The 52,444-nt window shown below is 71.8% G+C and carries 44 protein-coding genes (1 of these 44 only partly in view); 22 read left to right on the forward strand and 22 right to left on the reverse strand.

The window, feature by feature from the left end:
• From OO69_RS21500 to fxsA, 4 genes are all read left to right on the forward strand, one after another.
• Positions 1-286 carry the 3' portion of an Lrp/AsnC family transcriptional regulator gene (locus OO69_RS21500; RefSeq protein ID WP_026150833.1) on the forward strand. Its footprint begins 155 nt before the window's first position, so only the last 286 of its 441 coding nucleotides appear in the window; its start codon lies beyond the left edge, outside the window; the stop codon is at positions 284-286.
• A gap of 47 nt (positions 287-333) precedes the next feature.
• Positions 334-1,935 (forward strand): amidohydrolase, encoded by a 1,602-nt coding sequence (locus tag OO69_RS21505; protein ID WP_033282352.1) that lies wholly within the window; start codon positions 334-336, stop codon positions 1,933-1,935.
• Between the two features lie 530 nt (positions 1,936-2,465).
• Positions 2,466-3,278: a polyprenol monophosphomannose synthase gene (locus tag OO69_RS21510; RefSeq protein WP_033282353.1), complete on the forward strand. Its 813-nt coding sequence runs from the start codon at positions 2,466-2,468 to the stop codon at positions 3,276-3,278.
• A 72-nt stretch (positions 3,279-3,350) separates the two neighbouring features.
• Complete coding sequence (gene fxsA, locus OO69_RS21515; protein WP_033282354.1) at positions 3,351-3,908, forward strand: FxsA family membrane protein; 558 nt, start codon at positions 3,351-3,353, stop codon at positions 3,906-3,908.
• Positions 3,909-4,012: 104 nt separating this feature from the next.
• Here the strand turns inward: fxsA and OO69_RS21520 are convergent, their stop codons facing one another.
• From OO69_RS21520 to OO69_RS21535, 4 genes are all read right to left on the reverse strand, one after another.
• Positions 4,013-4,387 carry an RNA polymerase-binding protein RbpA gene (locus OO69_RS21520; protein WP_003977404.1) on the reverse strand — a complete coding sequence of 125 codons (375 nt, stop codon included), beginning with the start codon at positions 4,385-4,387 and terminating at the stop codon, positions 4,013-4,015.
• Positions 4,388-4,642: 255 nt separating this feature from the next.
• The gene (locus OO69_RS21525; RefSeq protein ID WP_033282355.1) at positions 4,643-5,992 is read right to left on the reverse strand and encodes an MFS transporter; all 1,350 of its coding nucleotides are present in this window, start codon (positions 5,990-5,992) and stop codon (positions 4,643-4,645) included.
• A 41-nt stretch (positions 5,993-6,033) separates the two neighbouring features.
• The gene (locus tag OO69_RS21530; RefSeq protein WP_033282356.1) at positions 6,034-6,801 is read right to left on the reverse strand and encodes a glycerophosphodiester phosphodiesterase; all 768 of its coding nucleotides are present in this window, start codon (positions 6,799-6,801) and stop codon (positions 6,034-6,036) included.
• Positions 6,798-7,487: a YczE/YyaS/YitT family protein gene (locus OO69_RS21535; protein WP_234444492.1), complete on the reverse strand. Its 690-nt coding sequence runs from the start codon at positions 7,485-7,487 to the stop codon at positions 6,798-6,800. Before OO69_RS21535 ends, OO69_RS21530 begins: the two co-directional genes overlap by 4 nt.
• 64 nt (positions 7,488-7,551) lie before the next feature.
• Between OO69_RS21535 and OO69_RS21540 the strand changes: the two genes are divergently transcribed.
• Positions 7,552-9,051 (forward strand): PLP-dependent aminotransferase family protein, encoded by a 1,500-nt coding sequence (locus OO69_RS21540; RefSeq protein WP_033282358.1) that lies wholly within the window; start codon positions 7,552-7,554, stop codon positions 9,049-9,051.
• Positions 9,052-9,108: 57 nt separating this feature from the next.
• Here the strand turns inward: OO69_RS21540 and OO69_RS21545 are convergent, their stop codons facing one another.
• Together OO69_RS21545 and OO69_RS21550 are read right to left on the reverse strand one after the other, a co-directional pair.
• Positions 9,109-10,686 (reverse strand): membrane protein, encoded by a 1,578-nt coding sequence (locus OO69_RS21545; RefSeq protein ID WP_033282359.1) that lies wholly within the window; start codon positions 10,684-10,686, stop codon positions 9,109-9,111.
• 34 nt (positions 10,687-10,720) lie between these two features.
• Positions 10,721-10,915 (reverse strand): hypothetical protein, encoded by a 195-nt coding sequence (locus OO69_RS21550; RefSeq protein WP_019059657.1) that lies wholly within the window; start codon positions 10,913-10,915, stop codon positions 10,721-10,723.
• Between the two features lie 256 nt (positions 10,916-11,171).
• Here OO69_RS21550 and OO69_RS21555 point away from each other — a divergent pair, with 256 nt between their 5' ends.
• The 5 genes from OO69_RS21555 to OO69_RS21575 all read left to right on the forward strand — a co-directional run bounded on the left by OO69_RS21555 (position 11,172) and on the right by OO69_RS21575 (position 16,603).
• Complete coding sequence (locus tag OO69_RS21555) at positions 11,172-11,564, forward strand: ankyrin repeat domain-containing protein (RefSeq protein WP_033282360.1); 393 nt, start codon at positions 11,172-11,174, stop codon at positions 11,562-11,564.
• A 336-nt stretch (positions 11,565-11,900) separates the two neighbouring features.
• Entirely contained in the window at positions 11,901-13,319 is a 1,419-nt protein-coding gene (locus OO69_RS21560; RefSeq protein WP_033282361.1) for a HEAT repeat domain-containing protein, read from the forward strand.
• Positions 13,320-13,458: 139 nt separating this feature from the next.
• Complete coding sequence (locus OO69_RS21565) at positions 13,459-14,586, forward strand: glycosyltransferase family 4 protein (protein WP_033282362.1); 1,128 nt, start codon at positions 13,459-13,461, stop codon at positions 14,584-14,586.
• A complete protein-coding gene (locus tag OO69_RS21570) occupies positions 14,583-15,746 on the forward strand; it encodes a glycosyltransferase (protein WP_033282363.1) in 1,164 nt (387 codons plus the stop codon). The genes OO69_RS21565 and OO69_RS21570 overlap by 4 nt, the downstream gene beginning before the upstream one ends.
• Entirely contained in the window at positions 15,743-16,603 is an 861-nt protein-coding gene (locus tag OO69_RS21575; RefSeq protein WP_033282364.1) for an SGNH/GDSL hydrolase family protein, read from the forward strand. Before OO69_RS21570 ends, OO69_RS21575 begins: the two co-directional genes overlap by 4 nt.
• A 6-nt stretch (positions 16,604-16,609) precedes the next feature.
• On the opposite strand, the gene OO69_RS21580 is transcribed toward OO69_RS21575, so the two are convergent.
• From OO69_RS21580 to OO69_RS21600, 5 genes are read right to left on the reverse strand one after another with little or no spacing between them, the layout of a single operon-like run.
• Positions 16,610-17,479, reverse strand: coding sequence for a biotin-dependent carboxyltransferase family protein (locus tag OO69_RS21580; protein WP_033282365.1), 870 nt, complete (start codon positions 17,477-17,479; stop codon positions 16,610-16,612).
• Complete coding sequence (locus OO69_RS21585; protein WP_033282366.1) at positions 17,476-18,093, reverse strand: 5-oxoprolinase subunit B family protein; 618 nt, start codon at positions 18,091-18,093, stop codon at positions 17,476-17,478. The genes OO69_RS21580 and OO69_RS21585 overlap by 4 nt, the downstream gene beginning before the upstream one ends.
• A complete protein-coding gene (locus OO69_RS21590; RefSeq protein ID WP_051801140.1) occupies positions 18,090-18,842 on the reverse strand; it encodes a LamB/YcsF family protein in 753 nt (250 codons plus the stop codon). Before OO69_RS21590 ends, OO69_RS21585 begins: the two co-directional genes overlap by 4 nt.
• Positions 18,843-18,854: 12 nt before the next feature.
• Complete coding sequence (locus tag OO69_RS21595; RefSeq protein WP_033282368.1) at positions 18,855-19,676, reverse strand: putative hydro-lyase; 822 nt, start codon at positions 19,674-19,676, stop codon at positions 18,855-18,857.
• The gene (locus OO69_RS21600; RefSeq protein WP_033282369.1) at positions 19,673-20,992 is read right to left on the reverse strand and encodes an MFS transporter; all 1,320 of its coding nucleotides are present in this window, start codon (positions 20,990-20,992) and stop codon (positions 19,673-19,675) included. Before OO69_RS21600 ends, OO69_RS21595 begins: the two co-directional genes overlap by 4 nt.
• Before the next feature lie 169 nt (positions 20,993-21,161).
• Here OO69_RS21600 and OO69_RS21605 point away from each other — a divergent pair, with 169 nt between their 5' ends.
• The 4 genes from OO69_RS21605 (at position 21,162) to OO69_RS21620 (ending at position 29,339) form a co-directional block, all read left to right on the forward strand.
• On the forward strand, positions 21,162-21,869 hold the full coding sequence (locus OO69_RS21605) for a GntR family transcriptional regulator (protein ID WP_033282370.1): 708 nt from the start codon (positions 21,162-21,164) through the stop codon (positions 21,867-21,869).
• A gap of 89 nt (positions 21,870-21,958) precedes the next feature.
• Positions 21,959-23,485 (forward strand): hypothetical protein, encoded by a 1,527-nt coding sequence (locus OO69_RS21610; RefSeq protein ID WP_033282371.1) that lies wholly within the window; start codon positions 21,959-21,961, stop codon positions 23,483-23,485.
• Between the two features lie 136 nt (positions 23,486-23,621).
• The gene (locus OO69_RS21615) at positions 23,622-24,500 is read left to right on the forward strand and encodes a hypothetical protein (protein ID WP_033282372.1); all 879 of its coding nucleotides are present in this window, start codon (positions 23,622-23,624) and stop codon (positions 24,498-24,500) included.
• A 66-nt stretch (positions 24,501-24,566) separates the two neighbouring features.
• Positions 24,567-29,339, forward strand: a complete 4,773-nt coding sequence (locus OO69_RS21620; protein ID WP_033282373.1) for a hypothetical protein — start codon at positions 24,567-24,569, stop codon at positions 29,337-29,339.
• 21 nt (positions 29,340-29,360) lie between these two features.
• Here the strand turns inward: OO69_RS21620 and OO69_RS21625 are convergent, their stop codons facing one another.
• Positions 29,361-29,963 (reverse strand): hypothetical protein, encoded by a 603-nt coding sequence (locus tag OO69_RS21625; RefSeq protein ID WP_033282374.1) that lies wholly within the window; start codon positions 29,961-29,963, stop codon positions 29,361-29,363.
• Between the two features lie 418 nt (positions 29,964-30,381).
• On the opposite strand from OO69_RS21625, the gene OO69_RS21630 reads away from it, so the two are divergent.
• From OO69_RS21630 to OO69_RS21645, 4 genes are read left to right on the forward strand one after another with little or no spacing between them, the layout of a single operon-like run.
• Positions 30,382-33,204, forward strand: a complete 2,823-nt coding sequence (locus tag OO69_RS21630) for a nitrate- and nitrite sensing domain-containing protein (protein WP_033282375.1) — start codon at positions 30,382-30,384, stop codon at positions 33,202-33,204.
• Positions 33,201-33,632 carry a roadblock/LC7 domain-containing protein gene (locus tag OO69_RS21635; protein ID WP_033282376.1) on the forward strand — a complete coding sequence of 144 codons (432 nt, stop codon included), beginning with the start codon at positions 33,201-33,203 and terminating at the stop codon, positions 33,630-33,632. Before OO69_RS21630 ends, OO69_RS21635 begins: the two co-directional genes overlap by 4 nt.
• A 9-nt stretch (positions 33,633-33,641) precedes the next feature.
• Positions 33,642-34,037: a DUF742 domain-containing protein gene (locus tag OO69_RS21640; RefSeq protein ID WP_033282377.1), complete on the forward strand. Its 396-nt coding sequence runs from the start codon at positions 33,642-33,644 to the stop codon at positions 34,035-34,037.
• Positions 34,038-34,086: 49 nt separating this feature from the next.
• Complete coding sequence (locus OO69_RS21645) at positions 34,087-34,692, forward strand: GTP-binding protein (protein WP_033282378.1); 606 nt, start codon at positions 34,087-34,089, stop codon at positions 34,690-34,692.
• Between the two features lie 102 nt (positions 34,693-34,794).
• On the opposite strand, the gene glpK is transcribed toward OO69_RS21645, so the two are convergent.
• The 5 genes from glpK to OO69_RS21670 all read right to left on the reverse strand — a co-directional run bounded on the left by glpK (position 34,795) and on the right by OO69_RS21670 (position 40,812).
• Complete coding sequence (gene glpK, locus OO69_RS21650) at positions 34,795-36,306, reverse strand: glycerol kinase GlpK (RefSeq protein ID WP_033282379.1); 1,512 nt, start codon at positions 36,304-36,306, stop codon at positions 34,795-34,797.
• A gap of 80 nt (positions 36,307-36,386) precedes the next feature.
• Positions 36,387-37,112: an MIP/aquaporin family protein gene (locus OO69_RS21655; protein WP_033282380.1), complete on the reverse strand. Its 726-nt coding sequence runs from the start codon at positions 37,110-37,112 to the stop codon at positions 36,387-36,389.
• A gap of 334 nt (positions 37,113-37,446) precedes the next feature.
• Positions 37,447-39,099, reverse strand: a complete 1,653-nt coding sequence (locus OO69_RS21660; protein ID WP_033282381.1) for a GGDEF domain-containing protein — start codon at positions 39,097-39,099, stop codon at positions 37,447-37,449.
• A 100-nt stretch (positions 39,100-39,199) separates the two neighbouring features.
• Positions 39,200-40,390 (reverse strand): lipid-transfer protein, encoded by a 1,191-nt coding sequence (locus tag OO69_RS21665; protein WP_033282382.1) that lies wholly within the window; start codon positions 40,388-40,390, stop codon positions 39,200-39,202.
• On the reverse strand, positions 40,387-40,812 hold the full coding sequence (locus tag OO69_RS21670) for a Zn-ribbon domain-containing OB-fold protein (protein WP_033282383.1): 426 nt from the start codon (positions 40,810-40,812) through the stop codon (positions 40,387-40,389). Before OO69_RS21670 ends, OO69_RS21665 begins: the two co-directional genes overlap by 4 nt.
• A gap of 235 nt (positions 40,813-41,047) precedes the next feature.
• On the opposite strand from OO69_RS21670, the gene OO69_RS21675 reads away from it, so the two are divergent.
• Positions 41,048-41,584 carry an NUDIX domain-containing protein gene (locus OO69_RS21675; RefSeq protein WP_033282384.1) on the forward strand — a complete coding sequence of 179 codons (537 nt, stop codon included), beginning with the start codon at positions 41,048-41,050 and terminating at the stop codon, positions 41,582-41,584.
• Between the two features lie 2 nt (positions 41,585-41,586).
• On the opposite strand, the gene OO69_RS21680 is transcribed toward OO69_RS21675, so the two are convergent.
• Positions 41,587-43,953, reverse strand: a complete 2,367-nt coding sequence (locus OO69_RS21680) for a TIM-barrel domain-containing protein (protein ID WP_033282385.1) — start codon at positions 43,951-43,953, stop codon at positions 41,587-41,589.
• Positions 43,954-44,168: 215 nt separating this feature from the next.
• Here OO69_RS21680 and OO69_RS21685 point away from each other — a divergent pair, with 215 nt between their 5' ends.
• Positions 44,169-46,136, forward strand: a complete 1,968-nt coding sequence (locus tag OO69_RS21685; protein WP_033282386.1) for an acetoacetate--CoA ligase — start codon at positions 44,169-44,171, stop codon at positions 46,134-46,136.
• A 21-nt stretch (positions 46,137-46,157) separates the two neighbouring features.
• Here OO69_RS21685 and OO69_RS21690 read toward each other — a convergent pair whose 3' ends face one another.
• Entirely contained in the window at positions 46,158-47,483 is a 1,326-nt protein-coding gene (locus tag OO69_RS21690) for an aminotransferase class I/II-fold pyridoxal phosphate-dependent enzyme (RefSeq protein WP_033282401.1), read from the reverse strand.
• A gap of 111 nt (positions 47,484-47,594) precedes the next feature.
• Between OO69_RS21690 and OO69_RS21695 the strand changes: the two genes are divergently transcribed.
• Complete coding sequence (locus tag OO69_RS21695) at positions 47,595-48,803, forward strand: MFS transporter (protein ID WP_033282387.1); 1,209 nt, start codon at positions 47,595-47,597, stop codon at positions 48,801-48,803.
• 22 nt (positions 48,804-48,825) lie between these two features.
• On the forward strand, positions 48,826-49,722 hold the full coding sequence (locus OO69_RS21700) for a hypothetical protein (protein WP_033282388.1): 897 nt from the start codon (positions 48,826-48,828) through the stop codon (positions 49,720-49,722).
• Between the two features lie 93 nt (positions 49,723-49,815).
• Here the strand turns inward: OO69_RS21700 and ptsP are convergent, their stop codons facing one another.
• The 3 genes from ptsP to OO69_RS53035 form a co-directional block, all read right to left on the reverse strand.
• The gene (ptsP, locus tag OO69_RS21705) at positions 49,816-51,486 is read right to left on the reverse strand and encodes a phosphoenolpyruvate--protein phosphotransferase (RefSeq protein WP_033282389.1); all 1,671 of its coding nucleotides are present in this window, start codon (positions 51,484-51,486) and stop codon (positions 49,816-49,818) included.
• Positions 51,487-51,563: 77 nt separating this feature from the next.
• Positions 51,564-52,013: a PTS sugar transporter subunit IIA gene (locus tag OO69_RS21710; protein ID WP_033282390.1), complete on the reverse strand. Its 450-nt coding sequence runs from the start codon at positions 52,011-52,013 to the stop codon at positions 51,564-51,566.
• Positions 52,014-52,260: 247 nt separating this feature from the next.
• Positions 52,261-52,444 (reverse strand): hypothetical protein (locus OO69_RS53035; RefSeq protein WP_234444493.1); only part of this gene is annotated, 184 nt, incomplete at its 5' end.

The raw sequence follows: 52,444 nt of genomic DNA on the forward strand, positions 1-52,444 counted from the left end.
GGTCGTCGACCCGGAGGCGGTGGGCCTGCCCATGACCGCCTTCATCTCGGTGAAACCGTTCGACCCCAGCGCCCCCGACGACATCGCGGACCGCCTCTCCGACGTCCCCGAGATCGAGGCCTGCCACAGCGTCGCGGGCGACGAGAACTACATCCTCAAGGTGCGGGTCTCCACCCCGCACGAACTGGAGGAGCTGCTGGCCCGGCTGCGTGGCCTGGCCGGTGTCTCGACGCGGACCACGGTGGTGCTCTCGACGCCGTACGAGGCCCGCCCGCCCCGCATCTGACGGACCTGCGTGCGGGGCGGCGCCGGTGAGGCGCGAGACTGTTCCCCATGAGTGAGCGCACCCCCGAGCCGTCGACCGTCCTGCTCCGCCGCGGCGAAGTCCACAGTCCCGCCGACCCCTTCGCGACCGCGATGGTCGTGGAGCGCGGCCAGGTCGCCTGGGTCGGCTCCGAGGGCGCCGCCGACGCCTTCGCGGACGGCGTCGACGAGGTGGTCGACCTGGACGGCGCGCTGGTCACCCCGGCGTTCACCGACGCACACGTCCACACCACGGCCACCGGCCTCGCGCTCACCGGGCTCGACCTGTCCGACGCTCCCTCCCTGGAGGCGGCCCTGTCCCTCGTCCGGGACTTCGCCGCCGCCCGCCCGGCCGACCGCGTCCTGCTCGGCCACGGCTGGGACGCCGCCCGCTGGCCCGGGGGCCGTCCGCCGACCCGCGCCGAACTCGACACCGCGACCGGTGGACGCCCGCTCTACCTCTCCCGCATCGACGTCCACTCCGCGGTCGTCAGCACCGCCCTGCTCGACCTCGTCCCCGGCCTCGCCGCGTCCGACGGCCCCCTCACGGCCGACGCCCACCACGCCGTGCGCGCCACCGCGCTCGCCGCCATCACGCCGGAGCAGCGCGTCGAGGCCCAGCGGACCGCCCTCGCTCATGCGGCCTCTCTGGGTGTCGGTTCGGTCCACGAGTGCGCCGGACCCGAGATCTCCTCCGAGGACGACTTCACGGGCCTGCTGCGGCTGGCCGCCGAGGAGCTCGGGCCGCGCGTCGTCGGCTACTGGGCCGAGCAGGACGTCGAGAAGGCGCGTGAGCTGGGCGCCGTAGGGGCGGCGGGGGACCTCTTCGTGGACGGCGCTCTCGGGTCGCACACCGCGTGTCTGCACGAGCCGTACGCCGACGCCGGGCACACCGGTCTCGCGTACCTCGACGTGGACGCCGTCGCCGCCCATGTCGCCGCCTGCACCGAGGCGGGCCTCCAGGCGGGCTTCCACGCCATCGGGGACGCTGCGGTGACCGCCGTGGTCGACGGCGTCCGGAAGGCCGCGGAGAAGGTCGGCCTGGGTCGCGTCCGTGCCGCCCGTCACCGGGTCGAGCACGCCGAGATGCTCACCCCGGAGACCATCGCGGCCTTCGCCGAGCTGGGTCTGACCGCCTCCGTGCAGCCTGCCTTCGACGCGCTGTGGGGCGGCGAGGAGGGCATGTACGCCCAGCGGCTCGGCGTGGAGCGGGCACGTGCCCTGAACCCCTTCGCGGCCCTGCTGCGGGCCGGGGTGCCGCTCGCCTTCGGCTCCGACAGCCCGGTCACGCCGGTCGACCCGTGGGGGACGGTCCGCGCCGCCGCGTTCCACCGGACGGCTGAACATCGCGTCTCGGTGCGGGCCGCGTTCACCGCGCATACGCGGGGCGGCTGGCGGGCCGTAGGACGGGACGACGCGGGTGTTCTGGTGCCGGGCGCGCCCGCCGACTACGCCGTCTGGCGGACCGACGCCCTGGTGGTGCAGGCGCCCGACGACCGGGTCGCGCGCTGGTCGACCGACCCGCGCTCCGGCACACCCGGACTGCCCGACCTGACACCGGGCGGCGACCTTCCCGTCTGTCTGCGCACCGTCGTGGGCGGACGGACGGTGTTCGTACGGCCGGGCGAGTGATCTCCCGGGGTGGCGCGCCCCCGATCCACGGCCGCCGCGCCGTCGCGCGACCTGCGCATCCTCTGCCCTGACCAGCCGGTTGTGGGAGAAAGGCCAGGTCAAACGGCTGTTGACAGGCGGGCGCAGGGGGCCGGTAGGTTCGTCCGAGTCCACCACCGGACGCCCGACCGGGGAACCTCCGAGCACTCGTCGAAGCGCCGCTGGGTCAGGGTCGGTGCCGCACCGGGCACCGTCACTGGGAGCCAGGCTCAGCGCCCGCGCCACGGCGAGGGAACGTTCCGGCCGGTCGGCTGGTGTGACCCGGGTGGGGCCCGGACGTCCAGTAGACAACGGCCTTGGTCGACCCGCAGCCGGCGGGTCCCAGGTCGGCCCGAAGGGCGCCGGGCCCCCATCCGCAGTAGGTGGGTGCCAAAACGGGCATCCTTACCCCGTTCTTGTCGAATCGACACCACCGTACGAACGGCGTGGCACGTCATCCCAGGCCGCGGCCACTATGGTGGACGCCTGCGTACGGACATGAAGGGGCAGCAGTGAACGACGGCGACGGAGCCCTCGCGGCACAGGCCCAGGGGCGGAAGTTCGGCCCGCTCGGCACGGCCTTGGTGATCATCCCGACCTACAACGAGGCGGAGAACATCAAGTCCATCGTCGGTCGGGTGCGGCAGTCGGTCCCCGAGGCACATGTCCTCGTGGCCGACGACAACAGCCCCGACGGCACCGGCAAGCTGGCCGACGAGCTGGCGGCCGAGGACGAACAGGTCCAGGTGCTGCACCGCAAGGGCAAGGAAGGCCTCGGCGCCGCCTACCTGGCGGGCTTCCACTGGGGCATGGACAACGGCTACGGCGTCCTCATCGAGATGGACGCCGACGGCTCCCACCAGCCCGAGGAGCTGCCCCGGCTGCTCACCGCGCTCAAGGGCGCGGACCTGGTGCTCGGCTCCCGCTGGGTGCCCGGCGGCCGGGTGGTGAACTGGCCGAAGTCCCGCGAGTTCATCTCGCGCGGCGGCAGCCTCTACTCGCGCGTGGCCCTCGACCTGCCGCTGCGCGACATCACCGGCGGGTACCGCGCCTTCCGCCGCGAGACCCTCGAAGGCCTCGGATTGGACGACGTGGCCTCCCAGGGCTACTGCTTCCAGGTCGACCTGGCCCGCCGCGCCGTCCGGGCCGGCTACCACGTCGTCGAGGTCCCCATCACCTTCGTGGAGCGCGAACTCGGCGACTCCAAGATGAGCCGCGACATCCTCGTCGAGGCCCTGTGGCGGGTCACCACCTGGGGCGTGGGTGAGCGCGTCGGCAAGCTCCGCGGCCGCGCGAACCCCGGGAGAAAGCCTTCACAGCCGTAGCCCCGCGACTTCACAGGCCTCGTTGATCGTCCGCTTATCCCGCACTGAGCCGGGCCCAGGCACACTGGACGTATGACGACTGGCGCACCCACCCCTTCCTCCGCCGCCCGGCCTCCGCGTTCCCGGCTGCGTACGTTCCTGCCGTTGGGCATCGCCGTTTGGCTGGTGCTGGAGATCTGGCTGCTGACGGTGGTCGCGGGCGCGTCGAGCGGTCTTACGGTCTTCCTGCTGCTGCTCGCCGGGTTCGTGCTCGGCGCCGTGGTGATCAAGCGGGCGGGCCGCAGGGCCTTCCAGAACCTGAGCCAGGCCGTGCAGCAGGGCACCGCCCCGGCCAGCGGCGGTGGCAGCGGCCTGATGATGCTGGGCGGCCTGCTGCTGATGATCCCCGGGCTGATCTCGGACGCCCTGGGCCTGCTCCTGCTGATCCCGCCGGTCCAGAAGGCCCTGGCGCGCTACGCGGAGCGCGTGGTCGAGCGGAAGCTCGGCAAGGCCGCCCCCGGCACCCTCGGAGACGCCTTCCAGCAGGCCCGTATGCACCGCCCGGACGGCAAGGTCGTCCAGGGCGAGGTCATCCGGGACGAGCCCGGCAGCGAGGCCCCGCAGGGCCCGCGTCCGCCGCTCACCCGCTGACCCGGTCGCGGACAGGCAAAAGCGCGGGCGCCGTACAGATTCGTACGGCGCCCGCGCTTACTTGCTTTGTGCTTGTGCGGTAGAACCGCTCCGCACCTTCAGGACTAGGCCGACTTGCGGCTGTCCCTCGGGTGAACCGCGATATTCATCGCGCCGGAACGGAGAACGGCAAGACGCTCCTCGAGGACCTCTTCGAGTTCCTCGCGGGTGCGCCGCTCCATCAGCATGTCCCAGTGGGTACGCGCGGGCTTGGCCTTCTTTTCCTCAGGGCCGTCGCCGTCGACCAGGAGTGCCTGGGCCCCGCAGACCTTGCACTCCCACTCCGGCGGGATCTCCGCCTCGACCGAGAAGGGCATCTCAAAGCGATGTCCCTTCTCGCATGCGTACTCCACGGCCTGGCGTGGTGCCAGGTCGATACCGCGGTCCGTCTCGTAGCTGGTCACCACGAGGCGCGTGCCGCGAAGAGCTCGCTCACTCATGAATCGTGCCTCCCGGGCTTGTCGCCCACAGGACAGGTGTCGCTGTCGTCGTCATCCGGTCAACGTCCGGTCGGCGGTAAAGATTCCCGTACGGGGTCATGCGTCGCCGTCGTAGCCGCCCCTTGTTGTACCCACCAGCGCCCGGTTTGTCACATCTACTAGCAGATGTCACCTAGCGATTCGTCATCTTTGACGCGCAGTAACGGTACGCCAGGCAGGCCAAACGCGTACACTACCGCCCTTTCGCCTCCAGCGCTAAATCCTCTCGGGAAGAGGATTCCCCGCGTCGCTGATCGCCCGCGCCACCGGGACCCGCGCGAGCAGCACGAATCCCACCACGAAGAAGACCACCAGGGAGATGATCGCGTCCCGATAACTTCCGGTCAGCTGGTAGGTCACCCCGAACAGAAGGGGTCCCAGCCAGCTCATGCCCCGATCGCTCATCTCGTACGCGGAGAAGTACTCGGCCTCTTTCCCCGGCGGCACCAGATGCGAGAACAGGGACCGGGACAGCGCCTGGCTGCCGCCCAGGACGAGGCCGATCCCGGCGGCCAGCACGAAGAACCAGACGGGCGCGTCGGCGGGCAGGAAGTACCCGGCGGCCAGGGTCACCGTCCATGCGATCAGCGAGCCGAGAATCGTCCGCTTGGCCCCGTACGTCCGGGCGAGTCGCCCCATGCCGAGCGCGCCCGCCACCGCGAGCACCTGGACCATCAGGACGGCGGTGATGAGCGTGGACTGGCTCAGGCCCAGCTCCTCGGAGCCGTACACGGATGCCTGGGAGATCACCGTCTGGATGCCGTCGTTGTAGATCAGATAGGCGAACAGGAAGGACAGGGTGAGCGGTTTGCCGCGCATGTCCCGGACGGTCGCCGCGAGCTGCCGCCAGCCCTGCGCCGTCGGCGCCTCGGACGTCGTACGGCCGCGGTCGCGCAGCCGTTTCAGCGGTACGAGGGTGAAGGCGCCCCACCAGATCCCGGCCGAGGCGAGACAGATGCGGACGGCCATCGACTCGGAGAGGCCGAACGAGTCGTGGGCGGTGAACAGGATCAGGTTCAGGACGAGGACCAGGGAGCCCGCCGCGTAGCCGAAGGCCCAGCCGCGGGAGGAGACCGCGTCGCGCTCCTCCGGAGGGGCGATCTGCGGAAGGTAGGAGTTGTACACGACCATGGAGACGGCCACGGAGGAGTTGGCGACGATCAGTAGGAAGCCGCCCAGGAGATAGCGATCGCCGTCCAGGAAGAACAGGCCCGTGGTGGCGGTCGCGCCGACATAGGCGGCGAGCGCCAGGAGGGGCTTCTTGCGGCCCGTGCGGTCGGCCGCCGCGCCCGCCAGGGGCATGACGAGGATCGACACGATCACGGACGCGGAGACGGTGTAGGCGAAGAAGGACCCCGCCCGGACCGGTATCCCCAGGGGATGCACGAACCCGTCAGGGTCCGCCGCCGACTTCGCGACCGAGGTCAGATACGGGCCCAGGAACACGGTGAGCACGCTCGTCGAGTAGACGGAGCAGGCCCAGTCGTAGAAGTACCAGCCGCGCTGCTCGCGCCGCCGCTCGGCGGCCTCGTCGGCCGGTTGTGACCGCAGGGTGTCGGTACCCACCCGTGCCCTCGCTTCCCCGTGAACGCGTCGCCCCGGGGGGCTCAGGCCCAGACGCCCCGCTCCACCATGACCTCGCGCAGTGTGTCGATGTGATCGGTCATGATGCCATCGACTCCCAGGTCCAGGAGCCGGTGCATGCGATCGGCCTCGTTGATGGTCCACACATGGACCTGCACTCCACGCGCGTGTGCGGCCTGCACGAAGCGCCGGTCAACCACAGGGACGCCCGACTGCTCCTCGGGCACCTGTGCGGCGACCGCCGAGCGGCGCACCGGGAGCGGCGCTCCCCAGGACCGCAGCCGCAGATTCAGCACCCCGCGCGTGCCGAACGACGTGGCCAGGCGCGGCCCTGCCAGGTGCTGGGCGCGGACCACGCGTTTCTCGGAGAAGGAGCCGACGAGGACGCGGTTCCAGGAGCCGGTGCGCTCCAGGAGGTCCAGGAGCGGGCGCAGCGCCGGCTCCGCCTTGATGTCGACGTTCCAGCGCACCTCGGGGAAGGTCTCCAGCAACTCCTCGAAGAGGGGCACCGGTTCCTTGCCCGCCACGCGCGCGTGGCTCACGTCCGACCAGAACAGGTCCGCGATCCGCCCGGCGCCGTCGGTCACCCGGTCCAGGGTCCCGTCGTGGAAGGCGACGAGCTTCCCGTCCGCCGTGGCGTGGACGTCGGTCTCGATGTACCGGTAGCCCAGCTCGACCGCGCGGCGGAACTGGAACACGGTGTTCTCCAGGCCGTCCGCCGCGCCGCCCCGGTGGGCGAAGGGGATCGGGCCGGGGTGGTCGAGGTACGGATGACGTATGAGCGTGGTCACCGGGGCAGTATGGCCCGTTCCGGTGACCCGGTGGCTACGACCGTGCTGCCGCCGGATGCCGGCGGGGCGGCGAACACGCGCAGGAACAGCTGGGCGAGCGGGCCGATCGCCAGGGCGTACAGGAGGGTGCCGATGCCGACGGTGCCGCCGAGCGCGAATCCCGTGGCCACGACCGCGACCTCGATCGCCGTCCGCATCAGCCGGATCGACCGGCCCGTGAGCCGGTGCAGCCCGGTCATCAGCCCGTCGCGCGGTCCCGGTCCGAAGTTCGCGGAGATGTAGAGCCCGGTGGCGGCCCCGTTCAGCAGGATGCCCACGAGGAGCAGCGGAATCCGTACGGCCAGGCCGTGCGCGTCCGGCACCAGCGCGAGCGTGCCGTCCATGGCCAGGCCGACCACGAACACGTTGGAGACCGTGCCGAGGCCCGGGCGCTGGCGCAGCGGGATCCACAGGAGCAGCACCGCCGCGCCGACGATGATCGAGACGACGCCGATCGTCAGGCCGGTGAGTTCGGCGATGCCCTGGTGCAGCACGTTCCAGGGCTCCAGGCCCAGGCCCGAGACCACCAGGAGCGCCGAACTGGCGCCGTAGAGCGCGAGTCCGACGTAGAGCTGGACCAACCGTCGCCCGAGACGGTTCCGCGTGGACAAAGGGTGCCCCCTGGTGGTGGTAGTGGCCTGACGCATGTCACTCTGTGGCTTGAGAACGCAGGCCATCCATGGCCAATTCCGGGAAGGTGGACTGGTTTCCATGGCGCAGTGGACCTCGGCGATGGGCGCCGCGCAGCTGGCCCGGCTGCTCAACTCCCAGCAGGACCGGCCGGCCGGGCCCGGCACCCGCCGACCGCCCGCCTATCGCGCGCTCGCGGACGGCATCCGGCTGCTCGTGCTGGAGGGGCGCGTCCCGGTGGCCGCGCGGCTGCCCGCCGAGCGGGAGTTGGCGCTCGCGCTGTCCGTGAGTCGCACCACCGTCGCCGCCGCCTACGAGGCGCTGCGCACCGAAGGGTTCCTGGAGTCCCGGCGCGGGGCGGGCAGTTGGACCGCTGTACCCGCCGGTAATCCACTCCCCGCGCGCGGGTTGGAACCGTTGCCCCCGGAGGCCCTCGGTTCGGTGATCGACCTGGGCTGTGCCTCGCTGCCCGCGCCCGAGCCGTGGCTCACGCGAGCCGTGCAGGGCGCCCTGGAGGAGCTGCCGCCGTACGCCCACACGCACGGCGACTACCCGGCCGGGCTGCCCGCGCTGCGCGCGATGATCGCCGAGCGGTACACCCTGCGCGGGATCCCGACCATGCCCGAGCAGATCATGGTGACGACCGGCGCGATGGGCGCCATCGACGCCATCTGCCATCTCTTCGCGGGGCGCGGCGAGCGGGTCGCCGTCGAGTCGCCCTCCTACGCCAACATCCTCCAGCTGATGCGCGAGGCGGGCGCGCGGCTGGTGCCCGTGGCGATGGCCGACGGGCTCTCCGGCTGGGACCTGGACCGCTGGCGGCAGGTGCTGCGGGACGCGGCGCCCCGGCTCGCGTACGTCGTCGCCGACTTCCACAACCCGACGGGTGCCCTGGCCGGCGACGACCAGCGGCGCCAACTCGTCGACGCGGCCCGCTCGGCGGGCACCGTGCTCGTCGCCGACGAGACGATGACCGAACTGTGGCTGGACGACGACGTCGACATGCCGCGTCCCGTCTGCGGCTTCGACCCGGCCGGCTCGACGGTGATCACGGTCGGCTCCGCCAGCAAGGCCTTCTGGGCGGGCATGCGCATCGGCTGGGTCCGCGCGGCCCCCGACATCATCCGCAGCCTGGTCGCCGCCCGCGCCTACGCCGACCTCGGCACCCCCGTGCTGGAGCAGCTCGCCGTCAACTGGCTGTTCAGCACCGGCGGTTGGGAACAGGCCGTGGACATCCGGCGCTCTCAGGCCCGCGAGAACCGGGACGCGCTGGTGGCGGCGGTACGACGGGAGCTGCCCGACTGGGAGTTCGAGGTGCCCAAGGGCGGCCTCACGCTGTGGGTGCGCACCGGCGGACTGTCCGGCTCACGGCTCGCCGAGATGGGGGAGCGGGTGGGCCTGCGGGTCCCGTCCGGGCCGCGCTTCGGCGTCGACGGTGCCTTCGAGGGCTATGTGCGCCTGCCGTTCACCGTCGGGGGCGCGGTGGCCGAGGAGGCTGCGGTACGGCTGGCCGCGGCGGCCCGGCTGGTGGAGAACGGGGTCACCGGGGGCGGCGATTCGCCGCGCACGTTCGTGGCGTAGCGAGGCGTCAGGGGCCGGTGCGGGCGACTCCCGGCCGCCCGCACCGGAACCGGGCTTCTACGAAGTCTCCGCCACCGCGGCCTCGACCACCGCTTCTGTCGCCACCGTCTCCTCCGCGTCCGCCGGTGTCGTGCGCGGCGGCAGCAGGGCCAGGACAGCCTGGCGGTGGGCGTCGTTCGTCGCGTCGTCGTACGGGTCCGGGGTCGCCGGGACCTGGAGGCGGTGGACCGGGCCGCTGCCCAGGCGGGCGTAGCCGCGGCCCGGGGGGATCTGGGCGATCGGCGTGGTGTGCGGGGGAGCGCCCAGGACCGCCTCCAGCTGGGCGGCGGTGGCGGGGCCGAGGACGACACGCGCGCGTGTGTGCTGTCGTACGGCGTCGCTCAGGGTGTCCGCGCTGTCGAACTGCTCGGCCACCACCACCGTCACGTTGGCCGCGCGGCCGTGCCGGAGGGGGACCTGGAGCAGGGACTGCGGGTCCTTGTAGCCGTCGGCCGTGGCCACGTGGGCGAAGGCGCTCGGGCGGTCCAGGATGATCCACAGGGGGCGCCTGGTGTCGTCCGGTGCCGGGTCGCCCGACTGACGGGCGCGGTTGGCCGCGATCAGCCGGCGTTCCGTCTCGTGGGCGGCCCATTCCAGGCTGGCCAGCGCGCCGGCCAGCCCGCACTCGACCGCGAGGACGCCGTCCCGGCCGGTGAGGCACGCGTACTCGCCGGTGCCGCCGCCCTCGACGATCAGGACGTCGCCGTACTGGAGGGCCTGCAGGGCGATCGAGCGCAGCAGGGTGGAGGTGCCGCTGCCGGGCTGGCCCATGACCAGGAGGTTCGGCTCGGTGGAGCGGATGCCGGTGCGCCAGACGACCGGTGGGACGTCGCGCTGTTCCTCGCCGTGGGTGAGGGGGAGCGTGCGGTGGACCTGGGTCGGGTCGGTGAAGCCCAGGACGGTCTCGCCGGGGGCGGTCACGAAGCGCTGGGCGGCGATGTCGGTGGGGAGCGGGGCGAGCACACCGATCGTGAGCTGGTTGCCCTCCTCGTCCCACGCGAAGTGGTACTCACGGCCGCGGCCGGACTTCGCGGTGAGCAGCTGCTCGATCCGCGCGCGGGAGTCGGCCTCGCCGTCGGTGAAGTACGCCGGATAGCGGACGACCAGATGGGAGATCCGGCCCGCGCCGTCGAACTCGTAGGCGGGGAAGGCCTTCTCCCAGTCTCCGCCGTGGGCGAACAGGGGCGCCGGGTCCTCGGCGGCCGAGAAGTAGGGCACGAGCGCCTCGTAGAGGGACTGGAGGCGCTGGGTCTGGGACTCGTCGGGCCCTTCGGGCGCCGGCGGGGTGCGGTCCCGGCCCTGCCATGCCGCCGCCGCCATCAGGGTGATGGCGGCGAGCAGCGGGCCGTACGGGACCAGGGCCACGACCAGGACCACCGAGGCCACCAGGAAAAGCAGCGGCCCGCGCTTGTCCTTGGGGGTCTCGGCCCATCTGCGCCGGCCGGCGGATGCCAGCCGGCGCAGACCCTTGGTGATCGTGATCACTGGGTGGAGGACATCGGTGGCGCTGTCGGCCGCCGTCCGGGCCAGCTCCCGGCTCCGGGCGATCTGGGCGGTGCCGTTGCTCAGGATGCGGGGGAGGGGGCGCCGGGCCACTGCTGTCTCCTGAAGGTCCGTACGGGTGGTTGCGTCAGAACTTGATGCCGCCGAGGAGGCTCGCCAGGCTCTCGCCGCCGGCCTTGATGCTCGGCGCGATGGCCGTGCTGGCCATGTAGAAGCCGAAGAGTGCGGCCACCAGCGCGTGGGAGGCCTTGAGTCCGTCCTTCTTGAAGAAGAGGAAGACGATGATGCCGAGAAGGACGACGCCTGACATGGACAGGATCATTTGAGCTCTCCTGGTTCGTGGGGACAGTCACCATGAGTTGTTCCAGGATCACAGAATGTATCCATACGATAAAAGGTGCAAGTGGGTGAATTTCGGCGAATTTCCCTCGGATGGCGGAGCGCATTCGGGCCGTCTGAGCAGGGGTTTCACCTGTGTCGGGCCCAGTGGTGATCTTTGCCTCGGAGGGGGCCGGTCATGTGTCTGTGGAGCCAGTACGCTGGCGATTCACCCGTACTAGTGAGAGGCGGTCAGGCCGATGAGTGAAGCCCCCGACCCCGAGGTCGTGGAGTTCGCGACCAAGATCTTCGATCTGGCCCGCCAGGGCGGGACCGAGGCGCTGGTCGCCTACGTGGACGCGGGCGTCCCGGCCAACCTCACCAATGACCGCGGCGACTCCCTGGTGATGCTCGCCGCCTACCACGGGCACGCCGACGCCGTACGGGCCCTGCTGGCGCGCGGCGCCGAGGCCGACCGGATCAACGACCGGGGCCAGACCCCGCTCGCCGGAGCCGTCTTCAAGGGCGAGCAAGAGGTGATCGAGGTCCTCCTGGAAGCCGGTGCCGATCCGGCCGCGGGCACCCCGTCGGCGGTCGACACGGCCCGGATGTTCGCCAAGGCCGAGCTGCTGGAGCTGTTCGGCGCGCACTGACACCCGGTCCGTCGGCAGCGAAGACGGGCCCGCTGACCAGGTACGACAAGGAAAACGGGGGAAAACGGGGGAAGGCAGCACGGCGCCGCCCGAAATTTCGGTCGCGGCATCGAGAACTGCCGGGTCATCATGACGTCGTGATTTACGGACGCGATGGCTGGGCAGGTGTTGCCGCACCGCGCGGGCCGTAGTTGCGGCCCGCATGGGCCACCTACGAGAGGCAGAGGAAAATGGTCTACAGCAAGCAGGAAACGGCGGGCGCCCCGACGTGTTGTCACGCGGCCAGGTAGTGCACGTTCCCCGGTTGCGTCGACGCTTGATGTGAGGCTGTTTCCCATGTTCGATCCGGTCATAGCGCCCAGCGGTACGCTGCTCGGCCTGCTTCAGCGGGGCCGCGGCGACGGCACACTGCACGCGCTCACCGCACCCCGTGCCGAGGCACTCGCGGCACTGAACCACTGTGTGCTGCGCGACCCCCGCCACGACTGGCAGGTGGAGAACCGCTCCCTGTACTACGCCCGTCTGTACCTCGATCTGGGCGGCGACCTGGACGCCGTGGAGGCGCATCTCTTCGACTCCGAGGACGTCCTCGACACCGAGGAGTCCCGCACGGGCCTCGCGCTCGCCGTGCTCGGGCACCTCGCCTCCTACGGCAGGCGGGACGCGCTCGTGCTGCTGCGCCGGTACGCGGCCTCCGGAACCAATTGGGCCTGGGCGCTCGACGAACTGGCGCTCAGGGACGACGACGCGGGCCTGCGTGCCCTCGCCGCCCCGGTGCTGGCGCGTTTCCCGGCCGACCCCGAGGGTGAGGCCGAACTGGCCACCGCCGTGCGCGACGCCTTCGAACCCCGGCCCTGGCGGCTGTGGGCCGAGGACTCACGCGAATCGATCGCCACGCGCGTGCGTGCCGCCCAGGAGGCCGGCTGCTTCGACCTCTGGCAACGCCAGATGCGACCAACCGGGCCCCGTCCGGGGTGGAGCGTGCAAGCGGTGTTCGAGTGGGCCCAACAGGGCCTCGAACGCGGCGCCGCGCTGCACGTCCCCGCCGCCCGCTGCCTCACCGCCGTGGCAGGCCCCGAGGACCGGCCCGAGATCGTCGAGGCCGCCAAGGACGGCGGCGAGGGCGCCCGCTGCACCGCCCTGCGCTATCTCGCCGACAGCAACGATCCCGAGGCCCTCCCGCTCATCGAACGCGCGGTGGCCACCGGCCCGGCACCCGTAGTGGAAGCCGCCGTGGACGCCTTCGAACGGATGCGGTCCGTCGCCGCCGTCGACCGCGCCCGCGGCTGGGCCCGACGGCCCGACCCGCTCGGCGCCGCCGCCGGACGGATGCTCGCCTGCCGGGGCGGAGCCCAGGACAGCGACCTCGTCCTCGGCGCCCTCAGGGAGGCCGTCATGGGCGAAGGACCCGACGCCCCCACCCTGTGGACCCTCGTCGACGGCGCCGGACGCCTCGGCATCGCCTGCGCCGCCCCCGTCCTGCGCCATGTGTACCGCGAGACCGCCTCGTCCCATCTGCGCGGCCGGGCCGCCCGCGCCCTGGCCGCGACCGACCCCTCCTACCCCACCGGCTTCGCCGTCGAGTGCCTCTGGGACTGCGAGGAGACCACCCGCGAGATCGCCGCCCGGCACGCCGAGACCGCCGACGCCCGCGTCGTGGAGCAGCTCCGCAGGCTCGCCGCCGACCCGGCCGAGGAAGCGGAAGTACAGACAGCCGTACGGAGCCGGATCGGGCCCGACGCCCCCGCAGTGTGAACGTGGGATGACCCGCGGGTCAGACGCGCATGGACGCCGTCTGACCTGCTCGGGTGTGCAGCGCAACGCTCATGGGACGTTCACCGTTCGCATAGATCGACGTTGACGCGGGCACGTCCAGCGCGGCGAGAACACGGGTATGCGTGTCGTCATCGTGACCGAATCCTTTCCCCCCGATGTGAACGGCGTGGCCCACTGCGCGCTCCAGACCGCCCGGCACCTCGTGGATCGCGGTCATCATCCGCTCGTCGTCGCGCCGGCCACCTCGGCCGGTCCCGGGCCCGACGCAGAGTCGCCGTGCCCCGTCATCCGTGTCCCCTCCCTACCGCTCCCCGGCTACCCCCAGGTCCGCGTCGCCCTCCCCAGCCGACGCGTCGCCGCGGCCATCACCGAACACCGCGCCGACATCGTGCACCTGGCCAGCCCCTTCATCCTCGGCGTCCGCGGCATGGCCGCCGCCGCGCGGCTCGGCATCCCCGCCGTCGCCGTCTACCAGACCGACCTGGCCGGATACGCCCGTACATACGTCGGCGCGGGCGAGGCCACCGCCTGGCGGCGCATCCGCTCCGTGCACGCCGCCGCCGACCGCACCCTCGCGCCCTCCAGCGCGGCTCTGGGCGACCTGGAGGCACACGGCGTGCCCCGGGTCCGCCTCTGGCCCCGCGGCGTCGACACCGAGCGTTTCCGCCCCGAGTACCGGGACGAGGCGCTGCGCCGCGAACTCGCCCCGAACGGCGAACTGCTCGTCGGCTACGTCGGCCGGCTCGCCCCCGAGAAGCAGATCGAACTCCTCGCCGGAACCTGCGGCCTCCCGGGCGTCCGTGTCGTGGTCGTCGGCGACGGACCCAGCCGGCCGCACCTCGACGAGGCGCTGCCGGGCGCGGTCTTCCTCGGCCGGCGTACCGGTCACGAGCTCGCCCGTATCTTCGCCTCGTTGGACATATTCGTGCACACCGGACCTTTTGAGACCTTCTGTCAGACCGTCCAGGAAGCCATGGCCAGCGGCGTCCCCGTCGTCGCGCCCGCCGCCGGCGGCCCGCTCGACCTGGTCGCCCACGGCCGCACCGGGTTCCTCTTCCCGCCGCGCGACGAGGCCGCCGTCACGGACGCCGTGCGGACCCTGGCCGCCGACCCCGCACTGCGCGCCGAGTACGGCACCGCCGCGCGGGCCATGGTCGAGGGCCGCACCTGGGCAGCCATCGGCGACCAGCTGATCGCGCACTACGGCGATGTCCTCGCCGCCCGCAAGGTGGTGGTCGCGGCATGAACACCGCCGCGCTGCGGATCGTCCGCCTCGCCAACTTCGTGGCCCCCTCCTCCGGGGGGCTGCGCACCGCCCTGCGCGAGCTGGGCAAGGGCTTCAAGGAGGCCGGGCACGACCCGGTCCTCATCGTGCCCGGCGAGCGCCACACCGACCGTGAGACCGAGCAGGGCCGGGTCATCACCCTGCCCGGGCCGCTGCTTCCCGGCACCGGCGGCTACCGCGTCCTCGCCGACAAGCGGCGCGTGGCCACCCTCCTGGAACAACTCGCCCCGGACCGCCTGGAGGTCTCCGACCGTACGACCCTGCGCTGGACCGGCAAATGGGCCAGGCGGGCCCGCGTCCCCGCCGTGATGGTGTCCCACGAGACCGCCGACGGCGTCCTGCGCACCTGGGGCCTGTCGGAGAACATGTCCCGGCGCACCGCCGACGCCCTCAACGTCCGTACGGCGCACACCTACGCGCGCGTGGTGTGCACCACCGAGTTCGCCGAGCGGGAGTTCGTCCGCATCGGCGCCCGCAACGTCGTACGGGCTCCGCTGGGCGTCGACCTGGTGGGGCGCAGTCCGGCGCTGCGGGACCCGTTGGTGCGCGCGGAGTACGCGCGCGTGGACCAGGTTCTGCTGGTGACCTGCACCCGGCTCTCCGTGGAGAAGAAGCCCGGCACGGCGCTCGACGCCCTGGAGGCGCTGGTACGGCGCGGGCGGCGGGCGGTCCTCGTGGTCGCCGGGGACGGGCCGCTGCGGGCCCGGCTCGAACAGCGGGCGCGGGAGTGGGGGTTGCCGGTCACCTTCCTCGGGCACGTCTCCGACCGGCGGCTGCTCGGCGCCCTCCAGGCCTCCGCCGACGTGTGCCTGGCACCCGGGCCCGCCGAGACCTTCGGGCTCGCCGCGCTCGAGGCCATGGCCTGCGGGACGCCCGTGGTGGCCAGCGCCTCGTCCGCACTCCCCGAGGTGATCGGCTCCGCCGGAGCCACGGCCGCGGACAACGGGCGGGCCTTCGCGGACGCCGTGGACATGCTCCTCGAACGCCCCGAGATGGAGCGCCGCGAGATCGCACGCGCGCGTGCCGAGTGTTTCGGCTGGCACACGGCGGTCGACGCGTTCCTCGCGGCCCACGACGCGGATGTTCCGGTCCGGCGGTACGTGCCCGGAGGCGTGGCATGAGAACGGTCCGTTTCGTCGCCCTCGGTGACTCGCTCACCGAGGGCGTGGGCGATCCCGTCGGCGAGGCATGGCGCGGCTGGGCCGCGCTGCTCGCCGGCGGGCTGGCCGAACAGCCCGAGGAATCCGTGGAGTTCACGAACCTCGCGGTCAGCGGGGCCCAGACGCGGGACGTGCTGGAACGGCAGACCCCGGCCGGGCTCGCCCTGAACCCGGACGTCGTGTCCGTGGTCATAGGGGTCAACGACACCCTGCGCTGCACCTTCGACATCCAGGCCGTGGCCGCCCGCCTCGACGAGGTCTACGCGGCTTTCACGGCGCGGGGCGCGACCCTCCTCACGGCCTGTCTGCCCGACCCGGGCGCGATGCTCGGCCTCCCGGGCGCGCTGGCCCGCCCGCTGGCCCGGCGCCAACGGGCCGTCAACACCGTGGTGCACGCGCTCTCCGAGCGCTACGGGGCGGTGCATCTGCACGCGGCCGAGGGCGAGTGGATCATGGGCCGCGAGATCTGGAGCGCGGACCGGCTGCACCCCAGCGAGCTGGGACACCGCCAACTGGCGCTGCGTTTTCACGCGTTGCTCACCGAGGAGGGCGTGGCCACGGGGGTCGCACCCTCGCCCGAGCCCGAGTTCCCGGTGCCCACCAGGTCGGCCAGCCTGCTGTGGCTGGCGACCGCGGGCACCGGGTGGGTGGCCCGCCGCTGCACCGACCTGCTGCCGCAGCTCCTGAGGCTGGCCGCCGACGAGATGCGGCACCGCGCGCGGGGCACCAGCGCGCGCCTGGACCTGAGCGCGTCCCACGCCGTGTCGATGGCGCTGGCCTCGCTGTCGGTGCAGCAGGAGCAGCCGGACGCCGCTTAGGGGGCTTCAGCGGCGCCGTACGGCCACGAAACGGACGGGGGTTCCGGGCACCGCCTGGGCGGCCGCCGGGAGGTCCGTGGGGCGGACGACGGCGATCACCGGATAGCCGCCGGTGGTCGGATGGTCGGCGAGGAACACCACCGGGTGGCCGTCCGGGGGGACCTGGATCGCGCCGAGGACCATGCCCTCGCTGGGGAGTTCACCGGTCAGGGCCCGCTCCAGGGCGGGCCCCTCGGTGCGCAGCCCGATGCGGTTGCTCGCCGAGGACACTCGGTACGCGCGTGACGTGAACGTGCGGACGGCCTCCGGGGTGAACCAGTCCTCGCGGGGCCCCAGGGTCACCCGCAGGACGAGTTCGGTCGGGGGAGCCGGCTGCGGGGCGACGTCCACGCACGCGTGGCGGCTCATCGGGGAACCCAGCGGCAGTATGGCGCCGTTCGTGAGCGGCGCCGGGCCGAGGCCGGACATCAGGTCCGTGGAACGGCTGCCGAGCACCGGCTCGACCCCGACACCGCCGGCGAAGGCGACGTAGGACCGCACTCCGGAGACGGCCGTTCCGATGTCGAGGAGCGCTCCGGCGGGCACGTGCACCGGGGCTCCCCAGGCGGCGGGCCGTCCGTCCACCGTGACCGGGCAGGGGGCGCCCCCGACTGCCACGAGGATCGTTGAACGAGGCCGTACGGCACAGCCGTTGAGGGTCGTCTCCAGGACGGCGGCTTCGGGTGGATTGCCGACCAGCCGGTTGACGAGCGCCGCCGCGGGCCAGTCGAGCGCTCCGGAACGCGGCACCCCCAGGTGCGCGTGTCCGGGCCGTCCCAGGTCCTGCACCGTGGTCAGCGCTCCGGCCCGTACGACGGCGACCGCACGGTCCGTCATACGTCCGCCATCGGGACGAAGCGCACGCGCGTGCCGGGCGACAGCAGTGCGGCCGGCTCGCGAGCGGTGTCCCACAGGACCGCGTCCGTCGTGCCGATCAGCTGCCATCCCCCGGGCGAGGCGCGTGGGTACACGCCGGTGTACGGGCCCGCCAGGCCCACGGCACCGGCGTGGACGGCCGTGCGCGGGGTGGCCCGGCGCGGGACGTCGTAGCGGGCCGGGAGGCCGGTGAGGTAGCCGAAGCCGGGGGCGAAGCCGCAGAAGGCGACGCGGAACTCGGTGGCCGCGTGGATACGGGCCACCTCCCGCTCGGGGACGTTCCACAGGGCGGCGACATCGGCGAGGTCGGGGCCGTCGTAGCGCACCGGGAGTTCGATCACCTCACGCGCGCGTGGGGGAGCGGGGGGTACGTCGGAGGTCGTGAGTTCGGAGGCCAGGCGGGCCGGGTCGTCGAGGCCGTCGAGGAGGACCGTGCGGGCGGCCGGGACGATCTCGCGGACCGTGAGCAGGCCCTCCGCGCGGCGCCGCAGCAGCTCCGCGTGGACGGCCTGGGCCTCCTCACCGGAGGCGACCTCGACGAGCAGCGCGCTGTCGCCGACGGGCAGCACCCTCATGCGAACGCCTCCACCCGGACGCCCGACTCCAGGAGCCGCGCGCGGACCCTGCGGGCCAGGTCGACCGCGCCGGGCGTGTCCCCGTGCAGGCACAGGGAGCGGGCCTGTACCTCGATGCGGGCCCCGGAGAGCGCGTCGACGATCCCGGAGCGGGCCAGGCTCAGCGAGCGCTCCACGACGGCGTCGGGGTCGGTGACCACCGCGCCGTCCCGGCCGCGCGGCACGAGGGTGCCCTCGTCGGTGTAGGCGCGGTCCGCGAACGCCTCCGTGACGGCCGGCAGCCCGGCCTTCGCGGCCAGGTCGAGGACGACCGAGCCGGGCAGCCCGAGCACGGGCAGCGAGGCGTCGGCCAGGAGCACGCCCTCGATCACCGCGGCAGCCTGCTCCGGGTCGTGCACCACCCGGTTGTAGAGCGCGCCGTGCGGCTTGACGTAGGACACGCGCGTGCCCGCCGCGCGGGCGAAGACCTCCAAGGCGCCGATCTGGTACGCCACTTCGGCCGCCAGCTCGGCGGACGGCACGTCCATCGCGCGCCGCCCGAACCCCGCCAGGTCCCGGTAGGACACCTGCGCGCCGACCCGTACCCCGCGCTCGGCCGCCAGCTCGCACACCCGCCGCATGGTGACCGGGTCCCCGGCGTGGAAACCGCAGGCCACGTTGGCGCTGGTGACGACGGACAACAGCTGTTCGTCGTCGGTGAGATGCCAGCGGCCGAAGCCCTCGCCGAGGTCGGCGTTCAGATCGATCATCATCTCTCCTGGTCAGGCGATGCGGTACTGCTCGTCGCGGGCATCGGTGACGAACATCTGGCCCGGCGCGTGGGTGATCGCGAACGGCGGGCGGGAGGCCATCACCGCGGCCTGCGGGGTCACCCCGCAGGCCCAGAACACCGGGATGTCGTCCGGGTCGGCGTCCACCGGATCGCCGAAGTCCGGACGGCCGAGGTCCGCGATGCCGAGCCCCGAGGGATCGCCGCAGTGTACGGGGCTGCCGTGCACCGCCGGGAGCAGCGCGGTCTCCCGGATCGCCGTCGCCAGATGCTCCGGCGGCACCGGGCGCATCGACACCACCATCGGGCCGTGCAGCCGCCCCGCCGGGCGACACGGGCGTCCGGTCACGTACATCGGGACGTTGCGGCCCTGCTCGATGTGCCGGATCGGGACGCCCGCCTCGCTCAGCGACCACTCGAAGGTGAAGCTGCACCCGATCAGGAACGACACCAGGTCGTCGCGCCAGTAGGCCCGTACGTCCGTCGGCTCGTCCGTCAGCTCGCCGTCCCGCCACACCCGGTAGCGCGGCAGATCGGTGCGCAGGTCGGCGCCGTCCGCGAGCACCGTCTCCCAGGAGCCCGCGTCCGTGACGTCGAGCACCGGACAGGGCTTCGGGTTGCGCTGGCAGAACAGCAGCATGTCGTAGGCCCAGTCGGCGGGCACCGAGATCAGGTTGACCTGGGTGTGGCCCGCCGCGACCCCGGCCGTGGGACCCGTCAGCCCGGCCCGGAAGCGGGCCCGGGCGGAACGCGGGCTCCACGCGTGCGCGTGCTCGTCGACGAGGGTCAGGGGGCGGTCCTCCGTGCGGTTCACGCCAGTTCCTTTCCACGCGTCTCCGGCAGCCCCAGGAGCGCCAGTGCCGCGATGCCGTAACCGATGGCCCCGAAGACGAGCGCTCCTCCCACACCCCAACTGTCGGCCAGGAAGCCCACCAGGGTCGGGAAGACGGCGCCCACCGCGCGGCCGGTGTTGTACGTGAAGCCCTGTCCCGTGCCGCGCACCGCCGTCGGATACAGCTCGCTCAGGTACGAGCCGAAGCCGCTGAAGATCGCCGACATGCAGAACCCGAGCGGGAAACCGAGCACCAGGAGAAGGGTGTTGGCGCCGCTGGGGATGTGCGTGTACACCAGGATGCAGACCGCCGAGAGCAGCGCGAAGAGCCAGATGTTGCGTTTGCGGCCGAGCACGTCGGTGAGGTAGCCGCCGGTCAGATAGCCCAGGAACGCACCGGAGATCAGGAAGGTCAGATAGCCGCCGGTGCCGACGACCGACAGCCCGCGCTCCGTCTTGAGGTACGTCGGCACCCAGGTGGCGAGGGTGTAGTAGCCGCCCTGGACGCCGGTCGAGAGCAGGCCCGCGAAGACCGTCGTACGCAGCAGACCCGGGGACTCGGCCGTACCGGGCTTGAAGATCGCCGCGAACGAGCCCTTCTGGGGGTTCTGCTCGCGGGCGGCCGTCGCCTCCGGAGCGTCGTGCACCCGGCGCCGTACCCAGAGCACCAGCAGCGCGGGGAGCGCGCCGGTCCAGAACATCACCCGCCAGGCCAGGTCGTCGCCGAGGAACGAGAAGACCAGCGTGTAGACCACCGCGGCCAGCGCCCAGCCGACCGCCCAGGAGCTCTGGACCGCGCCGAGCGTACGGCCTCGGTGCTTGGCGCTCGCGTACTCGGCGACCAGGATCGCGCCGACCGCCCACTCGCCGCCGAAACCGAGCCCCTGGAGGGCGCGGAACACCAGCAGGGTCTCGTAGTTGGGCGCGAAGCCGCAGGCCACGGTGAAGACGGCGTAGGTGATCACCGTGATCATCAGGGCCTTGACGCGGCCCACCCGGTCGGCGAAGACGCCCGCCACGGCACCGCCGACCGCGGAGACGACCAGCGTGACCGTGGTGAACAGGCCGGTCTGGCCGCTGTCCAGGCCGAAGTACGCGGCCAGCGCGACCATGCTCAGCGGCAGCGTGAAGTAGTCGTAGGAGTCCAGGGCGTAGCCGCCGAACGCGCCGGCGAAGGCGCGCCGGCCGTTCGGACCGAGCGCGCGCAGCCAGGCCAACGCGCCGTCGTCGGCGGTCAGTTCGTCCGCGCCGGGCTGTGTTCCGGTGTTCAGGGCCTGAGGTGGAGGGGTCGTGCTCATGGGCACCTCGCAGAGGGAGGACGGAGGGTGCTGGGAGTGAGCAGTGCCGTGCGGAAGCCGTCGGCGCCGGGGTGAGCGGTGGCGCCTTTCCGAGAAAGGTAGAGGATCGTTGAACGATCCCTCAATACCCATGTTGTTTCGTTCTTGTATCTGCGGTTGAATTCCGGGCATGGCAGAGCAGCTGACGGGACTGGCAGACGACCGCGCCCTCCTGGGCCGTACGAGCACCGCGGAACGTGTCTCGGACATCCTCAGGAGCCGGATCGCGGAGGGTTATTTCCCGCCGGGCACACGGCTCTCGGAGGACAGCATCGGCGGGGCGCTCGGTGTGTCGCGCAACACACTCCGCGAGGCGTTCCGGCTGCTTACCCATGAGCGGCTGCTCGTCCACGAGTTGAACCGGGGCGTCTTCGTCCGGGTCCTGAGCGTCGAGGACGTCGAGGACATCTACCTCACCCGCCGCCTCGTCGAGTGCGCCGTCGTGCGCGGACTGGGCGAGCCGCCGTACGCCCTCGAACAGCTCGCCTCGGCCGTCACCGAAGGGCAGTTGGCGTCCGTCGAAGATGACTGGAAAGGCGTGGGTACGGCCAATATCCACTTCCACCGGGAACTCGTCGCCCTCGCCGGCAGCGCCCGCACGGACGAGCTGATGCGCAGCGTCTTCGCCGAACTCCGGCTCGCCTTCCACCTCGTGGACGACCCGAAGGCGCTCCATGAGCCGTACCTCCAGCGCAACCGCCTGATCCTCCAGGCCCTCCAGGCGAACGACGCGGCCGAGGCCGAGAAACTGCTCGCGGTCTACCTCGACGACTCGCTCGACCGGGTCGTCGACGCGTACCGGCAGCGGGTCGGCGAGGACGGCACGGTGGTCGACTGACCCGCACATGACCGACACACGTGGTTGAGGCGGTAGTCGCTTCTGCGTCGTTTGGGTCGTTGTCAGACCGAGGACCTAGTCTGTGCACCGTGACTTCGCCTGCATCGACGGACAGCGTTCCGCCCCAGTTCAGCGCGGGGCCGCGCCCCGCCCCGGGCCCGGCCGCCGACGAGGGACTGGCGCGGCGACTGCGCGCGCTCGCCTGCACCGCGCCGCTGCACGACCTCGACGCACGCAAGGCCAATCTCGCTGGCGAGTACTCGGTCTACGGCATGGCCGAGGTGGCCCTCGCCGCCATCGACCTGGTCACCCTGAACATGGACTTCGACACGGGTGCCGACCACGACCAGATAGTGGCCAGGCTCATCCCGCGCATCGCCGCACAGGCCCCGCAGCGCCCCGTCGCCGAGCACGAGCGCGTGGCCCGCTGGGTCCTGGAGAACCTGATCAACGTCGGCAGCGTCGACCGCGGCTTCCGCACGGTCTACGGCACGTTCGCGCAGGACGGCACGTATGTGCGCCGGGACTACGACTTCAAGCTGATCGAGGAGGTTCCCGGTTACGGGGGCAGCGTGTACCTCCGTACGACCGACGAGGCCGTCAACGTCCTCGTGGGCGCCCTCGACACCGACGTCACCAGTGCGCAGATCGCCGCCGAGGTGAAGCTGGAGGTGCTGATCAGCCGGGGGCGGCTCGCCGACGCGCAGCTCGCCGCGGAGCAGGCCCGGTACCGGACCGTGCAGTACTCGGAGACGCTCCGGCGCGCGCTGGACGCGACGCGGCGCAACGTCCGCGCGGTGGACTGGCTCAGTGCTGTGCCGGACATGATCGCCGAGGCTCTCGATCACGTTGCTGATCGGTATCGCCACGAGAACGCGATCCTGACCAATATCCGCAAGGCCCGTGACGAGTCCGAGGACGCCGAACAGAAGCGGCGGGCGGCCGAGTTGGTCGACATCGTCAAGGACTGCATCCGGCGGCACACGCAGCTTCAGTCGCGTCTTCTGGAGGCGGGGCCGCTGTTCCGTGCGGAGCAGGATCGGCAGGCCTTCGCCACGCCGATGACGACCTCGGGGATCGACCTCTACGGGCATCTCGTTTCGCCTGTGCTGCCGTTGCCGCTGGAGTCGGCGATCCGGGTCACTGACGCGTTCTTCGCTCGGGGGACCGGGTTGCGTACGCCGGTGTCCGTTCGGGTGGGGGATCTTGTCGACATACTGCTGACGCCGCCTGCTGAGCGGGAGCATCTTGGGGCGGAGATGCCTGAGCCGGATCTCATCGCCACGCCGGACGACAGTCGGTTCAGCGAGGAGCAGCTGGCTGCGGCCATGGAGTTGCTTGATCTGCCTGCGGATGCGCCTCGGCGGTTGTCGGGGTTGCTGGCTGACGCGCGGCGTCAGGACGCGGAACTTCCTTATCTGGTTGCCCTGTTGGCCGTGCATGCGGCGAGTCCGCCTGTTGGTACCGCCTACCGGCAGGGAGAGCCGAAGTTGTTGTTCGCCGTGGATGACGGGACCGAACTGGATGATCACGAGTTCGGTGGGGCTGATCTCATCGTCGGGGTGGCCTTGTTGGATGCGGCGGGGATGGCTGCTGGTCGGAGTGATGCGGCGTGATGGGTCGGTCGTCTTTCGGGTGCGGGCTCGCTGTGGCTGGTCGCGCCCACGCGGCGGAGCCGCAAATGTCACAGCCCCGCGCCCCTGAAGGGGCGCCTGTCCTCGACCTCGTATGGAAGACCAAGGAGTTGCAGTCGTGAGTGAGCAGGGCGAATGGAGTGAACCGGAGGTTGCCGCCCCCGCGGTGAGTGCTGCTGTCACGCCCGCCGATGCTGCCGACGCGGCTCGTCTCGTCGCGTTTGGGTTGCAGCCGAAGTTGCAGCCCGCTCGGGATCAGGAGTACGCGGAGTTGCTCCGCCGATACCGCGAGGATTCGCCGTTCGCGCGGCTCGCCGACGCCGTTGCCGCCGGGCTTGGGCTGGTTGTGCTGGAGGTGTCCCCGCGCGCGGGGATGGCTGTGACTGCCGCTGAGGACTCGGTGTTCGCCGTGCGGATGGGGGACTACGCGCGTCGTACGGCTGCCGATTCCGGGGATCGGTTCCTGCATGGACTCGCGCATCTTGCCGTGGCCGCGATGGCGTTTCCGCGGCCCGAGGATCTTGCTGATGACGGGTACATCGGGCGGGTCACGGTCAACGGGGTCGACGCCTTTGTGCGGCAGGCCTGTCGGCGGCTGGAGGAGCGGGCCGACGAGCAGGGCATGAACACCGACCCGGCCACCGACGCGCCCGGGCTGGAGGCCGCCTGGCGTATTTGGGTCAGACGCAGTGCCACCGGAGCCACCAAGGACGCCCGGAGACTGGCCGGTTCGACCACCGGGATCGTCGGCAAGGCCGCCGCCTTCCTCACCGACTCCGGGTTCCTGCAGCGCACCGGTGACGACAACGGCGGTACCTATCGCACGACCGCCCGTTATCAGCTCCAGGTGCGTGACATGGCCGGAAGCGCCGCCATGGCCGAGCTGCTGGAGCTGGGCGTTGTCCCGGTCACCGACGGCACCGCGAGCCTGATGCCCGCCGAGGACACCGAGGACTTGGAGCTGGTGGCCGACGCCGGGCTGCCGTTCCACTCCTGAGATTCCTCAGCTCCTGAGGTTTCTCAACTCCCCCCACCTGCCGAAGACTTACGACGAGAGTCCGCCATGTACGAGCTGTCCCGGGTCCGCCTCTACTCCATCGGGCCCGCCGGTGCGCGCTACGCCGACACCGTGCTTGACCTGCGGGGCGTGGGCCAGCCCGTGCCCGACCCCGCGCCCACCCAGGCGGAGTTCTTCGAGGACGAGCCCGTCGGGCCGCCGCGCCGCCCCGCGCCCGCCGGCGTGCTCTTCCTGGAGAACGGCGGCGGCAAGTCCGTCCTGCTCAAGCTGATCTTCTCCGTGATGCTGCCGGGACATCGCAACACCCTTGGCGGCGCGAGTTCCGGTGTGCTGCGCAAGTTCCTCCTCGCGGACGACTGCGGCCATGTCGCCCTGGAGTGGCAGCACACGCTGACCGGCGAGTGCGTGGTCGTCGGCAAGGTCAGCGAGTGGCGGGGGCGCCAAGTCTCCAACGACCCGCGGAAGTTCGCCGAGGCCTGGTACTCGTTCCGGCCCGGGCCGGGGCTCAGCCTGGACAACCTCCCCGTCGCCGAGGCCACTTCCGTACGGCCGCCCGTCGAGGGCGCGTCCGGCGCGCAGGGCCGTCGGCGCACCATGAAGGGCTTCCGGGACGCCATCACCGAGGCGGGCAAGGCGTATCCGCACCTCGAAGTGCACTGGGAGGAGATCCACGACCGCTGGATCGAGCACCTCGGCGACCTCGGCCTCGACCCCGAACTCTTCCGCTACCAGCGGGAGATGAACGCCGACGAGGGCGAGGCCGCTGGTCTCTTCGCCGTGAAGAAGGACTCCGACTTCACCGACCTGCTGCTCCGCGCGGTCACCGACACCCGGGACACCGACGGCCTCGCCGACCTGGTCGGCGGCTTCGGCAACAAGCTGGGGCGACGGGCCGAGCTGATCGCCGAGCGGGACTTCACGGCCGGTTCCGTGGATCTGCTCGGCCGGATCGTCGAGGCCGCCGAGGCACGGGCACGCGCGCGTGACATCCACGCCGGCGCCGAGCGCCGTACGCGCACCCTGGCCCGGCGGCTGTCCGCGCGGGGCGCGCAGGAGCGGGTGCGGGCCGCCGACCTCGCCCAGCGGGTCACCGCCGCCGCGTCCGCCGTCACCCACGCCGAGGGGGCGCGGGAGCGCAGCGCGCTGATCGCCGCCGAACTCGCTTACCGGCACGCCTCGTTGGCACTCGCCACCATGGAGAAGTCCGCCGCCGCACAGAAGCGCGAGCTGGCCGACGCCCGCACCCTGCACGCCGCCTGGCAGGCCGCCGAGGCGGTCCTACGGCATCGCGCCGCCGCCGACCGCTCCGCGCGCGTGGCCGTCGCCATCCGCGAGGCCGAGCGGGACGCGGCACCGGCGCTCGCCGCCCGCGCCAAGGCCGCCGTCGATCTCGTACGGGCCCTGCACTCGGCCGCCGAGAGCGCCGAGAACCTCGCCAACGAGGGCGAGGAGCGTTCCGCCGAGCTCCAGGAGGTCGGCGAGACCTCGCACCGGGACGCGACCTCCGCCGCCACCGAGGCGCAGCGCGCCCGCAGCGAGGTCGGGCATCTGCGTCAGCGCCTGTCCGAGGTCGAGCAGGAGACCGCCGAGGCGGTGCGCGCCGGTTGGCTCGACGACAGCGCCCCCGACGCCGACCCGGCCCGCGCGGCCCTCGCCGCGAGCGACGCCGAGAAGACCGCCGTGGCCTCCTGGGACACCGCACGCGAGGCATCCCGCAAGGCCTCCGAGCACGCGCGCGAGGCCGCTTCCGCCGAGTCCCGCGCGGAGTTGACGGCGGCCCGCGCGTCCGACGCCGCCACCGCCGCCGAGCGGACCTACGACGCGGAGCGGCGCCTCGCCGAGGGGCTGGCGGGGGAGGAGCGCCTGGCTGAGCTGCTCAGCTTGCCTGCCGCTGGTGCCGTGGGCGGTGGTGTGCCGGTGCCGCGTGGTGCAGGTGGCGAGCGCGCGGGGGACGGGGCCGTAGGCCGTGCCGGTCACGGTACTGAGGGCGACGCCGGTGCCGGTGACGAGTCGGACGCACGAACCGGTGTTTCGGCCAACGGCGTTGCAGGAAGCGGCCGTTCCGCCGCCTCGGCCGCCCGTCCCCTCGCCGACGGCCCTCTCACCCCCGAGGAACTCGACCGCTTCGCCGACGAGTGGCGCGAGCTGCTCGACGACGGGGTCTCCTCCGCCGAGCGGAACCTCTTCGACCTGCGTACCGCCGCAGCCGACGACTCCCGGATCCTCGGGGCGCTCGGTGACGGCGGGCTGCTGCCGCCAGGCCCGGACGTGCTGGCCACCGTGGAGTACCTCGGCGAGCACGGCATCCCCGCGCTGCCCGGCTGGCGTTACCTCGCCCAGGCCGTCGACCCCACCGACCACGCGCGCGTGCTCGCCGCCCGGCCCGAGCTGGTCGACGGCGTGATCATCACCGACCCGGACACGCACGCGCGTGCCCGCGAGGCCCTCAACGACGCGGCCCTGCTGCCCCGTTCCGCCGTGGCGGTCGGTACGGCCGCCGCCCTGCTCGCTCCGACCCCGGCGCCCGACGCGCAGAGCAGCGACGTCTTTCTCGTACCGCCGAACCCGGCCATGCACGACGAGCACGCCGCCGACGAGGAGCGGCAGGCGCTGCGCGCGCGGGCGGGGCAGCGGGACGAGGAGATCCGTACGCTCGCCGCGCGGCTCGGCAAGGACCGGGAGCTGGCGGCGCGGCTCGCGTCCTGGCGCACCGGCTGCCCGAGCGGGCGGCTGGTCGAGCTGGCGCAGGCCGCGCGGGACACGCGCGCGTTCGCCGAGGAGGCCGAGGCCGAGCTCGCCGAGGCGCGGACCGTGCGGGCGGAGGCGGATGAGGTCGCCGCCGAGGCCGCCCAGGTGCGTGACGAGCGGCAGGAGGCCGCGCAGAAGGCCCGGCGCGCCGCCGACGCCCTCGCCGGACTCGCCTTCCGGCTGCGGGAACGCGCCGGCTGGCAGGTCAAACTCCGTGAACTGGCCGACGAGGCAGCTGAGTCGGAGGCCCGCGCCCAGTCCTGCCTGGAGCGCGCCCGCGCCGCCGACGAGGACCGCCGTGCCGCCCAGCGCGCCGCCGACGACGCCCGCCGCACGGCCCGTGCGCTGCGCGCCGAGCGCTCCGAGATCGCGGGCGCCCCCGACGACGTACCGGAAGACGACCCGGACGCCCCCAAGCCCGCGCTGGCCGCCCTCCGTGAGGCCTACCGGGCCGCCTCGCAGCTCTACGAGAAGGTCGGCGTCGGCGCCGATCTGCGGGCCGAGCAGGCGCGGGCGGAGAGCGACGAGAGCGCGGCGATCGCGGAGTTGGACCGGCTCAGCAACAAGGTCCGCACGCGCGCGGCGCAGTTGCTGGAGTCACCCGACGGCTCCGACGGGCCGTCCCGGCAGGCCGCCGCGGCGCGTGCCGAGGAACTGGTGCAGTTGCTGGAGACCCGGGTCTCGACCGCGAGCGAGCAGCTCGGGCGGCTGCGCGGCGAGGCCGAGCGGCACGCGCCCGAGGACGGCGAGGCGCACACCGAGCTGGCCGAGGAACTCGTCCCGCGCGACGCCGAGCACGCCCAGGCCCTGCTGCGCACCGCGACCGCCGAACTCGGCTCCCGCACCGACGCGTTGGGCCAGGCCCGCGAGGCGCACGCCGAACTCCTCGACGCGCATCGCGCCGCCGAGGACGGGGCCGGCGGTTTCGACGAGACCGCCGCGATGCTCCGGGACCTGATGCGCGAGCACTCCTCGGACGAGGAGCAGGAGGAGCCCGAGCCGTACCCCGGCAGCGTGGAGGAGGCCCGGCACTCCGCCGCCGAGGCCCGCCGCTCGCTGCGCGGCTGCGCCGCCGATCTGTCCGCCGCCGAGGCCGCCGTACGCGAGGCGAGCGATGTGCTCGTGCGGCACGCCAACTCCACGCGCTACGAGCAGGTACGGACCCCCGCGCGGCAGCAGATCCGCGAGCTGCCCGCGTCCGCGCTGCCCGAGCACGCGCAGAAGTGGGCCGACGCCTTCGCGCCCCGACTCCGGGTCCTCACCGACGAGTTGGCGCAATTGGAGCGCAACCGCGACTCGATCGTGGACCGGCTCCGCGGGCTCGTCGAGTCGGCGCTGGCGACCCTGCGGTCCGCGCAGCGGCTGTCCCGGCTGCCCGAGGGGCTCGGCGAGTGGTCCGGCCAGGAGTTCCTGCGGATCCGCTTCGAGGAGCCCGACCAGGCCACGCTCACCGAGCGGCTCGGTGTGGTCGTCGACGAGGCGACCCGGGCCGCGGTGAAGAAGAACTCCGACATGCGGCGCGACGGAATGTCCCTGCTGCTGCGGGGAGTTGGGGCCGCCCTTGAACCCAAGGGTGTCGCCGTCGAGATCCTCAAGCCGGACGCCGTCCTGCGCGCCGAGCGGGTGCCCGTCGGGCAGATGGGCGACGTCTTCTCCGGCGGTCAGCTGCTCACCGCGGCCATCGCCCTGTACTGCACGATGGCCGCGCTGCGCTCGAACGACCGGGGCCGCGACAAGCACCGGCACGCCGGCACACTCTTCCTCGACAACCCCATCGGGCGGGCCAACGCGACGTATCTGCTGGAGCTGCAGCGCGCCGTGTCCGACGCGCTCGGGGTCCAACTCCTGTACACCACCGGCCTGTTCGACACCACGGCACTGGCCGAGTTCCCGCTGGTCATCCGGCTGCGCAACGACGCCGACCTGAGGGCGGGCCTCAAGTACATCAGCGTGGAGGAGCACCTCCGGCCGGGGCTGCCGCAGCAGGCCCCCGCCGGAGAGGGTGAGTCGGTGCACAGCGAGATCACGGCGACCCGGATGTTCAAGCGCCCGGCGCCGATCGCTCCGTAGCGAACTGCCCGCAGGCGAGCCTCAGGAGTGGGACAGCTGCCCGGCGCCGCTCTTGCGGGCTATCCGCTCCTGGGCACGCTCGCTGGACCGCGCCTGACGCTGGGCCCGACGCCGCTCGCGGCGGAGGGCCCTCGCGGTGCTGCTGGGCTCCGAGACCACGCCGTTGCGCTGGTTCCACATCTGGCGGGTCACCCACACGTCCAGGGCGCCCCAGGTGGCCACCACCGTGCTCACCACGCTGCTGATCACCATCGGGAACGCCAGCCAGGACCCGGCCATCGTGCACAGGAAGGCAACCGTCGCCTGGATCAGCGTCACCGCGATGATGATCACCGCCCGCACGGCCGCCGTACGCACCGGATCGGGCAGCCGGCGCCGACGCGCGGGCTCCTCGATCCACAACGGCCGGTAGTACTCCTGCTGTTGCCCTGTAGCGCGGGCCGAGCGCGGCTCGTCGAAATCCGCGCTCGTCCGCTCGTCCGCGTCCCTGTGGGCCGCGCCGCCGCCCGTCGTCGTGCCACCGTCTGCCGCCATGTCGCGATCCGGTGCCTCACGGCGCCGCTGCGCCGTCGACCGCGCCGCCACGCCGTCCTCAAGCGCCTCTTGCCGCTCCGCCGTGCCCATCAACGTGTCCTCCCCACCGCCGGTACACCACTCGCCCCGGAGTCCGAAGACTCCGTCTCCCCAGTGGGTGCCCGGCTTGCGCTGTTTTACGCCGCACGGTTGCGGATGCGGCTCGTGTGGCCGGTTCCGCCCCCATGTCCCGTAGAGAAAGACGAACAACATGCCACGAAGATTCCCAACGGACGAAAAATTCCGGCCAACTGGCCAAGTGGACCGATCGGACGGGGTGTGGTGATCCCGGGGATATCGGGGCGGCAATCTCCCGCAATGACCCGACAACTCCCCATGTCCGGTCACTGTTGCGGAAGTTCACGCTCCGGACAGCTCTTCGAGTTACCTCTGTGTCAGTAGTAGGCTCGCGCCGTTTGTTGACGTACATGTGTGCCCCCGGCCGGCGGGGGTCCAGCTGGGGGAGGCCATGCGCTTTCGCGGGAAGTCCATCCGCCGGAAGATCGTGGCGCTCCTTCTCGTGCCGCTCGTGTCCCTGACCGCGATCTGGGCGTTCGCCACGGTCCTCACCGGCCGGGCGGCCGGGGACCTGTTCGACGTGTCGTCGGTCGTCGAGAAGATCGGCTATCCCACCGAGGACACCGTCCGGGTCATCCAGCAGGAACGCCGGCAGTCGCTCGTCTATCTCGCCGACCCGCGCGCCGCCGACGGGCCCACCGATCTCAGGCGCAGCCGCGCCGCGACCGACGCGGCCGTCGCCAAGATCCGCAAGAACGCCGACAACCCGGACGTGCGCGACGCGATGGGGCAGGCCACCGACAGCCGTGTCGCCGCCGTCCTCGACGCGTTCGACGGGCTCCAGTCGCTGCGGCGCAGCGTCGACGACGGCACCGTCGACCGCGCCCAGGCCCTCGGTCTCTACAACCACCTCGTCGACCCGTGCTACGTGCTGCTGTCCAACCTCCATGTCGTCGACAACGTCGAGATGGACAAGCAGTACCGCGCCCTCGTGAACCTCGCCCGCGCGCGGGAGTTCCTCTCCCGTGAGGACGCCCTGCTCGGCTCCTCCCTGGTCGTCGGCAAGCTCACCCGGGACGAGACCCGCGACGTCTCCGACCTGGTCGCCCAGCGCACCCTGATGTACGACGTCAACCTGCCGCTGCTGCCCGCCGCGGAGCGCGGCCACTTCGAACGCTTCTGGAGGAACGCGGCCAGCGCCCCGCTGCGCGTGGCCGAACAGGCCGCCGCCTCCACCACGTCCGGCATGCCCCGCAACGTCACCGCGCAGACCTGGAACACCGCGGCCGGCGCGGTGCTGGCCAAGCTCGGCACCCTCGACGACCAGGCCAACGACCGCTACCAGGACCGTGTTCGCCCGGTCGCGATGAGGGTCATCCTCAAGGCGGCCGTCGCCGGTGTCCTGGGGCTGATCGCCCTCCTGTTCTCGCTCTTCCTGTCGGTGCGTATCGGCCGCGGCCTCATCCGCGACCTGCGCCAACTGCGCCTGGACGCCCACGAGGCTTCCGGCGTCAGGCTGCCCAGCGTGATGCGCCGCCTGTCCGTCGGCGAAGTGGTCGACGTGGAGACCGAGGTCCCGCGCCTGGAGTACGACCGCAACGAGATCGGCGACGTCGGCCAGGCCCTGAACACCTTGCAGCGCGCGGCGGTCGAGGCCGCCGTCAAGCAGGCCGAACTGCGCTCTGGTGTCTCCGAGGTCTTCGTCAACCTCGCCCGCCGCAGCCAGGTCCTGCTGCACAAGCAGCTCACCCTGCTCGACACCATGGAGCGCAGGACCGAGGACACCGACGAACTCGCCGACCTGTTCCGCCTCGACCACCTGACGACCCGTATGCGCCGTCACGCCGAGGGCCTGGTGATCCTCTCCGGGGCTGCCCCGTCCCGGCAGTGGCGCAAACCGGTCCAGCTCATGGACATCGTCCGCGCGGCCGTCGCCGAGGTCGAGGACTACGAGCGCATCGAGGTCCGCCGGCTGCCGCGCATCGCCGTCACCGGCCCCGCCGTGGCGGACCTCACCCACCTCGTGGCCGAACTCCTGGAGAACGCCACGGTGTTCTCCCCGCCGCACACCGCGGTCCAGGTCCTGGGAGAGCGGGTCGCCAACGGCTTCACCCTGGAGATCAACGACCGCGGCCTCGGCATGGCGGCCGAGGCACTCCTGGACGCCAATCTGCGGCTCGCCGAGACACCGGAGTTCGAACTCTCCGACACCGACCGCCTCGGCCTGTTCGTGGTCAGCCGGCTCGCCCAGCGGCAGAACGTCCGCGTCTCGCTCCAGCCCTCGCCGTACGGCGGCACCACCGCCGTCGTGTTCATCCCGGACGCCCTGCTGAGCGACGAGGTCCCCGACACCAACGGCATCGGCTTCCGCCTCGACCGGCCCCGGCCGTCGAAGGAGGCCGAGCTGGAGGAGAGCCGCCGCTCCGCGCTCTCCCAGATGCCCGTGAAGCTGCCCGGCCTGCCGCCCGCCCTCCTGGACGGACCGGTCGAACTGGAAGCGCCCGTCGACCTGGACGCCCTCGAAGGCTTCCCGAACGGGCTCGACGACGAGGACGGTGAGCGCGGCGGGATCTTCCGCCCCCGTCGGGCCTCCACCCACAGGGACGATCTCGCCCCCGTACGCCCCGTAGACGCGCATCAACAGGTCCCCGACGCCGACGCGGACGGTCACCGCGGCGAGCCGCTTCCGCTGCCCCGACGCCGTACGCCCAAGCTGGTCAGCTCCCATGGACGCCCGGTCGTCGAGCAGCGCTCCCGACGCGAGACGGGGGACTCCGTAGAGGCCGATTTCGACGGCCCCGCCACGGCACCGACCCTGGGCGGACCGGAAGCGGACGGCCCCGCACCGCTCCCTGCCCGGCGTCGCGGTGACACGCCGCTACGGCGCCGTACCGACGTCCCTGGGGGGCGTGCCGACTCCGCGCAGCCCCCCGCCTCCCCGGGGCGCGGACTCGGCGAACCGCCCGAGACGCCCGCACTCCCCAGGCGCACCCGGCGGGCCGAACTCGCGGCCGGCGCACCGGACTCCGACACCCCGCCGAGCACCGGAGCGTTGCCCAGACGCGTACGTCAGGCCAATCTGGCCCCGCAGCTGAAACAGGACCCCGAGCGGCGCGCCGCGAGCCCGGCGGAGGTCGCCGAGCGCGACGCCGACGAGGTGCGCAGCCGTATGGCCTCGCTCCAGCGCGGCTGGCAGCGCGGCCGCGAGGAGAACGCCGAGGGCGACGACGCCCGAGGCGGCACAGCACAAGGAACTAAGGGGGACGGTCGATGACCGCACCGAAGGCGACCGGCCACAGCACCGACCAGCGCGGGCTGAACTGGCTCCTCGACGACCTCGTCGAGCGCGTCGCCAGCATCCGCAAGGCCATCGTGCTCTCCGGCGACGGCCTCGCCACCGGCGTGTCCCAGGACCTGACCCGCGAGGACAGCGAACACCTGGCCGCCGTGGCCTCCGGCTTCCACAGCCTCGCCAAGGGCGTCGGCCGCCACTTCGAGGCGGGCAGCGTGCGGCAGACGGTCGTCGAACTCGACGAGGCCTTCCTGTTCGTGACGGCCGCGGGTGACGGCAGCTGCCTCGCCGTCCTCGCGGACGCCGACTCGGACGTCGGACAGGTCGCCTACGAGATGACCCTGCTCGTGAAGCGGGTCGGTGTGCATCTGGGGGCCGCTCCGCGCACCGACGTGTCCTCCGGCGGGTAGTGGAGTGACATGAGCGGAGACGGTCAGGGAAGAAGCCACTGGTTCGACGACGAGGCCGGACCGGTCGTCAGGCCGTACGCGATGACGCGCGGCCGCACCACCAGTGCGGCCCAGCACCGCCTCGACCTCATCGCGGTGGTGATCGCGGAGTCCCACGAGGACGACTCGGAAGCGGACCAGACGCTGTCCCCGGAGCACGTGGACATCGTCGGTCTCTGCCGTGACGCCCCGCAGTCGGTCGCCGAACTCGCCGCCGAACTCGACCTGCCCATCGGGGTGATACGGGTCCTCATCGGCGATCTCGTGGACGGCGAACTCGTCCATGTGTCACGTCCCGTACCCCCGGCCGAACTGGTGGACGAGAGTATTCTGCGCGACGTGATCTCCGGCCTCCGGGCCCTGTGAGCGGCGCGAGCCACCGCACCCCTACCTCATCAAGCAGGAGAAAAGACCGATGATCTTCGGGCGTACTGAGCGAGGCAAGCCTCCGGTCGAGCCCGTCACGCTCAAGATCCTGGTGGCCGGCGGCTTCGGCGTGGGCAAGACCACCCTCGTCGGCGCGGTCAGCGAGATCAGGCCGCTGCGCACGGAGGAGTTGCTCACCGAGGCGGGGCGTCCGGTCGACGACACCAGCGGGGTGGAGGGCAAGCACACCACCACCGTGGCCATGGACTTCGGCCGTATCACCCTGCGGGATGACCTGGTGCTGTACCTCTTCGGTACGCCAGGCCAGGAGCGGTTCTGGTTCATGTGGGACGAGCTCTCCGAGGGCTCGCTCGGCGCCGTGGTGCTCGCCGACACCCGCCGCCTGGAGGACTGCTTCGCAGCCCTCGACTACTTCGAGCGGCGCTCCATACCCTTCGTCGTCGGCGTCAACTGCTTCGAGGGCGCGGACCGTTACCCCGTGGACGCCGTACGCCAGGCCCTGGACCTCGACGAGGACGTCCCCCTCATGCTCTGCGACGCGCGCGACCGCGCGTCGGTCAAGGAGGTCCTCATCGAGGTCGTCCAGCACGCGATGGCCTACGGCGCGAAGCGCCGCCAGAGCGTCACGAGTTGAGGCACGGGCGCGACCCGTACCCCCGCCGACCGGGGTACGGGCCGCAGCTCGCGGAACGACACGCACGCGCGTGTGCCTCGTGAACGACCCACGCGCGTGTGCCTAGTTGTCGCCGTCCTCCTCCCAGCCGAAGCTCTTCTCCACCGCCTTGCGCCAGTTGTGGTACTCGCGGTCCCGTACCGACGCCTCCATGGAGGGCGTCCACTCGACGTCCTTCTGCCAGTGCGCCTTGAGCTCGTCCAGGTCGTTCCACACCCCGGTGGCGAGCCCGGCCGCGTAGGCGGCGCCCAGGCAGGTCGTCTCGGAGACCTTGGGCCGGATCACCGGTACGTCGAGGACGTCCGCCTGGTGCTGCATCAGGAGGTTGTTCTTGGTCATGCCGCCGTCCACCTTCAGGGTGGTGATCTGCACCCCGGAGTCCTGGAACATGGCGTCCACGACCTCGCGCGTCTGCCAGCTCGTCGCCTCCAGCACCGCCCGCGCGAGGTGCGCCTTCGTGACGTACCGGGTCAGCCCGGTGACGACTCCGCGCGCGTCGGAGCGCCAGTAGGGGGCGAACAGGCCGGAGAACGCGGGCACGATGTACGCGCCACCGTTGTCGTCCACGCTCGCGGCGAGGGTCTCGATCTCGTCGGCGTTGCGGATGATGCCGAGTTGGTCCCGGAACCACTGGACGAGCGCGCCCGTTATGGCAATTGAGCCCTCCAGGCAGTAGACCGGCGCCTCCCCGCCGATCTTGTAGCCCATGGTCGTCAGCAGCCCGTTCTTCGAAGGGACGGGCCGGTTCCCGGTGTTGAGCAGCAGGAAGCTGCCCGTGCCGTAGGTGTTCTTCGCGTTGCCCACGTCGTAGCAGGCCTGTCCGAACACGGCGGCCTGCTGGTCGCCGAGGGCCGACGCGATGGGCACGCCCGCGAGTTGGCCGACCGCGGTGCCGTAGACCTCGGCGGAGGACTTGATCTCGGGGAGGATCGCCTCGGGGACGTTCATCGCGGAGAGGATGGACGGGTCCCACTGGAGGGTCTCCAGGTTCATCAGCATGGTGCGCCCGGCGTTGGTCACGTCGGTGACGTGTTTGCCGCCGTCGGTGCCGCCGGTGAGGTTCCAGATGAGCCAGGAGTCGATCGTTCCGAAGGCGATCTCGCCGCGCTCGGCGCGGTCCCTGAGGCCGGGCACGTTGTCGAGCAGCCAGGCCGCCTTGGGGCCGGAGAAGTAGCTGGCGAGCGGCAGTCCGGTCTGCTCGCGGAAGCGGTCCGGGCCGTCCGAACCGCCCAGTTGCTTGCAGAGGGCCGCGGTGCGGGTGTCCTGCCACACGATCGCGTTGTGCACGGGTTTGCCGGTGGCGCGGTCCCAAAGGACCGTCGTCTCACGCTGGTTGGTGATGCCGAGCGCGCTGAGCTGGTCGGCGCGCAGTCCCGCCTTGGCGATCGCCCCGGCGACCACCGCCTGCACCTTGGACCAGATCTCGGTGGCGTCGTGCTCCACCCAGCCCGGCTTGGGGAAGATCTGGCGGTGCTCACGCTGGTCGACGGCGACGATCGCGCCGTCCTGGTTGAAGACGATGCAGCGGCTTGAGGTGGTGCCCTGGTCGATTGCGGCGACGAACCTGTCCGTCATGACGACCCCTTTGTCGTGTCCTTCGGATCCTCCGGGGGACTGCTCCGGTCCTTCGGAGGGCTGCTTTCGGAAGACCGTTGTCAGAAGGCTGCGTTGAAGATGACTCCGGCGAGCGCCCCGCCGATCAGCGGTCCCACCACCGGGATCCACGCGTAACCCCAGTCCGAGGTGCCCTTGTTCGGGATCGGGAGCAGCGCGTGGACGATGCGCGGGCCCAGGTCACGCGCAGGGTTGATGGCGTACCCGGTGGGACCGCCCAGCGACAGACCGATGCCGACCACCAGGAAGGACACGACCAGTACCGCCGTGCCGGACGTACCGAGTCCCTTGGTGAGCCCGAAGGCCAGGATCGGCAGCACCAGCGCGATCGTCGCGATGATCTCCGTCATCAGGTTCGCCACGACATTGCGGATCGTGGGCGTGGTGGAGAAGATCCCGAGCGTGGGCTGCGCCATCTCCTCCTCGGCGTTGGCCTGGAACTGCGCGTAGTAGACGAGCCAGCACAGCACCGCGCCGAGCATGGCGCCGACCATCTGCCCCGCGATGTAGAGCGGGACCTTGTCCCACTTCCCGGTGTCGATGGCGATGCCGATCGTGACCGCGGGGTTGAGCTGCCCGCCGGACAGCGGCGCCGCGGTGTACGCCCCGGCCATCACGCCGAAGCCCCAGCCGAACGCGATGACGATCCAGCCGGAGTTCTGTGCCTTGGAGTAGTTCAGTACGACGGCGGCGACCACGCCGGCGCCGAAGAGGATCAGGATCGCGGTGCCGATGACCTCACCGAGGAATATGTCTCCATTGCTCATGGCGGCTCCTAGGCCCTCGCCCGGGACGGTCGGCCCCGGTCCTCCGTGCAGGGTGCGGTTCCCTTGGCGACTTCAGCCGAAGGCAGGGAGGGTCCCGAGCCCCGCCCGGCGTCCGTGACGAGCGTGCCGTCGCAGTCGAATCGCCCGTGGGAGTGGGCCTGAGCGCAGGCGGAGCCCGCGCGGCGCAGTGCCTGGTACGCCGAGAATGTACGGCGATGTCGACCGACACCGGGAAGTGTTCACCGGTGCCTGTGGAGCGTCAAGGTCGCGGACGCCAACGGTGACACCCGCCCTGACGGCCTCTCAAGCCCCGTAGGACGCCTCTGGGCCGCGGTCAGCGCCCGGGGGACTCCGCCGCCGTGCGGGAGGCCTGTGCGGGCGTCACATGCGATCCGCGCAGGATCTCGTACTCGCCCCGCTCCGCCCGGCCCAGCACCCAACTCGTGCCGTCCAGCGCCTTCGCGGCCTTCTTCAGCGGCGCCAGACACGCGGCCGCCTGCCGGTGGTCGGCCACACTGCCCGGCACGCACAGCACGGTGGCCAAGGACAGCGTCACGGCCCTGCCGCCCGCCTCCCAGGGCACGTCGAGCACGGCGGCGGCCAGCGGATGCAGCCCCTCCGGATCGGTGAGCACCAGGAAGTCGTCCCCGCCGATGTGCCCCACGCGCGTGTGCGCGGTCGCCTCCTGCTGCAGCGCCCGCCCGACCGCGCGGATCAACTCGTCGCCCGCCGCGAACCCGGCTCCGTCGTTGACCTGCTTGAAGTGGTCGACATCCAGCCAACTCAGCGCGAACGTCCGCCCGTCCGCGATCCGCCGGTCCACCTCACCGGTGATCGCGTCCGAACCGGGCAGCCTGGTCAGCGGATTGAGCCCGGCCGCCTCCTCGACGCGCGTCTCGGCCAACGCCCGCACCAGATCCGCGAGTCGTACGACGCCGACGCACCGCCCGTAGCGGTCGACCACCGCCACATCGTCCGACGTACGGTCCGCGTCGCCGACCGCGACGACGTCCAGGACCTCCCACGCGGTCGCGTCGACGCCGACCGTCCGCGGCACGTCGCCGAGCTTGGCGGCGGGCCGGTCGGCGTACAGGGCATGCCCGTAGCGCCCCGACATCGACAGCAGGAAGCGCGACCGGTGCACCGACCGGACCGGCACCCCGTCCCGGTCCACGAGCACCACCCCGGACACGTCCGGCGAGCCCGTCAGCAGCGCCCGCACCTGACCGGCGGACGCGGTGTCGGGCAGCAGCGCGGCCGGCCGGACGAACTCCCGCACCCAGGGCCCCGACGGCGGTGTCGTCGCGAGTCCGGGGGCGCGGGGCGGAACGTATACGTCCGCCGCGGGGATCCGCGTCGGCGGCGCGAACAGCTCGCCCTGCGCCAACTGGGCTCCGGCCGCCCGCGCGGTCGCGCACTGCGTCTCGGTCTCGACGCCCTCCACGGACAGCAGGGCGCCCAACTGCTCGCACAGGGTCCGCATCGCCCGCACCGCGGCCGGCCGCTCCAGCAGCGACGCGTCGAGCTTCACCAGGTCGGGCGCGAGATCCGTGAGCAGCCGCAGGGGTACGTCACCGTCGCCGACGCCGTCCGCGCAGATCCGGAACCCCTGGCCGCGCAGCTCGGACACCGCCTCCAGGAGCGCCCGTTGGGGCACGTGCGTGTACGGCGGGACGATGTCGATCGTGACTTCCCACGGCAGCCGCCCCGCCTCGCGCACCGCGCTGTGCAGCGGGGTGAGCCCGCCGAGGTCCGCGAGGGTGCCGGCGAACACGTTGATGTGCAGCGGGAGCAGCGTCTCCTTGCGCGCGGCGGCGCGGACCGCCAACACGGCCAGCCTGCCGTCGAGTTCGGGGTCGCGGCGGGCCTCGGCCAGGATGTCCCCGGTCTCCGGCCGGAGGAGGATCTCCAGGCCCGCGACGCCACCGGTGGTCAGATTGACCACCGGCTGGAAGGCGAAGCGGAGGGTGTCCGTCGAGGAGCGCACGGCAGCATGATGACGCCACCGGCGTACGCCCAGGCCCAGTTCATAAGACGTTCACGCAGCCTTGCGGCCTGATCACACCGTGTGCGCGGTGCGCCGTCGGTCACCGCACGGCGAGCACCGCCGACCCGTGCCCGAACAGCCCCTGGTTCGCGGTGAGCCCCACCCGCGCCCCCGCGACCTGCCGGTCACCCGCGTCGCCTCGCAACTGCCATGTCAGCTCGCAGACCTGGGCGATCGCCTGCGCCGGAACCGCCTCCCCGAAGGAGGCCAGCCCGCCGCTCGCGTTCACCGGTATGCGCCCGCCCAGGGCCGTCGCACCTTCCCGGAGCAGCTTGGCGCCCTCGCCCTCGGCGCACAGCCCCAGATCCTCGTACCACTGCAACTCCAGGGCGGTGGACAGGTCGTACACCTCGGCCAGGGAGAGCTCTTCGGGGCCGACGCCCGCCTCCTCGTAGGCCGCGCGTGCGATCGACGCCCGGAACGTCTCGTCCGGGGGTGCCACCGCCGCCGCGGAGTCCGTGGCGATGTCCGGGAGGTCCAGCACCGTGTTGGGATAGCGCGGCGTCACCGTGGACACCGCCCGGATCCGCACCGGGTCCGCGGCTGCGTGCCGGCGCGCGAACTCCATGCTGGACAGGACCAGGGCGGCCCCGCCGTCCGAGGTGGCGCAGATGTCCAGCAGCCGCAGCGGATCGGAGACCACCGCGGAGGCGGCGACCTCCTCGGCGGAGACCCGCTTGCGGTAGCGCGCGTACGGATTCAGCGCCCCCAGGGCCGCGTTCTTCACCTTGACCTGGGCGAAGTCCTCCGGGGTGTCCCCGTAGAGGGCCATCCGCCTGCGCGCGTACAGCCCGAAGTACGTCGGGTTCGTCGCCCCGAGGACCCGGAAGCGCAGCCAGTCCGGATCGTCGTGCCGCTCGCCGCCGGCCGGCCGGAAGAACCCCTTGGGCGCGGCATCGGCGCCCACGACCAGGACCACGTCCGCGAGCCCCGAAAGGATCTGCGCCCGCGCCGCGTTGACGGCCTGCGCCCCGGACGCGCACGCCGCGTACACGCTCGCCACGCGGGCGCCCTGCCAGCCCAGCGCTTTCGCGAACGTCGCGCCGGCCACATACCCGGGATACCCGCCACGCACCGTGTCCGCGCCGACGATCGAGCCGACGTCCCGCCATTCCAGCCCGGCGTCGGCGAGCGCCGCCCGGGCCGCCGCCGTCCCGTACTCGACGAAGCCGCGCCCCCACTTCCCCCAGGGGTGCATGCCCGCGCCGAGCACCGCCACGTCCGCCGTCATTCCGCCACCCCCGTGGGCCGCCAGTGCCAGGTCGTCCAGGTCGTCTCCGCGTCCTCGCCGAGCACACCGGGGACGACCTCCACCTCCATGCCCACCGTCAGATCGGAGACGGTGATCCCGGGAACCGCCTGTCCCAGCACCACGATCCGCTCGGACTCCAGCTCCACAGCGATCAACGCGTACGGTTCCCACGGAAGTTCCGGATCGCTCACATACGGTGACGGTGGCCGGTACCGGCTGTCCGTGTAGGACCAGACCCGGCCGCGCCGAGACAGCGGAACCTCGGCCAGCTCGCCGCCCCCGCAGGCCGGATTGCGGCAATGGCCGTCCTCACGCGGGAAGAAGACCGAGGCACACGCGGAACAGCGCGTGCCGAGGAGCCGGAAGTCGTCCCCGTCCCCGGTGAACCAATCGGTGACCACAGGTGTGCGTGTCCGCGACAACGTCCCTCCACAGCACTGGATCTGACGGAACGTCAGAAGTGTGCCACGGGCAACGGAAAATGAGCAGGGCGTTTCGGTGAACCATCGAGCCACTTACGGCGTCGTGATACCGGGAGGGACGGCCGGGGCCCACGGGGGTGGTTCCGGCCGTTTCCCGTTCACGCGCGCGGCCCCCGGAAAGACGCCCTCCGCTTGATCGGATACAGTCCGCCGGGTGTCCGAAACTCAAGCCTCCGTCCCCAACTCCGGGCCGAACAGCCACTGTTCGAGCTGCGGATCGCCCTACGGAGAGGGCGTCTCCGGCTGGCCCCGCACCTGCCCGGCCTGCGGCACCGTCGCGTACCGCAACCCGCTGCCCGTAGCCGTCGCACTCCAGCCCGTGTACGACACCAAGGGCACCGCCCTGGTCGTCATCACCCGAACCGTCGCCCCCGCGCGCGGAGGCGTCGCCCTGCCGGGCGGTTACGTCGACGACCGCGAGGACTGGCGGCAGGCCCTCGTCCGCGAACTCAGGGAGGAGACGGGCATCGACGCCGCCACGCGCGACGTACGGCTCGTCGACGCCATCAGCTCGCCCGACGGGCATCTCCTGCTCTTCGGGGTCCTCCCCGAGCGTCCGGTCGAGGGGCTGCCCAAGTCCGTCGCTACCGACGAGACGGAGGGCTGGCACCTGCTGCGCAGGCCGGAGGAGCTCGCCTTCCCGCTGCACTCCGTGGCCGTCAGGGCCTGGTTCGAGGGCCGGTACATCTGAGGTCAGCCCTCACCCAGCCCCCGCACCCGCACCGGGTAGGACGGCGCGCTCACGCCGTCCTCCGACTCCCGCTCCACGACCACCCGCCGGCCCTCCCAGCGGGCGACGTACCGTTCGATCTCCGGTTCGTCCCAGCCGTCGCCCGCGTCCGGCACCACCAGCCCGCCCCCGGTCCGACCCCGGGCGGGCGCCCACACCTCCAGTTCGAGGCCGCCGTCCGCGCCCCGCACCGGCAGCACGGCACCCGCGCGCGCGAGCACCGGGATCCGCGACAACGGGGCGTCGACGAGAATCTGGGCCGGCCCCTCGTAGACCTGCTCCGTCTCCGTGTCGTACCAGCGCCCCCGCGGCAACTGCACCGCCCGCCGGTCCGACCCGGGATCGAGGACCGGCGCCACCAGGAGACAGTCACCGAGCAGGAAGGCGTCCTCGCAGTCCCGTAGCGCACGATCCTCCGGAGCGCCCCACCACAGGGGCCGCACATACGGCGCCCCGGTCCGCCGCGCGAGATGCGCCAGCGTCATGAAGTACGGCAGCAGCCGCCGCCGTTCGACGAGCGCCACGCGCGCGTGCTCCAGCACCTCGGCACCGAACTCCCAGGGCTCCCGACGCCCCGCTCGCAGGCTCGCGTGGGTGCGGAACAGCGGCAGATACGCGCCGAGTTGGAACCAGCGCAGATACAGCTCGGGCGACGGACTCCCGTCGAAGCCGCCCACGTCCGGACCCGAGTACGGCACCCCGCACAGCCCGAGCCCCATGACCAGCGACAGCGAGGCCCGCAGCCCCGGCCAGCCGGTGGCCACGTCGCCGGACCAGGTGCCCCCGTAGGCCTGCATCCCGGCCCACCCGGAGCGCGAGAAGAGGAACGGCCGCTCCTGGGGGGCCAGTTCGCGCAGCGCCTCGTAGGCGGCCCTGGCCATGCACAGCGCGTACACGTTGTGCGCCTCGCGATGGTCACCGCCCCGCCCCTCCAGGTCGTGCCGGGCCGAACGGGGGAGGGTGGACTCCCCGAAGGCGGTGAACGACGTGGGCTCGTTCATGTCGTGCCAGAAGCCCGAGAACCCCTGCGCGAGCCGCTCCTTGTAGAGCCCGCCCCACCACTCACGCACACGCGCGTGGGTGAAGTCCGGGAAAACGGCCTCCCCGGGCCATACGACTCCCCGCACCAGCCGTCCCGAGGCGTCCCGTACGAAGGCGTCCTCGGCCGTCCCGCTGTCGTAGACCGCGTTTCCCGGCTCGGCCTTCACCGCGGGGTCGACGACCGACACCAGGCGGACGCCGTCGCGCCGCAACTCCTCGGCGAGCACCGGCAGTTCGGGGAAGCGCTCGTGGTCGACGGTGAACACCTGGTGCCGGTCGTAGTGGTCGATGTCCAGATGGACGGCGTCCAGCGGCAGACCGTGCTTCTGGTATCCGGCGACGATCCGCCGCACCTCCTGTTCGCTGCCGAAGCCCCACCGCGCGTGATGGTGCCCCAACGCCCACGCCGGAGGCAGCGCGGGAGCGCCGGTGAGCGAGGCCCAGGCGTGCAGCACGCGCGCGGGGGTGCCGACCATGACCCAGCAGCGCAGCGGACCGCCGTCCATCCGCAACTCGGACGCCCCGGCCCGGTCGTGCCCGGAACCGGCACCCTCCTCGCCCTCCCGCAGCGTCACCGTGCCGTCCCAGGAGGTGTCGTGGAACACCAGATGCGTGGCCGCGTCGGCGACCACCAACTGCACCGGCATGGTGATGTACAGCGGATCGTCACCCGGCGTGAAGGCATGCCCGGGGTCGGTGTTCCACATCCGGTACGTCCCGTCGCGCAACCGGGGGCCCGAAGCGCGCCCGCCGAGCCCGAAGAACCGGGCGTCCGCCGCCACCTCCGAGCGCTGCATCCAGCGCGCCGTGCCGCCGCCCACCGGTTCCCACCAGCGCGGCGGCAGATCCCGACGTAGCGTCACACCTCCGGGCGTACGCACCTCGACCGCGCCGTGCCGCGACACCGCGACCGTCACCCGCTCCGCCACGACCCGCCAGCCGCCGTCCTTGTCCGGCTCCAGGACCGCCCGGGGATCCGGTTCGGGACACCGCCCGCCGAGCGCGTACGACGGCTCCGGAGCGGCCCCGTCCCAGCCCCAGAAGACGGCCCCGTTCACGGCGACGGTGATACGCAGCTCCGAGCGGCTGAACCGGATGACCCCGCCGCCCGGCCCCGGCTCGGCCTCACGCACGGGGCCGGGTACCCGAGCCCGCTCAGCCCCCCGCGAGGGCAGCCCCGTGGCGTCGGCACGCCGCCTGCGCCACGCCGCCCGTACGGTACGCAAACCCTGCGCCGCCCCCGTCGAACCGACCACCTTCACCGAACGCACCAGGTCACGACCGTCCATGCTGCTCACCCTGCCATTACAGGCCCCGGATAACCGTGTCGTTCAACTGCCGTTCACCCGTGGTGGGACCACATCTTCACGACACGGACTATGTGGAGCCCGCCCTGGTGCAGAAGTCGATCACATGGCATCGTCCGTGTCAGCCGCGTCACGCGCACACCCCCGCACGTGCGCGACCCGACGCACACGACGCGCACAGTCCCGGGAGCCGCCCCATGTCGACCGCGAACCCCCTGCCGCTCTGGCAGCCAGATCCGGAACGCATCGCCCAGGCACAGGTCACCAGGTTCCAGTCCTGGGCGGCCGAACACCACGGAGCGCCCGCCGAGGGCGGCTACGCGGCACTGCACCGCTGGTCCGTCGACGAGCTGGACACGTTCTGGCAGGCCGTCACCGAGTGGTTCGACGTCCGCTTCTCGACCCCCTACGCGCGCGTGCTCGGCGACCGCTCGATGCCCGGCGCCCACTGGTTCCCCGGAGCGACCCTCAACTACGCCGAGCACGCCCTGCGCGCAGCGGCGACCCGCGCGGACGAACCGGCCCTCCTGTACGTCGACGAGACCCACGAGCCGAGCCCGGTCACCTGGGCGGAGCTGCGCCGCCAGGTCGGCTCCCTGGCCGCCGAGTTGCGCACCCTCGGCGTACGCCCCGGAGACCGCGTCAGCGGCTACCTCCCGAACATTCCCCAGGCCGTCGTCGCTCTGCTCGCCACAGCCGCCGTGGGCGCCGTCTGGACGTCCTGCGCGCCGGACTTCGGCGCACGCAGCGTCCTCGACCGCTTCCAACAGGTCGAACCGGTCGTCCTGTTCACCGTCGACGGCTACCGCTACGGCGGCAAGGAGCACGACCGCCGCGACACGGTCGCCGAACTCCGCCGCGAACTCCCCACCCTGCGCGCGGTCGTGCACATCCCCCTGCTCGGCACCGAAGCTCCCGAAGGCGCCCTGGAGTGGTCGTCCCTGACGTCGGCCGACGTGGAGCCCGTCTTCGAAGAGGTCCCCTTCGAGCACCCCCTGTGGGTCCTCTACTCCTCGGGCACGACCGGCCTCCCCAAGGCCATCGTCCAGTCCCAGGGCGGCATCCTCGTAGAACACCTCAAACAACTGGGCCTGCACTGCGATCTGGGCCCCGAGGACCGCTTCTTCTGGTACACGTCCACCGGCTGGATGATGTGGAACTTCCTCGTCTCCGGCCTCCTGACCGGCACGACGATCGTCCTCTACGACGGCAGCCCCGGGTACCCCGACACAGCCGCCCAGTGGCGCATCGCCGAACGCACCGGAGCGACCCTCTACGGCACGTCAGCCGCCTACGTCATGGCCTGCCGCAAGGCCGACGTGCACCCGTCCCGCGACTTCGACCTCTCCAAGGTGAAGTGCGTAGCCACCACCGGATCACCGTTGCCGCCCGACGGTTTCCGCTGGCTGCACGACGAGGTCCGCGACGACCTGTGGATCGCCTCGGTCAGCGGCGGCACGGACGTCTGCTCCTGCTTCGCGGGCGCCGTACCGACCCTCCCGGTGTACATCGGCGAACTCCAGGCCCCCGGCCTCGGCACCGACCTCCAGTCCTGGGACCCGAACGGCGACCCCTTGGTCGACGAGGTCGGCGAACTCGTGGTCACCAACCCCATGCCGTCCATGCCGATCTACTTCTGGAACGACCCCGACGGCACCCGCTACCACGACAGCTACTTCGACACGTACCCCGGAGTGTGGCGCCACGGCGACTGGATCACCGTCACCTCCCGGGGCTCCGTCGTCATCCACGGCCGCTCCGACTCCACGCTCAACAGGCAAGGCGTGCGCATGGGTTCGGCCGACATCTACGAAGCGGTCGAACGGCTCCCGGAGATCAAGGAGTCCCTCGTCATCGGCATCGAGCAGCCCGACGGCGGCTACTGGATGCCCCTCTTCGTCCACCTCGCCCCGGGAGCCGTCCTCGACGACGCCCTCCTGGGCCGCATCAAGCAGACGATCCGCGAACAGCTCTCCCCACGCCACGTACCCGACGAGGTCATCGAAGTGCCCGGCGTCCCGCACACCCTCACCGGGAAGCGCATCGAGGTACCCGTCAAACGCCTCCTCCAGGGCACGCCGTTGGAGAAGGCGGTCAACCCGGGCTCCATCGACAACCTCGACCTGCTGAGCTTCTACGAGGACCTCGCCCGCAAGCGCTCCTGATCGCCCTCCCGTCGAGGACGATCACCCTCCATAGGTGGCCTCGGACTCGCCCTCGCCGAGCACAGCGGCGAAGTCCGAGGCCAGCCGTACCGCGTCGGTGCGTTCGAGGTCGGTGACGGAGATCCGTACGCCCGGCTCGGACGACAGCCGGAACCGCGCCCCCGCGGCGACCCACCAGCCGTACGACCGCAGCCCGTTGACCACGGCCGACTCGTCCCGCACGGGCACCCAGAGGTTCATCCCGCTCGCACCGTGCGCGGCGATCCCCCGCCCGCTCAACTCCTCGCGGAGGGTCTCCCGGCGCAGCACGTATGCCTCCTGGGCGCGCGTGACCAACGCGCGCGTGCCGTCGTCCGTCATCAGCCCGTGGACGGTCTCCTGGAGGAGATGACTGACCCAGCCGGACGTCAGCAGCAGCCGCCCGTCGTGCCGTGCCAGCGTGACCGGATCGCAGGCGGCCGCGGCCCACCGCAGGTCGGTGCCGAGGAACTTGCTCACCGTCCGCACATGCACCCAACGCGACAGCCCGCCGGAGGCCAGCGACCACAGAGGAGCGGCCGCCACGGAGGACGCGTGATCGTTCTCCACGACCAGCACCTCCGGCTCATCCCGGAGCACCTCGACGAGCGCGTCCCGGCGCGCGGCAGAGAAGCAACCCCCGTACGGATTCTGCGCCCTGGGACTGCACACCACGGCGCGCACACCCACCCGCAGCGCCGCGCGCAGGGCATCGGGACGCATGCCCTCGTCGTCCACGGCGACAGGCACCATCCGCAGTCCCAACGCCGTGACCAGATCCAGCAGATGGTGATAACCGGGGTCCTCCATGGCCACGGCATCCCCGGGCCGGAGCTCCACGGACAGCAGCCGCCCGACCAGGTCCAGCGCCCCGTGCGCGAAGGTCACGTGCTCCACGGGCACACCGTCGGGCAGGAGCCAGTCCCGTACGGTCTCCTCCAACCGCGCCAGTCGTGGCGTCGACCGGTGGGACCGCGCACCGGGGGAGAGCCGCGAAGGCGGCACCAGGGCCGGCAGGAACGCCGGATCGGGGTGCCCACCGGCCAAGTCCCGCAAGCCTTCCGGGACCCGGGGCGGCCGCCGCGACGCCACCGCCGGAGCCTGCGCCACCACCGTTCCGCCCCGCCCGCGCGTGACGACGATGCCCCGCTGCCGCAACTCCTTGTACGCCGTGGCCACGGTCCCCGGACTCACCCCGAGCCCGTCCGCGAGCCGCCGCACCGGAGGCAGCGCGGCACCCGGCCCCAACACCCCCTCGGCCACCCGTCGTTCGACGGACGCGGCAATCCCCTTGGCCGTCGTACCACTGATCCCATATTGTATTGCCACGTCGATCACTATGTACCAATACATAATTCAACGCAAGGGGGAGCAGTGGTTACGACGCGCGGCGCAGCCCTACGGCCGAAACGCGTACCCGGAGGGCGCGACGGCCGCAGAATGCTCGCGATCGCCCTCGTCGACCGCACCGGCAGCGGCCTGTGGGCCTCCGTGTCCGTCCTGTACTTCACCTACGTCTCGCATCTCTCCATCGCCCAGGTGGGCACCCTCGCCGCGATCGCCGGAGCCATCGGCATCGCCGGCGCACCCCTGGGAGGGCGCCTGGCCGACCGGTTCCCGCTCACCCGCGTGCTCGTCGCCCTTCAACTGCTGCGCGCCCTGGCCTCGTTCGCCCTGCTCACCACGGACAACTACGTCCTGCTGATCGTCTTCTCGGCCGCCGGCGGCTTCGGGGACCGCGCCGCCAACGTGCTCACCAAGCTCTACGCCACCCGCGTCGCAGGCCCGGACCGCATCCGCTACCAGGCCATCAGCCGAACCGCGGCCAACGCGGGCTGGGCCCTGGGCGGTCTCACCGCCGCGGCCGCCCTCGCTCTCGGCACAGCCGCCGCCTACCACTGGCTCCTCCTCGGCGACGCCTTCTCCTTCGTCGCGGTCGCGACCCTCACCCTGCGCTGCGGTGAACCCCCGTCACCGACCCGCACCGTCGCGACGTCGAAGGACGCACCACCCGCGAGCAAGCCACCGAACCCCTGGCGCGACCGCACCTACCTCGCGTACGTCGCAACCGAGACCGTTCTCTTCCTCGACGACGCAGTCTTCAAGGTCGGCTTGCCACTCTGGATCGCCCACGCCAGCGACGCACCGCACGGACTGGCACCCCTGCTGATGGTCCTCAACAACGTGATGGTGGTGGCGTTCATGGTCTCCCTGGCCCGCTTCGCCACCACGACGGCGGCCACCCGCAACCTGCTGATACCGCTCTCCATCGCCTTCGCCCTGGGCGGCGCCACCCTGGCGCTCTCGGCCACCGGCGAAGCCGTCACGGCGATCGTGTTCCTCACCGCCTCGGCAGTCGCCTTCACCATGGCGGAAATGCTGCACGCCACCATCTCGTGGGAACTCTCCGTCGCCCTCGCGCCCGACACCGCACAGGGCAGCTACCTCGGCGTGCACGGACTCGCCCAGTCCACCCAGCGCAGCGTCGGCCCACTCGCGGTCACCGCGGCCATCGCCACCGGCCCCCTCGGCTGGACCGTCTTCGGCGCCGCCATCGCTCTGACCTGCATGATTCAGCACCGCCTGGTCCGTGAACCCCTTGCTCGGACGCCGTTGTCAGTGCCGCCGGTTACTGTGAGTGAGCATTGATCAACAGCGCACAGGGGGAAACATGGCGCACACCGACCACCAGACCATGCGACGCGTTCTGCGCCGCGAAATCGCGGGAACCATCGGTCTGCTGACCGACGAGCAGGACTTCAGCATCATGCGGCGCTATCGCAGCTTCACCTTCGACGACCACACCGCCTACCTCCAGCAGGTCGAGGCCCTCCTCAGGAGCCGCGCCCTCCAGGGCAGCCACACCAGCGTGGCCCTCTTCGACCCCCAGGAATACGCCGAGTTCTGCGACGACAGCGGCCTCGACCCCGACATCCCGTCGAGCCGCGCCCGCTTCACCGCCGAACTAGCCGCCACCGGCCCCACCCTGCTCTACGAAGGCCAGCCACTGGCCGACCTCCTCCCGGCCCTGGTCGACGAGGCCGTCCGCCAGGCGACCTGGGAGTACGCGACCACACTCCTCGCCCGCCTAGGTTCCTGCGCCTCCTGCGGCGAGGACATCGGCCGCGCCGCCTTCACCCGGGCCTCCGGCCTCCTCGTCCGCATCCTCGACACAGCCCGCCCCGGCAACCGACACCTCGTCTGCAGCGTCTCGGGAGCACCGGAAACCATCGTCTCCGTCCTCCACGCCGACCAGCACGAGGACGGCACCACACACCTGGACGACGCCGAGGCCCTCGAATTCACCACGATCCTCGCCCTCGGCCTCGCCACCCGAAGCCCCGGCGGCCTCGTCATGCGCACCACCAGCCCCGACCTCCCCGACTGCATCTACGGCTGGCGCCTGCGCGGCGACGGCCTCGAAGCCCTGACCGCCGGCGAGGTCTTCGACGCCTACTGCACCGACGTCGAATCAGGCGACCTCATCTCCCCGGAATCAGGCGTCGACTACTGCGTACCGCCCGACCTCGGAGACCTGGAGCAACCCCAGGGAGGACACCACCACTGAGCACGGCAGGGGCGCCCCACCACTGGTGGGGCGCCCCTGAACCACAGCCGACGGACGGCTTCCCGCCCAACCATTTGCCTAGCTGCTCAATGCCTATTCGCCGGACAGCACGGCCTGAGCCGCCGCGCGCGCCTCCTCGGCACTGTCCGCGGCGCGCGCGGCCAGCGCGGCCCGCTCGCACTGCGCCAGCGTGTACTTCGCCAGCGTCGAACGCACATAAGGAATCGAAGCCGCCCCCATGGAAAGCGAGGTGACCCCCAGACCGGTCAGCACACAAGCCAGCAGCGGGTCGGACGCGGCCTCACCGCAGACACCACAGCTCTTGCCCTCGGCCTTCGCCCCCTCCGCGGACATCGCGACCAGGTCGAGCAGTGCCGGCTGCCACGGATCCTGCAGCCGGGACACCGCACCCACCTGACGGTCGGCGGCGAAGGTGTACTGCGCGAGGTCGTTGGTCCCCAGCGACAGGAACTCGACCTCCTGCAGAATCGAGCGCGCCCGCAGCGCGGCCGACGGAATCTCCACCATCGCACCGAACTTGGCCCGCAGCCCGGCCTCGCGGCACGCGTCGGCGAACGCCTTCGCGTCCGCACGGTCCGCGACCATCGGTGCCATGACCTCGAGGTAGACCGGCAGACCTTCGGCGGCCTTCGCGAGCGCCGTCAGCTGAGTGCGCAGCACATCGGGGTGGTCGAGCAGCGACCGCAGACCGCGCACACCCAGAGCCGGGTTCGGCTCGTCGGCCGGCGTCAGGAAGTCCAGCGGCTTGTCCGCGCCCGCGTCCAGCACCCGCACGACGACACGACCCTCGGGGAACGCCTCGAGCACCTGCCGGTAGGCCTCGACCTGCTTCTCCTCGGTCGGCGCGTTCTTGCTGTCGTCCAGAAAGAGGAACTCGGTACGGAAGAGCCCCACACCCTCGGCCCCCGCCTCCAGCGCGGCCGGTACATCAGCAGGTCCGCCGACGTTGGCCAGCAGCGGCACCTTGTGCCCGTCGGAGGTGGCACCAGGACCCGTAGAAGCGGAGAGAGCGGCCTTGCGCGCGGCGGCCGCGGACGCCAGCTGCTCCTTCTTCTCATCAGTGGGGTTCACGAAGATCTCACCGGTGCTGCCGTCCACCGCGACGACCGTGCCCTCGGCCAACTCCCCGGCCCCCGGCAGCGCCACCACGGCCGGCACACCGAGCGCCCGCGCCAGGATCGCGCTGTGACTCGTCGGCCCGCCCTCCTCGGTGACGAAACCGAGCACCAGCGTCGGGTCCAGCAGCGCCGTATCAGCAGGCGCGAGGTCACGGGCAATAAGGACATACGGCTCGTCGCTGTCCGGAACACCCGGCATCGGCACCCCGAGCAACCGGGCGACGATACGGTTCCGCACGTCATCGAGGTCGGCCACCCGGCCGGCGAGATACTCACCGGCACCGGCCAGCAGAGCACGGTAGGCGGCGAAGGCGTCGTAGACGGCCCGCTCAGCGGTACTGCCGACGGCGATACGACGTTCCACGTCCGCCATCAGCTCGGGGTCCTGGGCCATCATGGCCTGCGCCTCGAGCACCGCCTGGGCTTCGCCCCCCGCCAGATTGCCGCGCGCCATCAGGTCGGCCGCCACAGCGTCCACGGCTTGGCGGGCGCGCCCCTGTTCACGCTCCGCGTCCTCCACCGGAATCTGCTTGGCAGGCGGTTCCAGAACCGCCGTCCCCATGTGCCGAACCTCGCCGATCGCCACACCGTGGCTCACACCGACGCCTCGCAGCGTTGTCTCCATCTCACCCGTCTCCGATAGTGCGGCGGGTCCCGCCGCCGCGGTGGTTGTCCTGCTCGCCGTCTTAAGACGGCACTGACTCACGCCCAGGTGAAGAGACTGTCGCCGGCCTTCACATCGCCGTCCTCGCGGAGATCGGAGAGCGCATCGGCCGTCGCTTCGAGAGCCACGACAGGGCACACCGGGGACTTGCCGGCGGCCTCGACAGCGGCCGGGTTCCAGCGCACGACGCTCTGGCCCCGGGTCACGGTGTCGCCCTTGTTGACGAGCAGCTCGAAGCCCTCGCCATTGAGCTGGACGGTGTCGATCCCGAGGTGAGTGAGCACACCGTGTCCGTCGGAGTCCACGACGACGAAGGCGTGCGGGTGGAGGGAGACGATCACTCCGTCCACGGGAGAGACGGCCTCGGAAGGCTCACGTACGGGGTCGATGGCCATGCCGGGGCCGACCATGGCTCCGGCGAAGACCGGATCCGGCACCTCCGTCAGTCCGATGGCACGTCCTGCGAGAGGGGACGTCACGCTGGTCATGGGAAGCCTCCCAGGGGTGGAAATGTGATGGGGCCGTCACTACCTGTCCCGGACGGCACACTGAGCAGCAGGGTATGTCATATGTAGTACCGGTTCCGCCTGAGAGGTCCGGATTAGTGGTCTAGACCACACCTCTAATCGATTTGCACCTGCTCTACGGCCGCATGTACAGTCGTACTCCTGCTTGAGGCCGAGCGACGCGACCAAGCGTCTTTGCTTGGCCTAGCAGCACCCAACTTGTCAGATCCTATCCCGGGGTCGCCTTCTGCATGCCTGCAGGACGGTGGTCAGGGGGCCGGAAAAACACTGATAGAGTTTGGAACACCGAAGGGAAGCCCGGAGGAAAGCCCGAGAGGGTGAGTACAAAGGAAGCGTCCGTTCCTTGAGAACTCAACAGCGTGCCAAAAATCAACGCCAGATATGTTGATACC

This window comes from Streptomyces sp. NRRL F-525 (assembly GCF_000716605.1).
GTDB lineage: Bacteria > Actinomycetota > Actinomycetes > Streptomycetales > Streptomycetaceae > Streptomyces.

Coding starts and splice junctions, on each gene's coding strand:
- fxsA (WP_033282354.1), top strand. CDS start 3,351: ATGACGACTGGCGCACCCACCCCTTCCTCCGCCGCCCGGCCTCCGCGT.
- OO69_RS21655 (WP_033282380.1), bottom strand. CDS start 37,112: ATGAGCAATGGAGACATATTCCTCGGTGAGGTCATCGGCACCGCGATC.
- OO69_RS21540 (WP_033282358.1), top strand. CDS start 7,552: ATGGCGCAGTGGACCTCGGCGATGGGCGCCGCGCAGCTGGCCCGGCTG.
- OO69_RS21600 (WP_033282369.1), bottom strand. CDS start 20,992: ATGAGCACGACCCCTCCACCTCAGGCCCTGAACACCGGAACACAGCCC.
- OO69_RS21565 (WP_033282362.1), top strand. CDS start 13,459: ATGCGTGTCGTCATCGTGACCGAATCCTTTCCCCCCGATGTGAACGGC.
- OO69_RS21620 (WP_033282373.1), top strand. CDS start 24,567: ATGTACGAGCTGTCCCGGGTCCGCCTCTACTCCATCGGGCCCGCCGGT.
- OO69_RS21575 (WP_033282364.1), top strand. CDS start 15,743: ATGAGAACGGTCCGTTTCGTCGCCCTCGGTGACTCGCTCACCGAGGGC.
- OO69_RS21630 (WP_033282375.1), top strand. CDS start 30,382: ATGCGCTTTCGCGGGAAGTCCATCCGCCGGAAGATCGTGGCGCTCCTT.
- OO69_RS21665 (WP_033282382.1), bottom strand. CDS start 40,390: ATGACGGCGGACGTGGCGGTGCTCGGCGCGGGCATGCACCCCTGGGGG.
- OO69_RS21635 (WP_033282376.1), top strand. CDS start 33,201: ATGACCGCACCGAAGGCGACCGGCCACAGCACCGACCAGCGCGGGCTG.
- OO69_RS21580 (WP_033282365.1), bottom strand. CDS start 17,479: ATGACGGACCGTGCGGTCGCCGTCGTACGGGCCGGAGCGCTGACCACG.
- glpK (WP_033282379.1), bottom strand. CDS start 36,306: ATGACGGACAGGTTCGTCGCCGCAATCGACCAGGGCACCACCTCAAGC.
- OO69_RS21570 (WP_033282363.1), top strand. CDS start 14,583: ATGAACACCGCCGCGCTGCGGATCGTCCGCCTCGCCAACTTCGTGGCC.
- OO69_RS21640 (WP_033282377.1), top strand. CDS start 33,642: ATGAGCGGAGACGGTCAGGGAAGAAGCCACTGGTTCGACGACGAGGCC.
- OO69_RS21535 (WP_234444492.1), bottom strand. CDS start 7,487: ATGCGTCAGGCCACTACCACCACCAGGGGGCACCCTTTGTCCACGCGG.
- OO69_RS21710 (WP_033282390.1), bottom strand. CDS start 52,013: ATGACCAGCGTGACGTCCCCTCTCGCAGGACGTGCCATCGGACTGACG.
- OO69_RS21505 (WP_033282352.1), top strand. CDS start 334: ATGAGTGAGCGCACCCCCGAGCCGTCGACCGTCCTGCTCCGCCGCGGC.
- OO69_RS21695 (WP_033282387.1), top strand. CDS start 47,595: ATGCTCGCGATCGCCCTCGTCGACCGCACCGGCAGCGGCCTGTGGGCC.
- OO69_RS21685 (WP_033282386.1), top strand. CDS start 44,169: ATGTCGACCGCGAACCCCCTGCCGCTCTGGCAGCCAGATCCGGAACGC.
- OO69_RS21700 (WP_033282388.1), top strand. CDS start 48,826: ATGGCGCACACCGACCACCAGACCATGCGACGCGTTCTGCGCCGCGAA.
- OO69_RS21625 (WP_033282374.1), bottom strand. CDS start 29,963: ATGGGCACGGCGGAGCGGCAAGAGGCGCTTGAGGACGGCGTGGCGGCG.
- OO69_RS21550 (WP_019059657.1), bottom strand. CDS start 10,915: ATGATCCTGTCCATGTCAGGCGTCGTCCTTCTCGGCATCATCGTCTTC.
- OO69_RS21555 (WP_033282360.1), top strand. CDS start 11,172: ATGAGTGAAGCCCCCGACCCCGAGGTCGTGGAGTTCGCGACCAAGATC.
- OO69_RS21585 (WP_033282366.1), bottom strand. CDS start 18,093: ATGAGGGTGCTGCCCGTCGGCGACAGCGCGCTGCTCGTCGAGGTCGCC.
- OO69_RS21645 (WP_033282378.1), top strand. CDS start 34,087: ATGATCTTCGGGCGTACTGAGCGAGGCAAGCCTCCGGTCGAGCCCGTC.
- OO69_RS21520 (WP_003977404.1), bottom strand. CDS start 4,387: ATGAGTGAGCGAGCTCTTCGCGGCACGCGCCTCGTGGTGACCAGCTAC.
- ptsP (WP_033282389.1), bottom strand. CDS start 51,486: ATGGAGACAACGCTGCGAGGCGTCGGTGTGAGCCACGGTGTGGCGATC.
- OO69_RS21590 (WP_051801140.1), bottom strand. CDS start 18,842: ATGATCGATCTGAACGCCGACCTCGGCGAGGGCTTCGGCCGCTGGCAT.
- OO69_RS21605 (WP_033282370.1), top strand. CDS start 21,162: ATGGCAGAGCAGCTGACGGGACTGGCAGACGACCGCGCCCTCCTGGGC.
- OO69_RS21680 (WP_033282385.1), bottom strand. CDS start 43,953: ATGGACGGTCGTGACCTGGTGCGTTCGGTGAAGGTGGTCGGTTCGACG.
- OO69_RS21560 (WP_033282361.1), top strand. CDS start 11,901: ATGTTCGATCCGGTCATAGCGCCCAGCGGTACGCTGCTCGGCCTGCTT.